The 57,218-nt window shown below is 66.0% G+C and carries 51 protein-coding genes (1 of these 51 running past the window's edge); 18 read left to right on the top strand and 33 right to left on the bottom strand.

Annotated features, from left to right (window positions below):
- The 6 genes from NYR55_RS00255 to NYR55_RS00230 form a co-directional block, all read right to left on the bottom strand.
- Nucleotides 1-727: the 5' portion of a transglutaminase family protein gene (locus tag NYR55_RS00255; protein ID WP_260019252.1), read on the bottom strand. Its footprint begins 89 nt before the window's first position; 727 of the gene's 816 nt are visible here — the first part of the coding sequence; it begins with the start codon at nt 725-727; the stop codon falls past the left edge of the window.
- Nucleotides 727-1,662, bottom strand: a complete 936-nt coding sequence (locus tag NYR55_RS00250; RefSeq protein ID WP_260021504.1) for an alpha-E domain-containing protein — start codon at nt 1,660-1,662, stop codon at nt 727-729. The genes NYR55_RS00255 and NYR55_RS00250 overlap by 1 nt, the downstream gene beginning before the upstream one ends.
- 5 nt (nt 1,663-1,667) lie before the next feature.
- Complete coding sequence (locus NYR55_RS00245) at nt 1,668-3,122, bottom strand: circularly permuted type 2 ATP-grasp protein (RefSeq protein WP_260021503.1); 1,455 nt, start codon at nt 3,120-3,122, stop codon at nt 1,668-1,670.
- A 163-nt stretch (nt 3,123-3,285) separates the two neighbouring features.
- Entirely contained in the window at nt 3,286-5,349 is a 2,064-nt protein-coding gene (locus NYR55_RS00240) for a thioredoxin family protein (protein WP_260019251.1), read from the bottom strand.
- Nucleotides 5,350-5,472: 123 nt separating this feature from the next.
- Nucleotides 5,473-6,408, bottom strand: a complete 936-nt coding sequence (locus NYR55_RS00235) for a right-handed parallel beta-helix repeat-containing protein (RefSeq protein ID WP_260019250.1) — start codon at nt 6,406-6,408, stop codon at nt 5,473-5,475.
- Nucleotides 6,409-6,477: 69 nt separating this feature from the next.
- A complete protein-coding gene (locus tag NYR55_RS00230) occupies nt 6,478-7,089 on the bottom strand; it encodes an arylesterase (protein ID WP_260021502.1) in 612 nt (203 codons plus the stop codon).
- Nucleotides 7,090-7,244: 155 nt separating this feature from the next.
- On the opposite strand from NYR55_RS00230, the gene NYR55_RS00225 reads away from it, so the two are divergent.
- Together NYR55_RS00225 and NYR55_RS00220 are read left to right on the top strand one after the other, a co-directional pair.
- On the top strand, nt 7,245-7,949 hold the full coding sequence (locus NYR55_RS00225; protein WP_260019249.1) for an ABC transporter ATP-binding protein: 705 nt from the start codon (nt 7,245-7,247) through the stop codon (nt 7,947-7,949).
- Entirely contained in the window at nt 7,946-10,468 is a 2,523-nt protein-coding gene (locus NYR55_RS00220; protein WP_260019248.1) for an FtsX-like permease family protein, read from the top strand. Before NYR55_RS00225 ends, NYR55_RS00220 begins: the two co-directional genes overlap by 4 nt.
- A gap of 87 nt (nt 10,469-10,555) precedes the next feature.
- Here NYR55_RS00220 and mmsB read toward each other — a convergent pair whose 3' ends face one another.
- From mmsB to NYR55_RS00185, 7 genes are all read right to left on the bottom strand, one after another.
- Nucleotides 10,556-11,437: a 3-hydroxyisobutyrate dehydrogenase gene (mmsB, locus tag NYR55_RS00215; RefSeq protein ID WP_260019247.1), complete on the bottom strand. Its 882-nt coding sequence runs from the start codon at nt 11,435-11,437 to the stop codon at nt 10,556-10,558.
- An 11-nt stretch (nt 11,438-11,448) separates the two neighbouring features.
- The gene (locus tag NYR55_RS00210) at nt 11,449-12,225 is read right to left on the bottom strand and encodes an enoyl-CoA hydratase (protein WP_260019246.1); all 777 of its coding nucleotides are present in this window, start codon (nt 12,223-12,225) and stop codon (nt 11,449-11,451) included.
- A 101-nt stretch (nt 12,226-12,326) separates the two neighbouring features.
- A complete protein-coding gene (locus tag NYR55_RS00205; RefSeq protein ID WP_260019245.1) occupies nt 12,327-13,367 on the bottom strand; it encodes an enoyl-CoA hydratase/isomerase family protein in 1,041 nt (346 codons plus the stop codon).
- Nucleotides 13,364-14,506, bottom strand: a complete 1,143-nt coding sequence (locus NYR55_RS00200; RefSeq protein ID WP_260019244.1) for an acyl-CoA dehydrogenase family protein — start codon at nt 14,504-14,506, stop codon at nt 13,364-13,366. The genes NYR55_RS00205 and NYR55_RS00200 overlap by 4 nt, the downstream gene beginning before the upstream one ends.
- Nucleotides 14,503-15,444, bottom strand: coding sequence for a polysaccharide deacetylase family protein (locus NYR55_RS00195; RefSeq protein WP_260019243.1), 942 nt, complete (start codon nt 15,442-15,444; stop codon nt 14,503-14,505). The genes NYR55_RS00200 and NYR55_RS00195 overlap by 4 nt, the downstream gene beginning before the upstream one ends.
- Nucleotides 15,445-15,451: 7 nt before the next feature.
- Complete coding sequence (locus tag NYR55_RS00190; RefSeq protein WP_260021501.1) at nt 15,452-16,945, bottom strand: CoA-acylating methylmalonate-semialdehyde dehydrogenase; 1,494 nt, start codon at nt 16,943-16,945, stop codon at nt 15,452-15,454.
- A 147-nt stretch (nt 16,946-17,092) separates the two neighbouring features.
- Nucleotides 17,093-18,583: an MFS transporter gene (locus tag NYR55_RS00185; RefSeq protein ID WP_260019242.1), complete on the bottom strand. Its 1,491-nt coding sequence runs from the start codon at nt 18,581-18,583 to the stop codon at nt 17,093-17,095.
- Between the two features lie 192 nt (nt 18,584-18,775).
- Here NYR55_RS00185 and NYR55_RS00180 point away from each other — a divergent pair, with 192 nt between their 5' ends.
- Complete coding sequence (locus NYR55_RS00180; protein WP_260019241.1) at nt 18,776-19,723, top strand: DUF808 domain-containing protein; 948 nt, start codon at nt 18,776-18,778, stop codon at nt 19,721-19,723.
- Between the two features lie 28 nt (nt 19,724-19,751).
- On the opposite strand, the gene NYR55_RS00175 is transcribed toward NYR55_RS00180, so the two are convergent.
- Entirely contained in the window at nt 19,752-20,780 is a 1,029-nt protein-coding gene (locus NYR55_RS00175) for a LacI family DNA-binding transcriptional regulator (RefSeq protein ID WP_260019240.1), read from the bottom strand.
- 284 nt (nt 20,781-21,064) lie between these two features.
- Between NYR55_RS00175 and NYR55_RS00170 the strand changes: the two genes are divergently transcribed.
- The 6 genes from NYR55_RS00170 to NYR55_RS00145 all read left to right on the top strand — a co-directional run bounded on the left by NYR55_RS00170 (nt 21,065) and on the right by NYR55_RS00145 (nt 31,349).
- Nucleotides 21,065-23,836, top strand: a complete 2,772-nt coding sequence (locus NYR55_RS00170) for a TonB-dependent receptor (protein WP_260019239.1) — start codon at nt 21,065-21,067, stop codon at nt 23,834-23,836.
- A gap of 94 nt (nt 23,837-23,930) precedes the next feature.
- On the top strand, nt 23,931-25,457 hold the full coding sequence (locus NYR55_RS00165) for a tryptophan halogenase family protein (protein WP_260019238.1): 1,527 nt from the start codon (nt 23,931-23,933) through the stop codon (nt 25,455-25,457).
- A gap of 44 nt (nt 25,458-25,501) precedes the next feature.
- Nucleotides 25,502-27,271: an alpha-amylase family glycosyl hydrolase gene (locus tag NYR55_RS00160; RefSeq protein ID WP_260021500.1), complete on the top strand. Its 1,770-nt coding sequence runs from the start codon at nt 25,502-25,504 to the stop codon at nt 27,269-27,271.
- Between the two features lie 11 nt (nt 27,272-27,282).
- Complete coding sequence (locus NYR55_RS00155; protein WP_260021499.1) at nt 27,283-28,890, top strand: alpha-amylase family glycosyl hydrolase; 1,608 nt, start codon at nt 27,283-27,285, stop codon at nt 28,888-28,890.
- A gap of 24 nt (nt 28,891-28,914) precedes the next feature.
- Entirely contained in the window at nt 28,915-29,862 is a 948-nt protein-coding gene (locus tag NYR55_RS00150) for an alpha/beta hydrolase-fold protein (protein WP_260019237.1), read from the top strand.
- On the top strand, nt 29,859-31,349 hold the full coding sequence (locus NYR55_RS00145; RefSeq protein ID WP_260019236.1) for a tryptophan halogenase family protein: 1,491 nt from the start codon (nt 29,859-29,861) through the stop codon (nt 31,347-31,349). Before NYR55_RS00150 ends, NYR55_RS00145 begins: the two co-directional genes overlap by 4 nt.
- 31 nt (nt 31,350-31,380) lie before the next feature.
- On the opposite strand, the gene nadA is transcribed toward NYR55_RS00145, so the two are convergent.
- The 6 genes from nadA to NYR55_RS00115 all read right to left on the bottom strand — a co-directional run bounded on the left by nadA (nt 31,381) and on the right by NYR55_RS00115 (nt 37,073).
- Entirely contained in the window at nt 31,381-32,379 is a 999-nt protein-coding gene (nadA, locus tag NYR55_RS00140) for a quinolinate synthase NadA (protein ID WP_260019235.1), read from the bottom strand.
- A 55-nt stretch (nt 32,380-32,434) separates the two neighbouring features.
- On the bottom strand, nt 32,435-33,211 hold the full coding sequence (locus tag NYR55_RS00135) for a hypothetical protein (protein ID WP_260019234.1): 777 nt from the start codon (nt 33,209-33,211) through the stop codon (nt 32,435-32,437).
- Between the two features lie 75 nt (nt 33,212-33,286).
- Entirely contained in the window at nt 33,287-34,000 is a 714-nt protein-coding gene (locus tag NYR55_RS00130) for a DUF4230 domain-containing protein (RefSeq protein WP_260019233.1), read from the bottom strand.
- Nucleotides 33,997-34,854: an MBL fold metallo-hydrolase gene (locus NYR55_RS00125; RefSeq protein WP_260019232.1), complete on the bottom strand. Its 858-nt coding sequence runs from the start codon at nt 34,852-34,854 to the stop codon at nt 33,997-33,999. Before NYR55_RS00125 ends, NYR55_RS00130 begins: the two co-directional genes overlap by 4 nt.
- Before the next feature lie 183 nt (nt 34,855-35,037).
- Entirely contained in the window at nt 35,038-36,708 is a 1,671-nt protein-coding gene (locus NYR55_RS00120; protein ID WP_260019231.1) for a M56 family metallopeptidase, read from the bottom strand.
- A complete protein-coding gene (locus tag NYR55_RS00115) occupies nt 36,705-37,073 on the bottom strand; it encodes a BlaI/MecI/CopY family transcriptional regulator (protein ID WP_260019230.1) in 369 nt (122 codons plus the stop codon). Before NYR55_RS00115 ends, NYR55_RS00120 begins: the two co-directional genes overlap by 4 nt.
- Nucleotides 37,074-37,279: 206 nt before the next feature.
- On the opposite strand from NYR55_RS00115, the gene NYR55_RS00110 reads away from it, so the two are divergent.
- Nucleotides 37,280-38,341 (top strand): mannose-1-phosphate guanylyltransferase/mannose-6-phosphate isomerase, encoded by a 1,062-nt coding sequence (locus tag NYR55_RS00110; protein WP_260019229.1) that lies wholly within the window; start codon nt 37,280-37,282, stop codon nt 38,339-38,341.
- Between the two features lie 286 nt (nt 38,342-38,627).
- Here NYR55_RS00110 and grxD read toward each other — a convergent pair whose 3' ends face one another.
- The 9 genes from grxD to NYR55_RS00065 all read right to left on the bottom strand — a co-directional run bounded on the left by grxD (nt 38,628) and on the right by NYR55_RS00065 (nt 45,139).
- Nucleotides 38,628-38,951 (bottom strand): Grx4 family monothiol glutaredoxin, encoded by a 324-nt coding sequence (grxD, locus tag NYR55_RS00105; RefSeq protein WP_260019228.1) that lies wholly within the window; start codon nt 38,949-38,951, stop codon nt 38,628-38,630.
- A gap of 4 nt (nt 38,952-38,955) precedes the next feature.
- The gene (locus tag NYR55_RS00100; RefSeq protein WP_260019227.1) at nt 38,956-39,195 is read right to left on the bottom strand and encodes a BolA family transcriptional regulator; all 240 of its coding nucleotides are present in this window, start codon (nt 39,193-39,195) and stop codon (nt 38,956-38,958) included.
- Nucleotides 39,196-39,200: 5 nt separating this feature from the next.
- Entirely contained in the window at nt 39,201-39,527 is a 327-nt protein-coding gene (locus NYR55_RS00095) for a DUF1476 domain-containing protein (protein WP_260019226.1), read from the bottom strand.
- Between the two features lie 76 nt (nt 39,528-39,603).
- Nucleotides 39,604-40,602, bottom strand: coding sequence for an NADPH:quinone oxidoreductase family protein (locus tag NYR55_RS00090; RefSeq protein ID WP_260019225.1), 999 nt, complete (start codon nt 40,600-40,602; stop codon nt 39,604-39,606).
- Nucleotides 40,565-41,194: a 3-isopropylmalate dehydratase small subunit gene (gene leuD, locus NYR55_RS00085; protein WP_260019224.1), complete on the bottom strand. Its 630-nt coding sequence runs from the start codon at nt 41,192-41,194 to the stop codon at nt 40,565-40,567. Before leuD ends, NYR55_RS00090 begins: the two co-directional genes overlap by 38 nt.
- Nucleotides 41,195-41,233: 39 nt before the next feature.
- The gene (locus NYR55_RS00080; protein WP_260019223.1) at nt 41,234-41,359 is read right to left on the bottom strand and encodes a hypothetical protein; all 126 of its coding nucleotides are present in this window, start codon (nt 41,357-41,359) and stop codon (nt 41,234-41,236) included.
- Nucleotides 41,356-42,801, bottom strand: a complete 1,446-nt coding sequence (gene leuC, locus NYR55_RS00075) for a 3-isopropylmalate dehydratase large subunit (RefSeq protein WP_260019222.1) — start codon at nt 42,799-42,801, stop codon at nt 41,356-41,358. The genes NYR55_RS00080 and leuC overlap by 4 nt, the downstream gene beginning before the upstream one ends.
- Before the next feature lie 69 nt (nt 42,802-42,870).
- Nucleotides 42,871-44,118, bottom strand: coding sequence for a glycoside hydrolase family 5 protein (locus tag NYR55_RS00070; protein ID WP_260019221.1), 1,248 nt, complete (start codon nt 44,116-44,118; stop codon nt 42,871-42,873).
- Between the two features lie 58 nt (nt 44,119-44,176).
- Nucleotides 44,177-45,139, bottom strand: a complete 963-nt coding sequence (locus NYR55_RS00065; protein WP_260019220.1) for an NAD(P)-dependent oxidoreductase — start codon at nt 45,137-45,139, stop codon at nt 44,177-44,179.
- A gap of 136 nt (nt 45,140-45,275) precedes the next feature.
- Between NYR55_RS00065 and NYR55_RS00060 the strand changes: the two genes are divergently transcribed.
- Nucleotides 45,276-46,805 (top strand): peptidase S10, encoded by a 1,530-nt coding sequence (locus NYR55_RS00060; RefSeq protein WP_260019219.1) that lies wholly within the window; start codon nt 45,276-45,278, stop codon nt 46,803-46,805.
- A gap of 24 nt (nt 46,806-46,829) precedes the next feature.
- Here NYR55_RS00060 and NYR55_RS00055 read toward each other — a convergent pair whose 3' ends face one another.
- The 3 genes from NYR55_RS00055 to NYR55_RS00045 are packed head-to-tail and all read right to left on the bottom strand — an operon-like array spanning nt 46,830 to nt 49,059.
- Entirely contained in the window at nt 46,830-47,480 is a 651-nt protein-coding gene (locus NYR55_RS00055; RefSeq protein WP_260019218.1) for a CoA transferase subunit B, read from the bottom strand.
- A complete protein-coding gene (locus tag NYR55_RS00050; protein WP_260019217.1) occupies nt 47,480-48,355 on the bottom strand; it encodes an HAD family acid phosphatase in 876 nt (291 codons plus the stop codon). The genes NYR55_RS00055 and NYR55_RS00050 overlap by 1 nt, the downstream gene beginning before the upstream one ends.
- The gene (locus NYR55_RS00045) at nt 48,352-49,059 is read right to left on the bottom strand and encodes a CoA transferase subunit A (RefSeq protein ID WP_260019216.1); all 708 of its coding nucleotides are present in this window, start codon (nt 49,057-49,059) and stop codon (nt 48,352-48,354) included. The genes NYR55_RS00050 and NYR55_RS00045 overlap by 4 nt, the downstream gene beginning before the upstream one ends.
- A 150-nt stretch (nt 49,060-49,209) precedes the next feature.
- On the opposite strand from NYR55_RS00045, the gene NYR55_RS00040 reads away from it, so the two are divergent.
- Both NYR55_RS00040 and NYR55_RS00035 read left to right on the top strand, forming a co-directional pair.
- Nucleotides 49,210-49,620, top strand: a complete 411-nt coding sequence (locus tag NYR55_RS00040) for a hypothetical protein (protein ID WP_260019215.1) — start codon at nt 49,210-49,212, stop codon at nt 49,618-49,620.
- A gap of 40 nt (nt 49,621-49,660) precedes the next feature.
- On the top strand, nt 49,661-51,319 hold the full coding sequence (locus NYR55_RS00035; RefSeq protein ID WP_260019214.1) for a thiamine pyrophosphate-binding protein: 1,659 nt from the start codon (nt 49,661-49,663) through the stop codon (nt 51,317-51,319).
- On the opposite strand, the gene NYR55_RS00030 is transcribed toward NYR55_RS00035, so the two are convergent.
- A complete protein-coding gene (locus NYR55_RS00030) occupies nt 51,313-52,461 on the bottom strand; it encodes a M48 family metallopeptidase (protein ID WP_260019213.1) in 1,149 nt (382 codons plus the stop codon). The two genes, NYR55_RS00035 and NYR55_RS00030, sit on opposite strands and share 7 nt — an antisense overlap.
- A 412-nt stretch (nt 52,462-52,873) precedes the next feature.
- On the opposite strand from NYR55_RS00030, the gene NYR55_RS00025 reads away from it, so the two are divergent.
- The 5 genes from NYR55_RS00025 to NYR55_RS00005 form a co-directional block, all read left to right on the top strand.
- Entirely contained in the window at nt 52,874-53,113 is a 240-nt protein-coding gene (locus tag NYR55_RS00025) for a hypothetical protein (RefSeq protein WP_260019212.1), read from the top strand.
- A gap of 213 nt (nt 53,114-53,326) precedes the next feature.
- A complete protein-coding gene (gene cysD / locus NYR55_RS00020; protein WP_260019211.1) occupies nt 53,327-54,256 on the top strand; it encodes a sulfate adenylyltransferase subunit CysD in 930 nt (309 codons plus the stop codon).
- Nucleotides 54,256-56,178 carry a sulfate adenylyltransferase subunit CysN gene (gene cysN, locus NYR55_RS00015; protein WP_260019210.1) on the top strand — a complete coding sequence of 641 codons (1,923 nt, stop codon included), beginning with the start codon at nt 54,256-54,258 and terminating at the stop codon, nt 56,176-56,178. The genes cysD and cysN overlap by 1 nt, the downstream gene beginning before the upstream one ends.
- Nucleotides 56,175-56,957 (top strand): 3'(2'),5'-bisphosphate nucleotidase CysQ, encoded by a 783-nt coding sequence (locus tag NYR55_RS00010; protein WP_260019209.1) that lies wholly within the window; start codon nt 56,175-56,177, stop codon nt 56,955-56,957. Before cysN ends, NYR55_RS00010 begins: the two co-directional genes overlap by 4 nt.
- Before the next feature lie 139 nt (nt 56,958-57,096).
- Nucleotides 57,097-57,218: hypothetical protein (locus NYR55_RS00005; RefSeq protein ID WP_260021497.1), on the top strand; the 122-nt coding region annotated here is incomplete at its 3' end.

Raw genomic sequence — 57,218 nt, 5'->3', positions numbered from 1 at the left:
AGCCGGCGGCGTCGAGGCCGACCGCGATGCGGACATAACCTTCGTCCGGCGAATGGCCCTGGGACGGGTCGAACCCGACCCATCCAAGGCCGTCCACCCATGCCTCTGCCCAGCCATGCGGGCCGGGCGCGCCATGCGCGTCGGCGGCGGCCAGACTGTAGCCGACGACATAGCGCGCCGGGATCGACAGCGACCGGGCGGCCGACACGAATACCAGCGCCATGTCGCGCGGCGATGCCATATCGGCGGCGAACATGGCGGCGGCCTCTGTCCGGTCGGTCTTGCGCGCCCGGCCCGCCCAATGGCCGGGCAGTGCGTGGTTGAGCGCCCGGAGCAGCGGCAGCCGTTCGGAATGGGCCGATGCAATGCCGTCGGCAAAGGCGCGGATCGCATCGTCATGCAGGGTGGTCGGGGTCACGCGGCGATAGACGATCGGGGACAGCGTTTCCGCAATCCCGCCCAGCACACCGGTGCCGTCGGTGGTCAGCACCTCACCCGCCACGGTGATCGCGATTTCGTCCAGCGGCCCTTCGGCATAGAGCATGGTAACGGCGTTGCCATGCCCATCCATGCCGTGCCGCAGCCGCGCGTCGCAGCTGACGTCGATGCGCCAGTTGACGATCGTCTGATTGGCATCGTCGCGCGGGGTCAGGCGCAGCAGCTGGACCAGCCGGGCCTGAGGCTCCGTAAAGCGGTAATGGGTGGTGTGTTCGATGGCGAGCCGCATCAGCCGAACCGGAACTGGCGGGCGATCACGCCGTCCAGCCTTTCATTTTCGGCGATGAACCCGGTCAGCCATTCGTGCAGACCGCCCAGGATGACATCGCCCGAACGCGTGCGCTGCATCCGCGACAGGCGGGCACGGGCCATGCGGTCCGCCTCCCCCTGCAATCCGGTGCGGCGGGCCAGCAGGCTGAGCATTTCGACCGTTTCCTCGACACAGGCGGCAAGGCTGCGCGGCAGTTCGCCGCGTGTGGTGAGCAGGTCGATGACCAGCGACGGTTTCAGCCCCTCTGAATAGAGCCAGCGATAGGCGGTGACGGCAGAGACGGTCTGAAGGATCGTTGTCCACTGATCCCGGTCGATCACGCCGCCGACCTTCTCGCCCTCTGGCAGCAAGAGGTGATATTTGACGTCGATGAGGCGCGCAGTGTTGTCCGCCCGCTCGATCGCAGCGCCCAGGCGGATGAACCACACCGCCTCGTTCTTCATCATGCGGTGCACCGCGCCCTCGAACCCGCGCGTTTCGGCCTTCACCGCCTCGACAAGGTTGAGCGTTGCATTCGCGCCGCCGGGGCTGGACCGGCTGCTGAACAACAGCCATGCGCGGTTGATGCCGGCCCAAGCCTCTCGCGTCAGGGCGGTACGCACGGCGCGGGCATTGTCGCGCGCCATGTGCAGGCAGTGGACGATCGAGCCGAAATGCGACCCGTCCGTAGTCAGATACCGCGCAACATGGGTGGGGGTCAGCGTCTCGCCCGTCGCGGCAAACCCCTCACTGTTATAGGTGACGGCCAGCGCGCTTTCCCACGCGGCCTCCCCCGCCGGGCGGGCGGACAGCGCGTCGAGGCGGATCGTCGCTTCGACCAGCCGGGCCATGAAATCGGCGCGTTCGACATAGCGGCCAAGCCAGTAGAGCGACGCGGCGGAGCGGGACAGCATCAGCATCAGTCCAGCCCCCCAGAACGGCCCTGACTTTGTCCGTCGATGGGCGTTTCATCGACCAGCGCCTGTTCCTGAACCTGACCCTCGCCCTGTTCGCGATGCTGGCTGCCACATTCGGGCAGCAGGACGAAACTGTCCTTGGTCCCGCCGCCCTGACTGGAATTGACCACCAGCGACCCTTCCTTAAGCGCGACACGGGTAAGGCCGCCGGGAACGACCTTTACGCCCTGGCTGCCGGTCAGCACGAAGGGGCGGAAATCGACATGGCGTGGAGCCAGCCCCTTGTCGGTAAAGGTCGGGACGGTGGACAGGGCCAGCGTCGGCTGCGCGATGTACCGCTGCGGCTCTGCGATCAGGGCGGCGCGGAATTGCTCGATCTCGTCATGGCTGGCGGTCGGGCCGACCAGCATCCCGTAGCCGCCGGATCCGTCGACCAGTTTGACCACCAGTTCGGGCAGGCGATCGAGGACATAGGCCAGCGCCTCCGGCTCGCGGCAGCGCCATGTCTGGACGTTCGGCAGCTTTGCCTCGCTGCCGGTATAGAAGCGGACGATTTCCGGCATATAGCTGTAAATCGCCTTGTCATCGGCAATGCCGTTGCCCGGCGCGTTGATCAGCGCGACATTGCCCGCACGATAGGCCGCCATGATGCCCGGCACGCCCAGCATCGAATCCGGCCGGAAGACCAGCGGGTCCAGATAATCGTCGTCGATGCGGCGATAGATCACGTCCACCCGCACCCGGCCGCCGATCGTCTGCATATAGACCATGTCGTCATCAACGATCAGGTCCGCCGCCTCGACCAGCGGGACGCCCATCGAATCAGCCAGGAAGCTGTGTTCGTAATAGGCGGAATTGTAATGGCCCGGCGTCAGCACGACGCACAGCGGATCACGCTCCCGCCCCAGCGGCGCGACCGACTGCATCGTCGCGTGCAAGAGGTCAGGATAGCTGTCGACCGCCGCGACCCGAAAGCTGCGGAACAATTCCGGGCACAGGCGGATCATCGCCTCCCGATTTTCCAGCATGTAGGAGACGCCCGACGGCGTGCGGGCGTTATCTTCCAGCACGTAAAATTCGTCCGGCCCGGTGCGAACCAGGTCAATGCCGCAGATATGCGCCCACACATCGTGTGGGGGCCGCGTGCCGACCACTTCGGGCCGGAACTGGTCGTTGCAATGGATCAGTTCGGGCGGAAGGATGCCCGCGCGCAAAATCTCTTGCGGGCCATAGATGTCGCGCAGAAAGGCGTTGATCGCATCCACCCGCTGAACCAGGCCCGCGCTGAGGCTGGACCATTCGGCGGCGGTGAACACGCGGGGGACGATATCGAACGGGATGATCCGTTCCGCAGCCTCCCGGTCGCCATAGACGGCAAAGGTGATGCCCAGCTGGCGGAACATGGTTTCGGCGGCCTGCAACCGGCGTTCAAGTTCGGCAGGCGGCGTATCGGCCATCCATGCGGCAATCGCGTCGAAACCCGGCCTGGCCCCGGCGCCGCGGCCAAGGCCCCAGATTTCATCGAACGCTCCATCCACTCGCGATCGCCCCCCTTAGTGTCAGCTGAAAGCCATAACGCCATGCTGCACATTCAGGTTGCACCGCACAAGTAGGAAAGGTTCAGGAACCCCCCGCCCCCGCCCGCCCGGTCAGCATGGACTGGGTCAGGATCTGGGGCAGCACATCGGGTTCAGGCTTGCCGGGCGCGTACCACAGGTACAGCGGCACGCCCGCGCGGCCATTCGCCTCAATAAACCGGCCGAGTGCCGGGTCGCCATCGGTCCAGTCGCCGACCAGCACCGCCACCTTGCCCCCGGAAAGGGCGTTGCGGACCGCATCGGTATCGATCACCGTCCGCTCGTTCACCTTGCACGTCACGCACCAGTCGGCGGTGAAATAGGCGAAGACCGGCCGTCCTTCGGCGCGAAGGGCGGCCAGTCGCGCCTCGCTGAACGGTTCTGCGCCGGCCAGCATTTCTGCGGCGGCATTGGCGGGCGCCGGGCGGATCAGGGGGATTGCCGCAAGGCCGAGCACCAGCGCCAGCGTGCCGGGCAGCCAGGCACGCGCGCTCATCCCCCGCTGAAGCCCGCCGGACCACCACAGGCCAAGGCCGAACAACAGCGCCGCGCCCAGCCCCAGCGTCATGCCGCCAACCCCCGCCTGCTGACCCAGCACCCAGGCGAGCGCCAGCGCGGTCAGGAACATCGGCACGGACAACAGGTGGCGCAGGCGCACCATCCAGGTGCCGGGTTTCGGCAGGCGGCGGCGAAGGGCCGGCACGAAGCCGAGCAGCAGGAACGGCAACGCAAGGCCAAGGCCAAGCCCGGCAAAGATCGCGAGGGCAACCGGGACGGGCAGGACCAGCGCCGCGCCGAGCGCCGCCGCCATGAACGGGCCGCTGCACGGCGTGGCGACGAACGCGGCCAGCGCGCCGGTCATGAACGCACCGCCCGACCCGCCATCGGTCAGGCGGGCAAGCGGCCCCGGCAACGTCATTTCGAACAGCCCGGCAAGGTTGAGGGCAATGGCGGTGACGAGCAGCAGCAGGATCAGGATCACCTGAGGGTTCTGAAGCTGAAACGCCCAGCCGACACTGGCCCCGCCCGCCCGCAGCGCAAGCAGCAGGCCGCCCAGCGCCAGACAGACCAGCACGACCCCGGCGGTATAGGCCAGCGCCTCCCGCCGCGCCTGTCGTTCCTCGCCGCCCGCCTTGGCAAGGCTGAGCGCCTTTAGGCTGAGGATCGGAAAGACGCAGGGCATGACATTGAGCAGCACCCCGCCCGCCAGCGCGCCGAGCAGCGCAATCAGCGCCGCGCCCCAATCCACCCCGCCGGACGGCAGGGCCGGCACATCGCCCGGCGTTGCGGCGATGGCAAAGCCGCGCCCGGCATCGGTGGCGATTACGCCCTCGATTCGGGCCGCCGTACCGGTGGCGCGGGTTTCGACGAGCAGCCGGTCGCCGTCGCGCACCACCCGCTGCGGCGCGTCGTAATCGATCACATCGCCGGTCAGCGGGAAGAAATAGGCATCGCCGATCGGGCGGTCGGCGGGAAAGGGAATGGCGAGGCGGATGGTGCGGGCATCGCCGTTGCCGGACAGGGCAAAGCTGGCCGCGCTGCCGATCGGGGGCGGGATCGCCTGTCGCCACGCATCGAACCGGGCGCGGCGCCCCGGATCGACCGCGCCATCCCCGACGGTCAGCGTGATCGACCGTTCCGCCCGTTCGGGCACGCAAATCTCGTTCGTGCAGACAAGATAATCGAGCCGCACGCTGACCGGCAGACGGGTGCCGGGGGCCAGCCCGGCATCCAGCGTCAGCGTGACCAGCGGGGCGAAAGGCCCTTCATAGACATAGTTCATGATGTCCGCGACGATCAGCCGGTGCGGCACCGGATAGCGCGGCGCCCCGGCCGTGACGCCGGCGGGCAGCGTCCAGTCATAGCGGGTGGCAACCCCGGCCGCCCCGGGATTGAGCCAGTATCCATGCCACCCGGCATCGGGCCGGGAATCGAAGGCCAGCGTCACCGTGCCACCCGGCGCGGGTCGATCCGTCTCTGCCACCAGATCGATGGCGATATGCGGGCCGGGCGAGGTCCCCTGTGCCCATGCCGGCCGGGTAAGCAGCATGGCGGCCGCCAGCATCAGCGCATGAAGGACCAGCGTTACGGACGGAACAAGACGCATTCACCATTCCCGGTCGGGCGGACGGTGATCCGCCGCCCATCGCCCCGCCCTAGCGGGTTCGGCGGCGCACAGGCAATGCGTGCCATGGGCCATACCGCCAGCGATGGCGGCGCGGCGGCCGGATCAGCGCGTTTCGTACGGCCGGATGCCGGGGCCAAGGGTATTGGCGCCGATGGCCAGCCGCTCGCCGCTGGCATTGGCGACGAAAACGGGGTTCTTGTCGACGCCGGGGGCAAGGCGCGCGTCATTCCCCTCTACCCGGAGGCCGGCCGCGCGATGTTCCCGCGCCTCTGGCGATACGGCGATGAAGGCGGTCCAGTTTTCCTTGTTCCGCCCCTGAACGAAGCTGTTGCCCGCGATGATGCCGGTGCCGCCGACGGACAGGTCGATCATGTAGTTCGTTTTCCGCCCGCGCGTGTCGTCAAAGCTGTTGTCGCGGATATCGACGCGCGGTCCGCGCAGCTTGACGTAATGGCCGCCCTCGCCCCGTTCGAAGCGCGATCGGGTGACGGTGATCAGGCCGGTCGTTTCCAGATAGATCGAGTGCGCGCAGCTTTCGCTTTCGTCGCACTGGCCAAGGCCGGCAAAGGTCGAGCGGTCGATGGTGATGTTCCACGGTTCGTCGGTCGCGCCCAGGATCCCTTCCTGACTGTCGAGGAACATGGAATTGCGGACGATCAGGTTCCCGCGTTCGATGCGGATGCCAGCGCCATTGCCGTCGGCGACGCTGAACCCGCGAAAGATGATGCCGTCGACGACCGAGGATTTGCCGCGCAGGACGAACGCCGCCTTGTCCTCGCACGTCTCTCCCTCGAACACCACGGTGCCCGGTTCCCGCGCCCGGTAGGTGATGTTGCCGGTAATCTGAACCGTGCACTGGCGATAGACGCCGGGCGCGATCAGGATGGTCGAATTGCTGTCATGCGCCTCTGTCACGGCGGCGTCGATGGTGTCGAACGCCTGCCCCGTCTGTTCGATGACGAATGGCCCGCGCGACTGGGGCATGGCGATGCCCGGCACGGCCAGTGCAAGGACGGCAATGGGAAGGGCAAGGCGCATTGCGGCAATTCTCCACGAGGGTTGCCCCGAATGCCGCCTGACCGCCCGGTTGAGAAGGCAAATTGAGGGTTAACCGCCGGTAGCCGCCGGGTTCAGCGCGGTGGCGACCAGCGGCGCGACCCGATCCGTCACCCGATCGATCCCCCTGGCATTGGGATGGATGGAATCGGCCTGCATCAACGTGCGGTCGCCGATCACCCCGTCGAGGAAAAAGGGATAGAGCGGCACGCCGTAGTCTTTTGCCAGCGCAGGATAGATGGCGTCGAAGCGGCGGCGATAATCGGCCCCCATATTGGGCGCGGCGACCATGCCGGTCAGCATCACCGGGATGCCGCGTTCCTTGAGCAGGTCCAGCATCCCGCGCAGGTTGCGGTCGGTTTCGGCCGGATCGATGCCGCGCAGCATGTCGTTGCCGCCAAGGCCCAGGATCAGCAGGTCCGGCTTTCGAGGAAATCCGTCCAGCGTGAAGGCCAGCCGCTGGAGCCCGCCCTGCGTCGTTTCGCCCGACACCCCGGCATTGCGGACATCGGCGGCGATGCCCCGCGCCGTCAGGCTGCGTTGCAGCGCGGCGGGGAAGCTTTCGTTCTGGGCAACGCCATAGCCGGCATAAAGGCTGTCCCCGAATGCGACGACGAGGCGCGCGTTCGCGGCCTCCGCCCCGGCGGCGGCGGGCCGAGCCATGGGCCTGGCGGCATTGTCGGCGGCGAGGTCCGCCACATTGTCCGCCGCCGGTTCACCCGAACAGGCGGCAAGCAATTGCGCCGCAGCGCACAGCGCCACATATGTCGTTCCACGCCGAACCCAGTTCACACCCATGCCGGGGATTTCCCTTACCAATGCACGCCACTGTCGAGCCTTCCCATATTGCGATCCAGGCGCGCAATGTCACCCTTACCCTTGGCACCAGCGCCGCCCCGACGGAAATCCTGAAAGGGATCGACCTGAGCATCCCGCAGGGGCAGAGCGTCGCCATCCTTGGCCCTTCGGGCTCGGGCAAATCGTCGCTGATGGCGATCCTGTCCGGCCTTGAGCGCGCGTCCGGCGGCGAGGTGCGGGTGGCGGACATGGAGTTCGGCCCGATGGACGAGGATGCACTGGCCCGGGCGCGGCGGGGGCGGATCGGCATCGTCCTGCAATCCTTCCACCTGTTGCCCACCATGACCGCGCTGGAAAATGTCGCCGTGCCGATGGAGCTGGCGGGCGTGGCCGATGCGTTCGAGCGCGGGCGGGCCGAGCTGGAGGCGGTAGGCCTTGGCCATCGGCTGACGCATTATCCGGCGCAGCTGTCGGGCGGCGAGCAGCAGCGCGTGGCGATTGCCCGCGCGGTCGCGCCCCGCCCCGCCATCCTGTTCGCGGACGAGCCGACCGGCAATCTGGACGGCGCGACCAGCGGCGCGATCGAGGATATCCTGTTCGACCGGCAACGGGCGGCGGGGGCAACGCTGGTCATCATCACCCATGACCCCGCCCTTGCCGAGCGGTGCGACCGCGTGGTCGAGATGCGCGACGGCGTGATCGTCGCCGACCGGGCCAGCGCATGAGCGAGCGGCTGAGCTGGGCGGCGCTGTGGCGGATCGCGCGGCGCGATCTGCACGCCGGGTTTCGCGGGCTGCGCCTGTTGTTCGTCTGTCTGTTCCTGGGCGTGGCGACGCTGGCGACCATCGGCGGGCTGACCAGCGCGATCACGGGCGAGATCGCGTCCAAGGGCCAGTTGATCCTGGGCGGCGATGTCGAGGTGGAGATGACGCAGCGCGAGGCGAGCGAGGCCGAAAAGGCCGCGTTCCGCGCCGCCGGTCGCCTGTCCGAAACCATCCGCCTGCGCGCCATGGCCCAGCGGGTCGATGCAGGAACCAACGGGCCATCAGCGGTGCTGACCGAGTTGAAGGGCGTGGACAATGCCTATCCGCTTTATGGCGCGCTGACCCTGCGCGGCGGGGCGGCGGCGCGGCTGACCGCGGACGAGGTGGTGATCGGGGAGGCGCTGGCCGAGCGGCTGGCGTTGAAGCCGGGGCAGATGATCCGGTATGGCAATGCCGAGTATCGCATCCACGACATCATTGCCGACGAACCCGACCGGGTGGGCGAAGGGTTCACGCTTGGCCCGGTGGCGCTCACCTCGCTCGACGGGTTGCGGCGCAGCGGCCTCATTCTGCCGGGCAGCCTGTATGAAAGCAAATACCGCATCCGCACGCCCGATGGCACCGATGCCAAGGCGGTGGCCGACCGGTTGAAGGCGGCGTTCCCGGAGGCGGGGCTGGACATCAAAACGCGCGATGGCGCGGCGCCGGGCACCAGCCGGTTTTTCGAGCGCATGGGCCAGTTCCTGGCGCTGATCGGGCTGGCCGCGCTGGCGATTGCGGGGATCGGGGTCAGCAACGGGGTTGGTTCCTATCTGGCGATCAAGCGGAACGGGATCGCCACGCTGAAGATCCTGGGCGCGTCGTCGGGCGATATTGCCCGCATCTACCTGATGCAGGTGGGTGCGGTGGCATTGCTGGCGATTGCGGCGGGGCTGGTGACGGGCATCGTCCTGCCCTTTGCCCTGGTGACGGCGGTGCAGGACCTGTTGCCGGTGAAGCCGGGCTTTGCCATCGCGCCGGGGGCGCTGGCGATCAGTGCAGGCTATGGCGTGCTGATCGCGCTGATCTTTACCCTGCCCCCGCTGGCGCGCGCGCGGACCCTGCCCGCCGCTGCGATCTTTCGCGAGACGGTGGACCGGCGGGCGCGGATCGACCGGCGGACAATGGCGCTGGTCGCGCTGGCCGGGGCGGCGGTGCTGGCGCTGGCGCTGGGCACGGCGCGCGATCCGCTGTTCGCCGCAGCGGTGCTGGGCGGTGTTGCGGGCACGATCCTGCTGCTGCTGGGCATTGGCGTTGCGGTGCGCTGGCTGGCGCGGCGGCTTCCCTCTCCGCGCCGTCCGCTGGCGCGGCTGGCGGTGACCAACCTGTACCGGCCGGGGGCGCAGACATCGGCGCTGGTGGTTGCGCTGGGCCTGGGCCTGACCCTGTTCGTCACGCTGGCGGCGATCCAGTCGAGCCTGGCGAGCGAGATCCGCAACACCGTGCCGAAAAAGGCACCGGACCAGTTCGTGCTGGACATCCCCATTGAGCGGCAGGCGGCGTTCGGCGCGCTGGTGCGGCAGCAGGCGCCGGGCGCCGACCTCAATATCGTGCCCACCCTGCGCGGCACCATCGTCGCGTTTCGCGGGCAGCGGGTGGCGGACATGAAGACCCTGCCCGAAGGCGCATGGTTCCTGCGCGGTGAACGGGGCGTCACCTATTCCGACACGCTGCCTGAAGGATCGGAGCTGACGGCGGGCAAGTGGTGGCCAGGGGACTATGCAGGGCCGCCGCTGATTTCGCTGGATCAGGAAGCGGCGAAGGTGATGCAGGTCGGCGTGGGCGACACGATCACCGTGTCGGTGCTGGGCCGCGAGATCGACGCGCGGATCGCATCGCTGCGTCAGGTGAATTGGGAAACGATGGGCTTCAACTATATCATGGTGTTCACGCCATCGACGCTGAAGGCCGCGCCGCACAGCCTGGCCGCGACGATCACCCTGCCCGGTACGGTGCAGCCGGGGATGACCCGCGCGCTGCTGGCCGCATTCCCGTCGGTTTCGGTGATCGATGTGGGCGAGGTGGTGGCGCAGGTGAGCGTGTTGCTGGGCCAGATGTCGACGGCGATCCTGCTGGCCGGATCGGTCGCGATCCTGGCGGGCATCGCGGTGCTGGTCGGCGCGATTGCGGCATCGCGGCAGGCGCGCGCCTATGATAGTGTGATCCTGAAAACGCTGGGCGCGACGCGGTGGCAGGTGCTGGGCGCGCAGGCGATCGAATATGCGCTGCTGGCTAGCGTGCTTGCGGGCGTGGCGCTGGCACTGGGCCTTGGCGCGGCATGGTTCGTGATCGTGCGGATATTCGAATTCGGCTGGTCGCCCGACTGGGCGCTGGTCCTGGGCACGCTGGGCGTCGGCGCGCTGGGCACGCTGGCCATCGGGCTGGCGGGGTCGATCCCGATCATGTCGGTTCGCCCCGCACAGGCGCTGAGGGGGTTGTGAGAGCGGTGCTCCTGCGAAAGCAGGAGCCCAAGGGTGCAAAGCGATGCCGGTTTGGCTCTGGGTTCCTGCATTCGCAGGAACACGGGTTCAGTCCTTGGCCAGCATCCGGATCAGGCCGCTGAAATCCAGCGTGCCGTTTCCGTCATCGACGAAGCGTTGATAGAGTTCGGCCGCGCGCTTGCCCATCGGCGTGGCCGCGCCCGCGCCGTCGGCGGCATCCATGGCGAGCTTCAGATCCTTGAGCATCAGTTGGGCAGCGAACCCGCCCTGATAGTCGCGGTCGGCGGGCGTTTCCGGGCCGACGCCGGGGACCGGGCAATAGCTGGTCATCGACCAGCTCTGCCCCGACGAAACCGACGCGATGTCGAAGAACCGCCCTGCATCCAGCTCCAGCTTTTCGGCGAGCACGAATGCCTCGCACGTCGCGGCCATCGTCGCGCCAAGGATCATGTTGTTGCAGATCTTTGCCGCCTGACCCGCGCCGACGGCACCGGCATGGATCACGGATTTGCCCATGGCGGACAGGATCGGTTCGGCCCGGGCAAAGGCCGCGTCCGTCCCACCGACCATGAACGTGAGCGTGCCGGCATTGGCCGCCGCAATGCCGCCCGATACCGGCGCATCCACCGCCAGCAGGCCGCGCGTCGCCGCCGCTTCGGCCACGGCGCGGGCCGTGGCGACATCGATGGTCGAACAATCCATCAGCAGCGTGCCGGGCGTGGCCAGCGGGATCAGCTGATCACGCCACACCTGATCGACATGGGTGCCGGCGGGCAGCATGGTGACAATGGCCTCTGCGCCGGCAACCGCCTCTTCCACCGACAGCGCGGCAAGGCACCCGGCGGTGCGGGCGCGATCCAGCGCGGCCTCCGACAGGTCATAGGCGCGCACGTCATGCCCGGCCTTTGCCAGATTGGCGGCCATGCCGCCGCCCATATTGCCAAGGCCGATAAACGCGATGCTGGTCATCGGCTTGCTCCTTATCGCCCGGTCCAGGTGCCGGGGCGCTTTTCCATGAACGCGGCCATGCCCTCTTTCTGGTCCGCGGTGCCGAACAGGCCGTTGAACAGGCGGCGTTCGAACTGAACCCCCTGTGCCAGCGTGGTTTCGAACGCGGCGTTGACAAGTTCCTTGTTCGCCAGGACCGCCAGCGGCGGCATGGCGGCAATGGCGGCGGCGGTCTTGAGTGCTTCGTCGACCAGATCGGCGGCGGGGACGATGCGGCTGACCAGGCCGGCGCGTTCGGCCTCGGCTGCGTCCATCATCCGGCCGGTAAGGACCATTTCCATCGCCTTTGCCTTACCCACCGCGCGGGCCAGCCGCTGCGACCCGCCCATGCCGGGGGCGACGGCCAGCTTGATTTCCGGCTGACCGAACTTTGCGGTGTCGGCGGCCAGGATGAAATCGCACATCATCGCCAGTTCGCACCCGCCGCCCAGCGCATAGCCGGCAACCGCCGCGATCACCGGCTTGCGGGTGCGGGTAAACGCCTCCCACCCGCTGAAATGATTGCTGCCATACATGTCGGCAAAGCCCATTTCCGCCATTTCCTTGATATCCGCGCCGGCCGCAAACGCCTTTTCACTGCCGGTGATGACGGCGCAGCCCTGAGCCGGGTCGGCATCGAAGGCAGCGAGCGCGGCCAGCAGATCGGCCAGCACCTGCGCGTTCAGGGCGTTCAACGCCTTTGGCCGGTTGAGCGTGATCAGCGTCACGCCGTCGGCGCGCGGTTCGACCAGGATGGTTTCGTAGGTCATTGCTGTTTCCTTCCGTCACCCCGGCCTTGAGCCGGGGTCCCGCCCCACTGGCGGGTTGGCAATAGCTGGACCCCGGCTCAAGGCCGGGGTGACGATGAGGTCTAGACAGGCGTCCACGCCTCGTCATCCGGCAGGGGCGCGAAGATGCGGTCGATCATGTGATCGGTCATGTCCTCGATCGCCGCCGGGTTCCAGACAGGGGCATTATCCTTGTCGACGATCAGCGCGCGGACGCCTTCGATAAAGTCGGGCCGCTGAACGACGCGGGTGGCAACGGCATATTCCTGTCGCATCTCATCCTCGAACGTCGGCATGGTCGCTGCATCGAGCAGCAGCTTCAGGCTGACCTTCATTGCCTGGGGCGACTTGGTGCGGATCGTGACTAGCGTGTCGCGGGCAAAGTCGCTGTCGTCGGCTTCCAGCGCGGCCACGATCTCCTCCAGCCGGTCGCTGGCGAACAGGCGGTCGATGGCGTCGCGATGGGACAGGATGCGCGGCTGTGGCGCCGTGGCGGAAAGGTCCGCCAGCACCGCCTCGATCCCGATCGGGTCGGCGATGATCCGCGCCTTGGCATCCTCCAGCCGTTCAGCGGGCAGGAAATGCGTGGCAAGGCCAAGGGCGAGGCAGTCGGCCCCGTCGATCCGTGCGCCCGTTACCGCAAGATACTGGCCGATGCGGCCCGGCAGGCGGGACAGATACCAGCCACCGCCGACATCAGGGAACAGGCCGATGCCGGTTTCGGGCATGGCCAGCCGGGTGTTTTCGGTCGCCACGCGATAGCGCGCAGGCTGGCTGATGCCGACGCCGCCGCCCATGGTGATGCCGTCCATAAAGGCCACGATCGGCTTGGCATAGGTAAACAGCGTATGGTTCATGCGATATTCGATGCGAAAGAAATGGCGCGCCGCCGCGCCATCGCCGCCGCCGCTTTCCGCCAGCATCCGGATATCGCCGCCCGCGCAGAAGCCGCGGCCATCCGCATGGTCGACCAGGACCGCCAGGATGCCGGCATCGTCGCGCCATTCGGCCAGCGCGGCCAGCACGGCGGCGCACATATCGGTGGTCAGCGCATGGATCGCCTTTGGCCGGTTGAGCCGGATGCGGCCGACCGCGCCGTCGCGGGTGATGAGGACGTCGCTCACTGGCGCAGCAGATCCCGGCCGACGATCATGCGCATCACCTGGTTCGTCCCTTCAAGGATCGAATGGACGCGCAGGTCGCGCCAGAATCGTTCGATGGGATAATCCATCAGGTAGCCGTACCCGCCGTGCAATTGCAGCGCGCGGTCGACCACGGCGCTGCCGGTGTCGGTCGCCAGCCGCTTGGCCATGGCGGCAAAGCGCGTCTTGTCGGGCGCGTCCGCCGTCACCTTGGCCGCCGCCATGTAAAGCAGGGCGCGGGCGGCCTCCAGATCGGTGGCCATGTCGGCCAGCATGAACTGGGTATTCTGAAACTCGCCGATCGGCTGACCGAACTGCTTGCGGTCCTTTACGTAGGCGACGCTTTCGTCGAGGCAGCGTTGCGCCCCGCCAAGGGAACAGGCCCCGATGTTCAGCCGGCCGCCATCCAGGCCCATCATGGCGATGCGGAACCCCTGCCCCTCTGCACCCACCAGATTTTCGACCGGCACGCGCACGTCCTCAAGGATCACCTGCCGCGTCGGTTGCGAATGCCAGCCAAGCTTGCGCTCATTCGCGCCGAAGCTGACGCCGGGCATATCCTTTTCGATGGCAAGGCACGAAATGCCCTTTGGCCCCTCCTCGCCGGTGCGGACCATGACGAGGTACAGCTCGTTCTCGCCGCCACCGGAAATGAACTGCTTGGTGCCGGTGACGACATAATGGTCGCCGTCGCGGACCGCGCGGGTCTGTAGCGCCGCCGCGTCGGAGCCGGATGACGGTTCGGTCAGGCAATAGCTGGCGATCCAGTCCATCGTGACCAGCTTGTCGAGATATTTGCCCTTCACCGCGTCCGATCCGAAGCGGTCGAGCATCCAGGCGGCCATGTTGTGGATGGAGATGAACGCGCTGGTCGACGGGCAGCCATAGGCCATCGCCTCCATGATCAGCGCGGCCTCCAGCCGGCCAAGACCGATGCCGCCCGATGCCTCGCTGACATAGATGGCGGCAAAGCCCAGTTCCGCCGCGGCCTTGATCGTGTCGCGCGGAAAGATGTGCTTTTCGTCCCATTCTGCCGCAAAGGGCGTGATGGCATCGGCAGTGAAACGGCGCGCAAGCTCCTGAATCTCGCGCTGATCGTCGGTCAGGTCGAACTGGGTCATTTTGCTTCCTTTAGCACCGTTTCAGCGAACCAGCGGGTCGCCACTTCGGGGCTGTTGCCTTCATACCAGCGCGGGGGGGACATGCCCTTTTCCCACGCAATCGCTTCGGTGAGCGTGCCCTGAGCCGAGGGGACGTCGACGGTCATGGCGAGCGGCGCGATGGGATCGGCATAGGCCGTGTCCGCCGTGACGATGGTCCACCCCTTTTCCCGCAGCGCGGCGACAAGATCGGGCAGGAACAGGGCGGCAAGATCGGTTTCGTGCATCAGCATGACATGGGCGGGCGAGCGGCCCAGCGCGGTGCGGGCGATGCCGTCAAACGCCTCTGCCGCATCGACGTGCATCCGGACATAGAGGTCGCGCAGGGCGTCCATGTCCATCGGCTTTCCCGCGCGTTTTGCGGCGATGGTCATCCCCTCAAGATTCCAGTCGCTGGCGTCCGCCGTGACATAGCCGTTGGTCAGCTCGCGTTGGCGAAGGCCGGCGCGGACGGCATCGCGCTTTGCCTTGTCGGCGCGCCCTTCATTCAGGAACGGGAAGCGGAACCAGGGGCGATGGCCGGGCTGTTTCGACAGCCAGGCCTGTGCCCGGTCGATATCGGCCAGATATTGCTCGGCCGTCAGGTCGGTCAGCGCGGGGTGGGAAAAGCTGTGGTTGGCGAGCACATGACCCGCGGCGACATAGGCGGCCAGCCGCGCCTCTCCCCCCTGTCCGTCCGGGCGGGACAGGAAACCGGGATTGACGAAGAACGCCGCCTGTTCGACGCCCGCTTGGCGCAGCCCGTCGATCAGCCGCTTCGTCCGCTCGTCCGGGGTCAGGAAGGCACCGCGATCGCGCGGGGCATCGTCAAAGGTCAGCGCGATCCGCTTGTCCTGCGCAGCCACCGGCGCGGCAAGGCCAAGGACCAGCAACAGCGCGGCAAGGAAACGGACCAGCATCGGCGGCTTACCCCATCGTCGGAATGACGAACGCATTGCTACCGTCCGGCGCGCCATCGGGCCAGCGCTGGGTGACCGTCTTGACCCGGGTCCAGAACCGGACGCCCTCCATCCCGTGCTGGTTCACGTCGCCGAACGCGCTGCGTTTCCACCCGCCAAAGCTGTGATAGGCGACGGGCACCGGGATCGGCACGTTGATGCCGACCATGCCGACATTCACCCGCGCGGCAAATTCGCGGGCGGCGTGGCCGTTGCGGGTAAAGATGGCGACGCCGTTGCCATATTGATGCTCGCTGGGCAGGCGCAGCGCCTCCTCGAAATCGTTCGCGCGGACGATCTGCAGCACCGGGCCAAAGATTTCCTCGCGGTAGCTCTCCATCGTCGGGGTTACGCGGTCGAACAGGCTGGGGCCGATGAAAAAGCCCTGTTCATGCCCCTGAAGCGCAAAGCCGCGTCCGTCGATCACCAGTTCCGCGCCCTCGTCCACCCCGGTCTGAATCCATTGTTCCACCCGTGCGCGGTGCGCGGCGTTGACGACCGGGCCGTAATGGGCGTCGGCATCGGTGGAGACGCCCACGCGAAGGGCATGGATTGCGGGGATCAGCTTTTCACGCAGGCGATCGGCGGTCTGTTCGCCCACCGGCACCACGACGGGCAGCGCCATGCAGCGTTCGCCGGCCGATCCGAACGCGGCGCCGGACAGGTCGGCCACCACCTGATCCAGATCGGCGTCGGGCATGACGATGCCGTGGTTCTTGGCCCCGCCCATCGCCTGGACCCGCTTGCCCGCATCGACGCCGCGCCGATAGACATAATGCGCGATGTCGGACGACCCGACAAAGCTGACCGCGCCGATGGCGGGATGATCGAGGATCGCGTCGACCATCGTCTTGTCGCCATGCACGACCTGAAGGATGCCGTCGGGCAGCCCCGCTTCGCTGAACAGTTCGGCCAGGCGAACGGGGACCGACGGATCGCGTTCCGACGGTTTCAGGATGAAGGCGTTGCCGCAGGCGATGGCGACGCCGGACATCCACAGCGGGATCATCGCGGGAAAGTTGAACGGCGTGATGCCGGCCCCGATGCCGATGGGCGTGCGCATCGAATAGACGTCGATGCCGGGGCCAGCGCCGGGGGTATATTCCCCCTTCAGCGCGTGGGGGATGCCGCAGGCGAACTCGATCACCTCCAGCCCCCGCTGAATGTCGCCGCGCGCGTCCGCAATCACCTTGCCATGTTCGGAGGAGAGCAGATGGGCGAGGCTGTCCATGTTCGCCTCGACCAGTTCCTTGAACCGGAACAGGACGCGGGCACGCCGCTGCGGATTGGTGGCGGCCCAGCCGGGCTGAGCGGCCTGAGCCGCGGCGACGGCGGCATCGAGCACCGCAGCATCGCCCAGCGCCACGCGGGCCTGAACCGTCCCGGCATTGGGATCGAACACATCGCCGTGCCGCGTCGCGGCGGGCACTGGCCCGGCCAGAAAATGGTCGATCATCCGCATCGCATCGTCTCCTGTGGCATCATCGCCGGTCTGACGCCGACTCATGAACGCGTAATTTAATTGCGTTGTGCCACAGGCGATCGCGGCTGTCAGCCCCGCCCAAAAGCTGATCTTTTTTCGTTTCCGCTGCGTAATTTTATTTCAGGATCAGTGCCCTTCAGGCTCCGGCACGCGCAGCATGGCGAGCGCGGCCAGCACGAACACCCCGGCGGCAAAGGCCATGGTCCATACCGGCTGATCGGGAAAGAACACTTTCATGATCGTACCCATGACCGTTGCCACGAGCAGTTGCGGGATGACCACGAACACGTTGAACAGGCCCATATAGATGCCCAGTTTCTGCTGCGGCAGGGCCGAGGCGAGGATGGCATAGGGCATGGCCAGGATCGAGGCCCAGGCGATGCCGATGCCGATTTCGCTGACGATCAGCCAGCGATGGTCGGTGATGAAGAGGAAGCCGGCAAAGCCCGCCGCCCCGGCCAGCAGCGCGATGATGTGGGTGCGCACCCGGCCGACCCGCCGCGCCAGCAGCGGCAGGAAGGTCAGCGCCGCGACCGCCGCAATGCCGTTATAGATGGCGAACAGCACGCCCGCCCAGTTGCCCCCGGCATTGAATGCCGCGCCGCTGGTATCCGTCGCGCCGAAATAGTTCGCGGCGACAACGGGCGCGGTATAAATCCACATGATGAACAGCGCAGACCAGCTGAAAAACTGGACCAGCGCCAGCCGTTTCATGATGTCGGGCATTCCGGCAAAATCGCCGACGATGCTGGCCAGCATATGCTGGTCCCGGCCGTTGCGGGCGAGCAGGATGGCGGCGATGCTGGCGATGCCATAGCCGATCAGCAGACCGCCGAGCAGGAACATCTCCTTTTCCAGCGCAAATGCCTGAACCGCGGCGATCACCGCCGCGCCTGCGCCGATCCAGGCAAGGGGGGCGGCAATGCTGCGGTCGGACAGCGCGCGCACGGGCTGGGCCGCCGCCTCTGCCTCGCCATCGAAGGCGGCAAGCTCGGCCGGCGAATATTCGCGGGTGGTCACGATGGTCCACAGAACGGCAAGGAACAGCGCGGCCCCGCCCGCCCAGAAGCTCCATCGCACGGTGTCGGGCACCACGCCGGGCGCAGCCTCGTTTGCAACGCCAAGGCTGGTCAGCGCCCAAGGGAACATCGAGCCGGCCACCGCGCCGACGCCGATGAACGCCGTCTGCACCGCATAGCCGGCGGTATGCTGATCCTTGCGCAGCATATCGCCGACGAACGCGCGAAACGGCTCCATCGAGATGTTGAGCGAGGCGTCGAGCAGCCACAGCATGATCGCGGCAAAGATCAGATGTTCGGCCAGCGGCATCAGGAACAGCGACAGGGCAGCCAGCACGGCGCCGGCCAGGAAATAGGGACGGCGGCGACCAAGGCGGCCCAGCCAGGTCCGGTCGCTGAAATGCCCGATCACCGGTTGCACCAGCAATCCGGTCAGCGGCGCGGCGATCCACAGCGCGGGCAGATTGTCGAGCGATTCACCCAGGGTCTGGAAAATGCGGCTCATATTCGCGTTCTGAAGCGCGAACCCGATCTGGATGCCGAAAAAGCCGAAGCTGATGTTGAACAGACCCGCCCAGCCCTGACGCGGCTTTTCCATGGTCCTCCCCTTACATGATGCTGTGTTGTTGCCGCGACCTTGCGGGCAAGCGCGGGCCATTGAAACCGGTATTCGTATGCGCGGGATATGCGCTGCACCCGCGTCATTTTTGCCGAAGTGGCTCTAGCCGCCGCCGCCGACCGCCGATAAGGCTGTGCCAGTCGCCCGCCAACGCCCAAAGGATCCCGCACCATGCCCAGCGGCCTGATTGCCCTGCTTGACGATGTGGCCACGCTGACCAAGCTGGCGGCGACGTCGATCGACGATGCGGGGGCCGCAGCGGCGCGGGCGGGCAGCAAGACGGTGGGCGTGGTAATCGACGATGCGGCGGTGACGCCCGGTTATGTCGTCGGCCTGCCGCCGCAGCGGGAATTGCCGATCATCGGCAAGATCGCGCTGGGATCGCTGAAGAACAAGCTGTTGTTCCTGTTGCCCGCCGCGCTGGTGATCAGTGCGTTTCTGCCGTGGCTGCTGACGCCGCTGTTGATGATCGGCGGCGCCTATCTGTGTTTCGAGGGCGCGGAAAAGGTGGCGCACAAGCTGTCCGGCCATCATGGCGGCGAGGGGGTCGAGACGATCAGCGACCCGGCCGAGCTGGAGGAACGTCAGGTCACCGGCGCGATCCGCACCGATTTCATCCTGTCGGCAGAGATCATGGCCATCGCGCTGGCCGATGTCGAAGCCAGCCCGATCTGGCAGCAGGCCATCGTGCTGGCGCTGGTCGGGACGGCGGTGACGGTCGGGGTTTACGGCCTGGTCGGCGTGATCGTGAAGATGGACGATATCGGCCTGCACCTGGCCAAGGGCAAAGGGGCGCAGGCGGCGTTCGGACGGGGCCTGGTCGCGGCGATGCCGCGCCTGCTTTCCACCCTGTCGGTGATCGGGACGGCCGCGATGATCTGGGTCGGTGGCGGGATCATCGTCCATGGGCTGGCCGAGTTCGGGCTGGACTGGCCGGAGCACGTCATCCACGACGCGGCGGTCGCCGCCGGGGGTGCGGTGCCCGCAGTGCATGGCCTGGTCGAATGGGCGGTGACTGCCATCGGCAGCGGCATCATCGGCGCGATCCTGGGTGCCGCCATCGTCGGCGTGCTGCACCTGTTCCCCAAGAAGAAGGACAGCCCGGCCGCAGCGCACTGAGGGTGGCGCGGTGCGGCCAGCGGGCGGATCAGCCGCCGCTGGATTGCCGGATTTCTAGATGCACGGGCAGGACCTGATCCTGCACCGCCTCGCCATGGATCAGGCCGATCAGCGTATCGACCAGCATCTGCCCGGCGGCCCGGCTGTCCTGCACCACGCTGGTCAGCGGCGGGCGGGTGAGCCGCGCGGCGGGGATGTTGTCGAACCCGACGATGGCGACATCGCCCGGCACGTCCCGGCCGGCGGCCTGAAGCGTGCGCATCGCGCCGATGGCGATCAGATCGCTGGCACAGACCAGCGCATCGAACGGCACACCGCGCGACAGCAGGGCGGAGGCCGCCGCCTCGCCATCCGCCTCGTTCGACAGGGCATCGGCCTGTAGCGCGGGATCGCTGGCCAGCCCGGCGGCCTGCAACGCGGCCTCATGCCCCCGATAGCGGGCAAAGAATTCCGGATAATGGGTGGAGGCATCCCCCAGAAAGCCGATCCGCCCCCGCCCCCGATCGATCAGATGGCGGGTCGCATCATGTCCGCCCTGAAAATTGTTGGAACCGATGGTCACGCCCGGCTGTCCATCCCGGCTGGAGCCCCAGAGCACGAAATGCGTCCCCTGTGCCACCAGCTGTTCCAGCCGCCCGCGATAGGTTTCGTAATCGCCATAGCCGAGCAGGATGATGCCGTCCGCCTTGCGGCTGTCCTCATAATCCTTGTGCCAGTCGGTGCTGAACTGCTGAAACGAGATCAACAGGTCATAGCCGCGCTGGGCGCAGGCGCGGGTGATCGATCCCAGCATGGACAGGAAGAACGGATTGATCTGGCTGTCATCGGGCGAGGGATCCTCGAAGAACAGCAGGGCCAGCGTGTTCGAATGTTGGGAGCGCAGGTTCGAGGCGTTCTTGTCCACCTTGTAATTCAGCTGGGCGGCAATCGCCTCGATCCGCTTGCGCGTCTCCTCGCTGATCGCCGGACTGCCGCGCAGGGCGCGCGAAACCGTCGGCTGGGACACCCCGGCCAGTTCGGCGATATCGAAACTCGTGATCTTGCGCGGTGCCGTCATCGCCGGGCCATGCCCCCTCCCCCAGATTTGCGCCACCCGGTTTCAAAGATCGGGTATGCTGCAGTGATGCCGAAATGCCGCACTGGCCTGTCCTTTGGCCCCCGTGCATACGAGTGCATAGGCGTATTCGTATGCACATTTGTTGCCCGCGCCAAGGGGGCGAACGCATTCAGGCGCCATCGGATGCACGGTGCCCGATCTTGAATTCAGCACCCTTGCGCGGACGAAACAGACACCACCACCGCCACACGAAGCGGGCCGCCGGGATCCTGGGGAGGACAGACATGAAGGTTTCCATCAACGCGCGCGGCCCGCTTGGCCTCAGCCGGCTGTGCCTGACGTCGAGCGCGCTGGCGCTGGCGCTGACCGCTGCGCCTGCCATGGCGCAGGACGCAGCCCCCGCCGCCGATGAGGCGACGGAGCAGGCCGAAACGGCCGAGCAGGACCAGTCCATCGTCGTCGTCGGTTTCCGCGCCTCGCTGCAGAGCGCGGTCAGCGAAAAGAAGGACAGCGATCAGATCGTCGAATCGGTTACCGCCGAAGACATCGGCAAGCTGCCCGACAACTCGATCGGCGAATCCATCGCGCGCCTGCCCGGCGTCACGTCACAGCGCGCCAATGGCCGCGCCAACGTCATCGCGATTCGCGGCTTCGGCCCGGATTTTTCCACCACGCTGCTGAACGGTCGCGAGCAGACATCGAACGGCGACAATCGCGGCATCGAATTCGACCAGTTCCCCGCCGAAGTCGTCAATCAGGTCGTGATCTACAAGTCGCCGACCGCCAACTTGATCGGTCAGGGCCTGGTCGGCACGGTCGATGTCCGCACCATCCGTCCGCTGGAATATGGGAAAAAGGTGCTCGCGATTGGCGCGCGCGGTTCCTATGCGGATCTGGGCAAGTTGAATACCGGGTCGAGCGACCTAGGCTACCGCGTGAACGGCACCTTCGTTCACCAGTTCGCCGACGACACGCTCGGCATTTCGCTCGCCGCCTCCTATGTCGATGAGCCCTACCAGGTTCAGGAATTCAACGCCTGGGGCTATTTCGACCCGACCGGTAACGGCAATCAGGCACCGGCTGGCTCCAAGTCGTTCGTGACCTCGACCCAGCTCAAGCGCCTCGGCATCAACGGCACGATCCAGTATGAGCCGGCGCCGAACTGGATGGTCACCGTCGATGGCTTTTACTCCAAGTTCAAGGACGAGCAGATCAAGCGCGGCATCGAATTGCCGTTCAGCTTTTTCGGCACCACGTTCGACCCCGCCGGCGCGACGGCCGAGAACGGCGTGTGGCGCACCGGTACGTTCCGCAATGTGCAGGGCGTGATCCGGAACGATCGGTTCGACAAGGAATCCGACCTCTATTCGTTCGGTTTCAACACGAAGTATGAGGGCGACGACGGCTGGAATGCCTTTATTGATTTCGGCTATTCGCGCACGGACCGTACCGAACTGTCGTTCCAGAGCTATGCCGGCACCGGCTATGACTGGGACGACCCGAACGATCCCAGCGACAATTTCGCCGCGGCCGACCGAACCGACACGATCCGGTTTGTGAACAACGGCAAGGGCATCTTTTTCACGCCGACGCTGAACTATGCCGACACCAACCTGATCAAGCTGACCGATCCGCTCGGCTGGGGCGGCAGTCGGATACAGGCCGGATACTATAACGACCGCCGGGTCGAGGACGAACTGAAGCAATATCGTGCCGAAGTCGGCAAGACGTTCGAGGACGCAGGGTTCATCGCAGGCGTTCGCGCTGGCCTTGCCTATACCGACCGCACCAAGTCACTGACCCCGGACGAAGCCTTCCTGGTGCTGGCCAACGGCGCCCGCGAAGCGCCGGTGCCGCAGAGCGTCGTGCTGGAACCGACTAACCTCGGCTATCTGGGCCTTGGTCCGGTGCTCAGCTACGACCCCCGTTCACTGACCGAAAGCGGCGTGCTGCGCTTTGACCCCAACACGTCTCAGGACGTGCTGTCGAAGCTCTACTCCGTGTCGGAAGACCTGATGAGCGGCTATCTCCAGGCCGATCTGGGTCACGATTTCTCGGGTGCGACACTGACCGGTAACCTGGGCGTTCAGGCGATCTGGTCCGAACAGAAGTCGACCGGCTTTATCTATCCCCCGACGGGTCCGGTCGTGACGACGCTCGGCACGGATTACTGGGACGTGCTGCCCAGCCTGAACCTGTCGCTACGCTTTGAAAGCGATTTCGTGGTCCGTTTTGCCGCGTCGCGTCAGATCATGCGGCCGCAGCTTGACGACATGCGCGTCGCCATCGGTTATGGTGTCAACAACGACATCACGCCAGGCCGTCCGATCATCTCCGGCGGTGGTGGCAACCCGTATCTGCGTCCGTATCGGGCCAATGCCCTGGACCTGAACTTCGAGAAATATTTCGGACGCTCAGGCTTCGTCGCACTGCAGCTCTATTACAAGGACATCGTCAGCTATATCGACGGCGGCCGCTTCGCCTTCGATTACTCGGCCTTCCCGCTGCCCGCCAATGCGCCGCCGAACCTGCCGACGCTGGGTTTGCTGGATACCGAGATCAACACCGGCGGCGGCGACTTCTACGGTGCGGAATTCGCCTTCACCCTGCCGTTCGAAGTCATCACCAGTGCGCTGGACGGCTTTGGCGTGACCGGCGGCGTTGGCTACACCGAAACCAAGGTCGAAAATGCCCAAGGCGCCATCGACCAGATCCCCGGTTATTCGCAATGGGTCGCCAACGGCACGGTGTTCTTCGAAAAATGGGGCATCAACACCCGCGGCAGCGTGCGCTATCGTTCAGGCTTCCTTGGCGACTTTGGTGCGTTCGATGGTTCGATCGCCCGCAAAACCGCGCTTGAGGAACTGATCGTTGATGCACAGGTCGGCTACGACTTCCAGTCGGGTCCGCTCAACGGCCTGTCGGTCTATGTCCAGGGTCAGAACCTGACCGATGAACCCTTTGCCTCGGTCGCCGATCCCACCCGTCCTGCAACGGTGACGGATTACCAGACCTATGGCCGCCGTTTCCTGGCGGGATTCACCTATCGGTTCTGACGCGATGCGGATGGTGGGGGGCCGGCATCAGGCCCCCCGCCACCCCGCCCGACTGGCCTGCCATCGACGGTGGTCTTTCCTGAAGGGGATTGCAGTGACCGACACTCCAGCCCGACATATCGTCATTGCCGGTGGCGGCACGGCCGGGTGGATGGCGGCGGCTGCGCTTTCCCGCTTTCTGGGGCGCGCGTGGCGCATCACGCTGATCGAATCCGAAACGATCGGCACGGTCGGCGTGGGCGAGGCGACCATTCCGCCGATCCGCACGTTCAATGCGGGCCTTGCCATCGACGAGGCAGAGTTCGTCCGCGAAACCCAGGGCAGTTTCAAGCTGGGCATCCGGTTCGACGGATGGTTGGCACCGGGCGAGGCGTATATCCACGCCTTTGGCGCGATCGGGCGGCCGCTGGGCCTTCTTCCGTTCCTCCCCTACTGGCTTCGTCATCGCATGGGTGGTGGCGGGGCCGATTTTTGGGATTTCTCCCCCTCTGCGCTCGCCGCCCGCGCCAATCGGTTCGGCGTGCTGGAACAGCGGGCGGACGGGCCGCCGGTCGGCCTTGCCCATGCCTATCATTTCGATGCCGGCCTCTATGCCCGGTTCCTGCGCCGCTATGCCGAGGCGCGGGGCGTCGAGCGGATCGAGGGGCGCATCGTCAGCATCGAGCGACAGGCAGAGAGCGGCGATGTCGCCGCGCTGATGCTGGACGGGGAACGGCGGGTTGCGGGCGACCTGTTCATCGATTGCACCGGCTTTCGCGCGCTGCTGATCGGCGGGGCGCTGGGCGTCGGCTATCAGGACTGGCGGCACTGGCTGCCCTGTGACCGGGCGGTCGCGGTGCCGTGCGAGCGGGTGGAGCCGCTGACCCCGTTTACCCGCGCCACCGCGCGCGAGGCGGGATGGCAATGGCGCATCCCGTTGCAGCACCGGACGGGCAATGGCCTCGTCTATTCCAGCGCCCATATGAGCGACGCCATGGCGACCGAAACGCTGATGGCAAACCTGGACGCGCCCGCCACCGCCGAACCGCGCCTGTTGCAGTTCGTGACCGGGATGCGCGACCGGGCATGGTCGCACAATGTCGTGGCGCTTGGCCTGTCCGGCGGGTTTCTGGAGCCGCTGGAATCGACCAGCATCCACCTGATCCAGACGGGCATTGCGCATCTGCTTCAGTTCCTGCCCGGCGAACAGGATGCGGCGGAGCGCCGGGACGCGTTCAATCGGCAGATGGCGCATGAGTTCGTCAGCGTGCGCGACATGCTGATCCTGCATTACCATGCCAATCGCCGGCCGGGCGAGTTCTGGGCCGCGTGCCGGGCGATGGCGGTTCCCGACAGCCTGACCCGGCGGATCGCCCTGTTCCGCGAGGCGGGCCGCGTCGTCCGGTTCAACGAGGAGCTGTTTACCGAGGATGGCTGGGCCCAGGTGATGCTGGGCCAGGGGATCATGCCCGGCGGCTATCACCCGCTGGCCGATCAATTGAGCGAGGCGCAGCTGGCCGAGTTCCTGTCGCTGGCCGCCACCCATGCCCGGCGACAGGCCGATGCGCTGCCCCCCCATGCCGATTTCATTGCGGCCCATTGTGCCGCCACCCCAATTCAGACCGAAAGGGCGTTTGCGTGACACGTGTTTCCCGATGGATGGCGGGCATTGCCGCCGCCGCAGCGATGCTGCCCCAGATCGCCGTTGCGCAACAGGCGACGCCGGCCGCGACCCGTGCGCTGCGCCAGCGGTTGCCGCAGGATGAGGTCATCTATTTCCTGTTGCCCGACCGGTTCGAAAATGGCGATCCGGCGAACGACCGGGGCGGTATCGGCGGCGACCGGATGGCGCATGGGTTCGACCCGGCGCACAAGGGGTTTTACCATGGCGGCGACCTGAAAGGGCTGATCCAGCGGCTGGACTATATTCAGGCGCTGGGCGCAACCGCGATCTGGGTTGCGCCGATTTTCAGGAACAAGCCCGTGCAGGGCGGGCCGGGCCAGGAATCGGCGGGATATCACGGGTACTGGGTGACCGATTTCACGCAGGTCGACCCGCATTTCGGCAGCAATGCGGATTTCAAGGCGCTGGTCGATGCCGCCCATGGCCGGGGCATGAAGGTGTATATGGACATCATCGCCAATCACACGGCCGATGTGATCCGGTACCGGGAATGTGGCGATTGCGCCTATCGCAGCCGTGCGGACTATCCCTATTCCCGGCAGGGCGGCGTGAAGGGCAAGGCGATCAATCCGGGATTTGCCGGGGATCAGGTGATGACGACGGGCAATTTCGCCCGGCTGACCGATCCGAACTGGGCATACACCCCCTATGTCCCCGAGGCCGAGCGGAACGTGAAGGTGCCGGCGTGGCTGAACGACCCCATCCATTATCACAATCGCGGCAACACGACGTTCGAGAACGAAAGTTCGACCATGGGCGATTTCGTCGGTCTGGACGACCTGATGACCGAAAGCCCCGTGGTCGTTCAGGGGATGATCGACATTTTCGGCGGCTGGATCGACCGGTTCGGCATTGACGGGTTCCGCATCGACACCGCCCGCCATGTGAACCCGGAATTCTGGCAGAAGTTCGTGCCGGCCATGCGCCAGCGGGCAAAGGCAAAGGGCATTCCGAATTTCCACATCTTTGGCGAAGTGGCGCTGGACGGGGTCAATCCCGGTGGGCTGGCGCGCTTTACCCATGTCGACCGCTATCCCGCGGTGCTGGATTTTGCGTTTCGCAGCGCGGTGATCGAAAGCATTGCCGGCAAGGGCGGTACCGACCTGTTCGTCCGGCTGCTCGACGGCGATGCGCTGTATGCAGAGGGGGCGGATATCCTGCCGACCTTTACCGGCAATCACGATGGCGGCCGGTTCGGCCATTATGTCCGCAAGGCGTTTCCGAAGGCGGGCGATGCCGAGGTGCTGGCGCGGGTGGAGCTGGCCCATGCGTTCATGTTCGGCCTGCGCGGGGTGCCGACGATCTATTCGGGCGATGAACAGGGCTTTGCCGGGGACGGCATCGATCAGGACGCGCGCGAGGACATGTTCCCCAGCAAGGTCGCCGTGTACAACGACAATCGCCTGATCGGCACCGACAGGACGACGGCGGCGAGCAATTTCGACACGGGCCACCCGCTGTTCCGCGCCTTTGCCCGGCTGGCGGCGATCCGCCGGGACAGCGCGGCGCTGCGCCGGGGCAGGACCCTGGTGCGCGCCTATGGCAAGGAACCGGGTCTGTTCGCCGTATCGCGGTTCGACCCGGATAATGGCGCGGAAACGCTGTTGCTGTTCAACACCGGCACCAAACCGGTCAGCGGCAATGTGGAGGTGGACCCGGCAACGCGCGGCTTCACCGCAAAGCATGGACCGTGCGCCAGCGTCACTGCGCCGGGCAGCGCGGCCTATGCCCTGCCCCCCCTTGGCTATGCGATCTGTGAGGCGAGCAAGTGAACGCGCCCGACATGAACGGCATGGCACCGGCCAAGAGCGCCCATGAATGGTGGCGCGGTGCCGCGATCTATCAGATCTATCCCCGCAGTTTTCAGGATTCGAACGGCGATGGCGTCGGCGACCTGCCGGGCATCACGCAGCGGCTGGGCCATGTCGCTTCGCTGGGCGTGGATGCGATCTGGTTGTCGCCATTCTTTACGTCGCCGATGAAGGATTTCGGATATGACGTCAGCGATTATTGCGATGTCGATCCGATTTTCGGAACGCTGGACGATTTCGACGCACTGGTCGCCCGCGCCCATGCGCTGGGCCTCAAGGTGATCATCGATCAGGTCTATTCCCACACCAGCGACCAGCATGACTGGTTCGCCGAGAGCCGGTCGAGCCGGACCAATGCAAAGGCGGACTGGTATGTGTGGGCCGATGCCCGCCCGGATGGCAGCCCGCCCAACAACTGGCAATCGGTGTTCGGCGGCCCCGCCTGGACATGGGACGCGCGGCGCGGGCAATATTATCTGCACAATTTCCTGGCCAGCCAGCCGCAGATGCACGTCCACAACCGCGAGGTGCAGGACGCGTTGCTGGCCACGGCCCGGTTCTGGCTGGAACGCGGCGTCGACGGGTTCCGCGTGGATGCAATCAACTTTGCGATGCACGATCCCGAACTGCGCGACAATCCGCCCGCGCCGGACACGGGCAAGCCGCGCACGCGCCCGTTCGATTTCCAGCAGCACGTCCATAACCAGTCCCATGCCGACATTCCGCTGTTCCTGGAGCGGCTGCGCGGCGTGCTGGACGAATATGGCGCGACCTTTACGGTGGCAGAGGTGGGCGGGCCTGACCCCGATCCGGAGATGAAGGCATTCACAGCCGGTGGCCGGCGGCTGAACAGCGCCTATAGCTTTGATTTCCTCTATGCCGACCGGCTGGACGGCAGCCATGTTGCCGAGGCGCTGGGCCGGTGGCCGGAACAGCCGGGAACGGGCTGGCCCAGCTGGGCATTCGAAAATCACGATGCGCCGCGCGCCATTTCGCGCTGGGCATCGCCCGATCAGGCCGCGGCCTTTGGCCGGATGAAAACGACGCTGCTGGCGTGCCTGCGCGGCAATATCTTCCTCTATAATGGCGAGGAGCTGGGCCTGACCCAGGTGGATATCGCGCAGGAGGATCTGCGCGATCCCGAAGCCATCGCCAACTGGCCCATGACGCTGAGCCGCGACGGCGCGCGCACCCCGATGGTGTGGGAAGCGGACACGCCCGGCCATGGCTTTTCCGACGCGCGGCCATGGCTGCCCTTTGGCCCGGATCACCCGGCGCTGGCGGTGGACCGGCAGGAGCGCGATCCCCAGTCGATGCTGGCCCAGACGCGGGCCGCCCTGTCGCTGCGCAACGGGCACCCGGCGCTGCGCTGGGGCGAGATGACGGTGATCGAGGCGTCGGCCGGGCATATCGTGTTCGAACGGACGCTAGGTGCGCAGCGGATGCAATGTGCGTTCAACCTGACCGACCGGGCGATGGCGTGGACCGGCGGCAATGGCCGGATCGCCATGGCCGTGAACGGGGCGACCGCAACCGAATTGCCAGCCCATGGTGCGATCGTCATAGAATCCGACCGGTAGGCAATCGGAGGGAAGGACGGGGCGATGGTGCGCGGGATGCTATGCCTGGGTGCGGCGGCGATGCTGACCGCCGCCGGGCCGGTCGGTGCGCAGGATGGTGCCGCCATCCGCCCGGCGGATCGCAACGGCACGCTGGTGCAGGTGCAGCCCATTGCATCGCGGCACACCGCGTCCCCCCGCCTGACCCTCTGGTTGCCGCGCGGCTATCCCGCGCCCCGCACCCGCTATCGCGTGCTGTACATGCCCGACGGGCAGAACCTGTTCGATCCCAAACTGTCGGGATATGGCAAGGTGTGGGGCGCCGATGTCACGGCCCAGCGGTTGATCGACGAGGGCGCGGCAAAGCCGTTCATTATCGTCGGTACGTGGAATGCGGAGGGCGACCGGTATCGCACCTATCTGCCCGACAGCCTGTATCGTGCGGCAAAAGGGCAGGAGCGCGCGGAGATGGTCCGCAGTGCCGACAGCAAACCCGTTATTTCGGCGGGCTACCTCCGCTACCTGACCAGCGAGCTGAAGCCGTGGGTGGACCGGAATTACCGCACCCTGCCCGGCCCGTCGGATACCGCGATCATGGGGTCGAGCATGGGCGGCCTGATTTCGGTCGAGGCGCTGGCCAAATATCCGCGCGTGTTCGGCCGGGCGGGGGCGCTGTCGATCCACTGGCCGATGGGCGATCCGCGCACCATGAACTCCGAAGGCGCGGGGATGAAGGCGCTGTGGAAAACCTATCTGACCCGAACGCTTGGCGCGCCCAGGGGTCGGCGGCTGTGGATCGACCGGGGCACGGCGACGCTGGACCAGTATTACGGCCCCTATTTCGAACGCGGGGTCGAAAGCCTGAAGGCCGCAGGCTGGCGTCAGGGCAAGGATTTCAGGGCCGAAGTGTATCACGGCACGGAACATGACGAGCGGGCCTGGGCCGAGCGGCTGGACGAGGTGCTGGCATGGCTGTGGAGCGATGACGGGTGAGCGGGACGGCGCACCATATCGTCATCCTGGGCGGCGGAACGGCAGGGTGGATGGCCGCGTGCCTGATCGCGCATCACGGGCGCGGGCGCGGGGTCGCCGTGACCGTGGTGGAAAGCCCGGACATCGGCATCATCGGCGTGGGCGAGGGATCGACGCCGCACCTCAAGCATTTTTTCGACACGCTGGGCATCGCCGAGCGCGAATGGATGCCGGCGTGCGATGCGACGTACAAGACCGGGATCCGGTTCAGCGGATGGGGCGGCAATGACGGCCCGGCCAGCTATTTCCACCCCTTTCCCACCGAAATCGACCGGCATAGCGAACCCGATTTCCTGACCGCCTGTGCCGCGCGCCGGCGCGGGGAGGATGTGCCCGCCCATCCCGACGACTGGTATCTGACCGCGTGGCTGGCCGAGCATGGCCGGGCACCGATTGCGCCCGATCATTTCCCGTTCCGCATCGGATACGGATATCATTTCGACGCGCACAAGGTGGGGGCGTTCCTGCGCGGACGGGCGACGGCGATGGGCGCGGCACACCTGTCGCGCACGGTCGACCGGGTCGAGGTGACGGGCGAAGGGACGGTCGCCGCGCTGATCCTGGATGGCGGGGAGCGGCTGGCCGGGGATTTTTTCATCGACTGTTCCGGCTTTCGCAGCCTGATCCATCAGCAGGCGCTGGGCGTGCCGTTCCTGCCGTTCGCCGACAATCTGTTCAACGACCGGGCCGTGGTCGCCCCCACCCCCCTGCCCGATGGCGAGATCGCGCCGCAGACCGGGGCGACGGCCCTGTCCGCAGGCTGGGTGTGGCGCATTCCCCTGACCAGCCGGGTCGGCAACGGTTATGTCCATTCCAGCCGGTATATCGACAAGGACGCGGCCGAGGCGGAGTTTCGCCGTCATATCGACCTGCCCGACGATCAGCCGGTCCGGTTCCTGGACATGAAGGTCGGGCGGGTTGCCGACAGCTGGGTTTCCAACAGCCTGGCCGTCGGCCTGTCCCAGGGGTTTCTGGAGCCGCTGGAGGCGACGGCGCTGCATATCGTGCAGGCGACGCTGGAGGCGTTCATCCAGACCTATTGGGATGGCGGCTTTACCCCCCGCCACCGCGACACGTTCAACCGCACGATCAATGCGCGGTACGAGGGGATCCGGGATTACATCGTGGCGCATTACCGGATGAACCGGCGGCAGGCGTCGGATTACTGGACCGATGCAGCGGGGATCGAGGCGCTATCCGATCCGCTGAAGCAGGTGATGACCGCCTGGTTCACGCGGGGCGACGTTGCCGCCACCATCGAGGGGCTGGGCATTGCGCGATACTATACGCCGATGAGCTGGCATGCGCTGATGGCCGGATACGGCACCTTTCCCGCCCGGCTGAGGCCCGCCGAAACGCGGGTGCGGGACGTAGCGGACGTGCGCCGGTTCATCGCCGCGTGCGGCAGCAACTTTCCCGCGCATCGGGCGGCACTGGCAGAAGCCTAGCCCACCGTCATTGCGAGCGCAGCGACGGGTTTCAATCCCCGTCGATTGCCAGCGGACCCAGGTCGCCCAGACCGACGGTGCCCCCGGCCATGGCGAGCATCCGGTCGAGGCTGCGCTTGGCCTTGACCCGCAGGCCTTCCTCGATCTCGATCCGCGGCTGAAGATCGCGCAGCGCCAGATACAGCTTTTCCATCGTGTTCAGCGCCATGTAGGGGCAGATGTTGCAGTTGCAGTTGCCGTCCGCGCCCGGCGCGCCGATGAAATTCTTTTCGGGCAGCGCCTTTTCCATCTGATGGATGATGTGCGGTTCGGTCGCGACGATCAGCGTGTCGCCGGGGAAATCCTGCGCAAAGGAAAGGATGCCGCTGGTCGAACCGACATAATCGGCATGGTCCAGGATATGCGGCGGACATTCCGGATGCGCGGCGACGGGCGCGCCGGGATGCTGCGCCTTCAGCTTCAGCAGCTCTGTTTCGCTGAACGCTTCGTGCACGATGCAGACGCCCGGCCACAGCAGCATTTCGCGGCCCATCTTACGATTGATGTACCCGCCCAGATGCCGGTCGGGGCCAAAGATGATCTTCTGATCCTTTGGAATCTGGCTCAGGATCTTTTCGGCCGAGGAGCTGGTGACGATGATGTCCGACAACGCCTTCACCGCCGCCGAACAGTTGATGTAGGTGAGCGCGATGTGATCGGGATGCTGCGCCCGGAACGCCGCGAACTGCGACGGGGGGCAGCTGTCCTCCAGTGAACAGCCGGCGTCCATGTCGGGCAGCACCACGATCTTTTCGGGCGACAGGATCTTGGCGGTTTCGGCCATGAAGCGCACGCCGCAGAACGCGATGACATCGGCATCGGTATCCGCCGCCTTTCGGCTGAGATCGAGCGAATCGCCGACGAAATCGGCCAGATCCTGAATCTCCGGCTTTTGATAATAATGGGCGAGGATGACGGCATTGCGCTCTCGCTTGAGGCGCATGATCTCGTCCAGCAGATCGGTGCCCGTCGGCAGGGTCGGCGCGTTCATTGGGAAGTCCCTCCTCGCATGGTCGCCGCCCACATGGCCCGGATGGGCGCGGGGTTCAAGCCATGGGCGGGAACGGCGGGTAATCGAGCGGCGCAATGGCCGCGCCCGGCGTTCCGGCCGTCACGGCAGCATGGATGGCATCGCCGATCGTGGAATAGGCGATGACTTCCCACGCCAGCATCGTGCCAACCAGCGCAGCCATACCCCACCACCATGCCGGATGCACCCGTCCGCTGCGCCGCAGATCGGCGATCATACCGGCGATCGGAAAGACAAGGCCGACGACATAGGCCGATTCAAACGCCCATGGGATCATGAACGGAAGCGGCAGCAACCGCCCGAACCCGGGACCAAGCAGCATCGCCATGCCGCACAGGTGCAGCCTTTTGTGCCATTCCGGCCGCCGCCGGTTGACGATGGCGGCGATGGTCAGCCCGGCAAAGCCAAGGACGGTCATCGGATTGGCGATGAGGAAATATTGCGGCGTAAAGAAGAACGGCACGGTTCCCGCGCGGGTGCGGGCAACGGTGATGGCAATCCCCAGGATCACCATCGCCACCATCCAGCCGGCCGCGATCCAGCCAAGCGTGCGATGCAGGCGAAGCGCGCCGGTGGTGCCCAGCATCGTCTGGACAACGAACAGCACGACCCATCCGAAAAAGACGATGCCATGGGCGTGGGTCAGCGGCGCGGCGTTGAAGCTGGACCGGCCCATGGCCAGTTGAAACGAAAATCCGGCAACCATCACCAATGCCATCAGTATGGCCGACAGAATGAAGAAACGATCGCCGCGCGCCTGCACCCCGCCGGGTGCCGCTGCCAATGTTGCCATGATGCCCATCCCCCCGAATAGCCGCGGGCACCATACCAGCTTTTCGCCGTCCACACTATGCGGACGCGCGACGGGTCAGCCGCGGTTAGCCAGCACCTCGTCCACCGGGCGGGTCACGTCCCAGCGTTCGCCATCGTCGATGCGGCGTTCGTTGGGAAAGGTGACGACGACCCGCGCATCGCCATAGCCGGTGGCGGCCAGCGGCATCCCCAGCACGCGGGTGACCGAGCGCCGGGCAAATTCGCGCGCCTGCGCCATGCGTTCGGGCGAGCGGGCAGCGGCGCCTGCCCCGCTGGTGGCGGAGGCAGAGGCGCGGCGGGCCAGTTCCTGTCCGGCCGCACGGGTGACGAACAGGCCGTCGACCTCCGACACCGACACCGATCCTTCGTCGATATTGGGGGTGCCGACCGTCACCTCCGGCGCATTGACGATCAGGGTGCGGCTGTCGTCATTCCATTCCAGGTCGCCGGGCCGGATGGCGGACAGGTCGACGTAATAATCTACGCTGTACGGCGCTTTCGTCACCAATCGGGAACGGAGCACCCCGCCCCAGCGGACATCCTCTGCCGTTGCCTGGATCGTCCCGTTCAGGCGCGAGACGCGCAGCTCGCCCGCGCCGGACAGCCGGGCGGTGATGACGCGGGTGACGGCGACGCCGCTTTCGTCCCGCGTGACCACCTCGGTTTCCTGGTGCCGCTGCCACGCCAGCCAGGCCAGCACCGCAAGGATCGCGGCAAGCAGCACGGCAATGGCGATCAGTAATGGCTGACGGGCGAAACCACGGGTCATGACGCGCGCCATTCGTCCCCGGCCCCGGCCACAAGGCCGCGCCGTTCCAGGTCGATCAGATGCGCCAGCACCGATCGCTGCGCCGCACCTACAAGGCGGGGGTCAAGGCCGACATACATCCGGTCCACCATGGCGGGGATTGCCCCCACCCCTTCGCCCAGCAGGCGCAGAATCTGCCCCTCCCGCTGCTTGCGATGGCCGAGCAGGCCGCGCACGAACCGCTGCGGCCGTTCGATGGGATCGCCATGGGCGGGATAATAGATGCGGTCGTCCCGCGCCATCAGTCGTTCCAGGCTGACCAGATAATCGCCCATGTCCCCGTCGGGCGGCGCAACGACGCTGGTCGACCATCCCATGACGTGATCGCCGGTGAACAATGCGCCCGATTGTTCCAGCGCAAAGCACAGATGGTTCGACGTATGGCCCGGCGTTGCCAGTGCCGTCAGCGTCCAGCCGGTTCCGGCGACCTGATCGCCCTCTGCCAGCACGCGGTCGGGGGCATAGTCGCGGTCGAACGCTGCATCGGCGCGCGGCCCCGCATCGTCGATCGAAAGGGGTGCGCAGCCGATGATCGGCGCGCCCGTCGCGGCCTTGAGCGGCCGGCTGGCCGGGCTGTGGTCGCGGTGTGTGTGGGTACACAGGATCGCCTCCAGCCGCCGGGTGCCAAGGGCCGCCAGGATGGCGTCCAGATGAGCCGGATCGTCCGGGCCGGGATCGATCACCGCAGCATCGGCATCGCCGACGACCAGATAGGTCTGCGTCCCCGTATAGGTATAGGGCGACGGATTGGGCGCCAGCACGCGCAGGACCAGCGGATCGATCCGCATCGCGATGCCGGTGGGGGGAGCAGTCATGGAAAGGACATGGCCATGGCCATCCGGCGAGGCAAGAGCGGATGACGCATACGGGCCGATGACGAACGGGGCTGTCCCGCGAAGGATCGGGACAGCCCCGCCGGAACCGGCCGGAAGCAATCTGGGGTTAACTTCCGCTCCGGCCCCGCCCCTCCCCAGGGGTCGACGGCAATGGCCGGGCGCTTACTCCTCCGGCGACTGCTGTTCCTGTGCGATCTCGCGGATCGCCTGATCAATCCCGGCCAGCGCCTCGCGCTTCTGATCGGCGGACAGGCTGTCCTGCATCTCGATCGACTTGCGGGCATGGCGCAGGCCCATCATCGCGCTGCTGAGGCCCATGGTCCGCGAGCGCAGCGCCAGCACCCGGGCACCCTTGGCATCGGCCATGGCGACATCGGCAAGCCTGGTAGCGTTCAGGGTCATCGCCTCGATCCGGTCGGTGCAGATGACGGTGACCGACTTGCCACCCACCTTGTCATCCGTCCGCTGCACCATCATGCCATCGCCCTTGCCGCACTTGCCCTCGCGGATTTCGGGGATCTGGATTTCGGGCATCCGGGCCAGCTTTTCCGCATTCTCGCGCCACAGCTTTTTGTCAGCGACCAGCCCATCGAGCACCTGCTGGTCCAGGCCACGATCGACGGTGATGACCCGGGCATCGCCCTTGTCGACGCGGATGACCTTGACCGTCCGCTTCGCTTCATCCTCCGGCAATGCCGGCTTGGCCGGTGTTTCCGGCGTGGCGGGTTCAGCCGTCTGAGCCGGGGCCGCCGGAGCCAGCGGCGCGATGGCGGAAGGCAGGTCGATCGCGGCCAGTTCGACGCCGGTGGCGCGTTCCACGCCTTCCCGCATCTTTTTGGCAGCAGCAGTGCCCGAAGCGGTCAGCGCAAGTCCGGCCAGCGCAATTCCCGTCAGGGTGATGCCCCCGGCGACGACGCGGCTGCGGGGGGTCGGTTCGTGTTTCGTCAGCATCTTCAGCCTCCCTTTGAGGTCGTTGATCGTATGCAGGTGACAAGCCGCCGAGACCGCGCCCCCATGCGCGCTCTTGACGATCGCACGGCCATAAGCGTGCCGCAGCGATTGGGGTCGACCGGCGAGCACCAGGGCATCGCAGGCCAGTTCCTGATCGGCGCGAAAGGCGCGATATGCCCGCCACGCGACCGGATTGAACCAGTGAAGGGCCAGCATCGCGAGCGCAGCCCAGTTGGCGATCAGATCGCCGCGCGCGTGATGGCCAAGCTCGTGCGCCAGCGCGAGGGCGCGCTCCTGTTCGTCATAACGTTCCCCGAAATCGCTGGGAAAGGCGATGGTCTTTCGCCAGATGCCAAAGGCAAGCGGGCCGGTGGTCTCGTCCGTTTCGATGACCCGCACCGTCCCGTCGGCAACGACCGATCGTAGCCGCGCACTGCGCTGAAGCCGCGCGACGAACAGGGCATGCGCCACCAGATGATAGCCAAGGAACGCGATACCGCCGACGATCCACAGCGCGATCATCAGCGCAGCGACCGGGGCGCCGTCCGTGACCAGCGTTGGCGGCACCAGCGCGACCGGCACGCTGTCCCCCGCCAACGCAAGCGGGATCGCCCGGTCGGCCAGGTCAGCCGGCAGCGCGGACGGATCCAGCGCGCCTGCCACCACTTCTGCTGTGCGCATACGCTCCACCGCAGGGGCGAACAGCGCGCTCCACTGCCAGTCGCCGGGCAGCGGCGGCAACACCATGCGCGCCAGCGGGATCGACCATAGCGCATAGGCGATATGCGGTCCGAACCGCGCCCGCACCGGCCCCCGGATCGCCAGGACCAGCAGCATCAGCAGCGTCGTCGCCACCAGCGTTTCCACCGCCCAGCCGATCATTGCTTCAGCTCTCGCAGCAGGGCCTCGATCTCGGCAATGTCATCCGCGGTCAGAGCATCGCGCTCTGCCATATGAGCGACCAGCGGGGTCAGACGCCCGCCGAACAGACGATCCATCAGGCGGCGGGATTCGCCCTCCACATAATCCTCGCGCGCCACCAGCGGGCGATAGCGATAGCGGCGGCCATCCTCTTCATGCGCGATGATATTCTTCGCAAGCAGGCGGCCGAGCAGCGTCTTGACGGTGTTCGCGCTCCAGTCGCGTTCCGCCGGGATGCGCTCGACCACTTCCTGTGCCGTCAGCGGGCTGTCCTCCCAAAGGACCTCCATCACCGCATGTTCGGCATCGCTGATCCGTTCCGACATGACGACTCCCCAATGAACAAACCCACGACTACGGTTGTAATCGACTTGATTACATCTGTAGTCAATAGGCTGAACGCAAAATGAATGTCTCGCTATCGGAACAAGCCGGCCCGATGCCCGTTGCCCATCCGCGCCGCCCAAGTTACGGGCAGGAGACTGAAAACAGCGATTGGCCGGCACATGCCCGCGCCGTGGGGGACGACGTGATGACCAAGGCCGCATTGATCACACCCGTCATCCTGTCGGGCGGTTCGGGCACACGCCTGTGGCCGATGTCACGGCCGGAGATGCCGAAACAGATGCTGGCGCTGACCGGCGATCAGACGATGCTGCAGATGACGGCACTGCGGACCGCCGATACAGAGGCGTTTGCCGCGCCGCTGGTCATCGCCAATGCGCAGCACGCCGACCTGATCCAGCAGCAGCTGGACGACGTGGGCATCCGTCCGGCGGCAATCGTGCTGGAACCGATGGGCCGCAACACTGCCCCTGCCATCGCGCTGGCCGCGATTGCCGCAGGCGGGGGCGATGCGATGCTGCTGGTGATGCCGTCCGACCATGTCATTGCGGACGTTTCCGCCTTTCATGCAGCCATCGCGGCGGCCCGGCCGATGGTGGAACAGGGCTGGCTGGTCACGTTCGGCATTCAGCCCGATGCCCCGGAAACCGGCTATGGCTGGATCAAGGTGGGCGATCGGATGGCCGACGGCGTGCACCGCGTCGACCGGTTCGTGGAAAAGCCGCCGCTGGACAAGGCCGAGGCGATGCTGGCCAGCGGCGATCATGCCTGGAATGGCGGCATCTTCCTGTTCAGGGCCGATGCCTATCTGGCGGCGCTCGACCAGTTTGCCCCGGCGATGCGCAGCGCGGCGGCGGAGGCGATCGAGCTGGCCCGGCATGACGGCATTGCCATTCACGCCGACGCCGACGCCTTTGCGCGGTCGCCGTCCGATTCCATCGACTATGCCGTCATGGAACGGGCCGACCGGGTCGCGGTCGTCCCGGTTTCGATGGGGTGGAGCGATGTCGGCAGCTGGGACGCGCTGCACGCGATCAGCGCATCCGACGCGGCGGGCAATGCGCACAAGGGCGATGTGATCGCCATCGATACCGAGCGATGCCTGGTCCAGACCGACGGGGCGCGCATCGCCATGGTCGGGGTTGAGGACCTGATCGTGGTAGCCAGTGGCAAGGATGTGCTGATCCTGCCCCGCGGCCGCAGCCAGGAAGTCAAGCGGCTGATCGAGGCGATGAAAAAGGGCGACTGATCGAACGGCGGGCTGAGCCGCCTGTCGAAAATCCTTACAGCCAGCGGGCGGTGCCCTGCCCCGTTAACCAGTGAATCCGTTGCTATTGAGACAAGCGCCAGGATTGGCACGTCCGGTGCAACGCTAGGGGCAGCGAGCGCAAGTACGCTTCAATGGCGGGTCGATGACCATCCGATCTCTCATCGGCCCGCCAACCCGCTATCGCCCCAGGACAAACAAAAACGGCCGGCCGCGCCCGGATATGCCGAACGCTGACCAGCCGCTTTTACGCGTCAATCTGGAAGGATCAGTTCGCGTCCTGACCCGCCACCAGCGCGGCAAGTTCGCCGCTTTCGAACATTTCCATCATGATGTCCGACCCGCCGACGAATTCGCCGCGGACATAAAGCTGCGGGATGGTCGGCCAGTCGGAATATTCCTTGATCCCCTGACGGATGCCCTGATCCTGAAGCACGTCGACGCTTTCGAACTCGGCACCCAGATGGTTCAGGATCGCCACCGCGCGGCTGGAAAATCCGCACTGGGGGAACAGCGGGCTGCCCTTCATGAACAGCACCACGTCGTTGGATTTTACGAGCCCGTCGATGCGGGCATGGGTATCGTCGCTCATTGCCTTACTCCTTGACCGGCACGGCCGTTGTCAGTTGCAGCGCGTGCAGCACGCCGCCCATCCGCCCGCCCAGCGCGGCATAGACCGCCTGATGCTGACGCACGCGGGGCATTCCGCGGAAACTCTCGCTCGTCACCCGCGCGGCATAATGGTCGCCATCGCCGGCCAGATCGGTAATTTCCACCTCCGCATCGGGGATCCCCTGCCGGATCAGCGTTTCGATCTCGCTGGCTGCCATCGGCATCGGCGTCAGTCCTGCGCTTCGATCAGCTGTCGGCGCGCCTCGATCGTCATCAGATCGAGCGCAGCCCGGATTTCGGCGTCCGAAATCTCGACGCCCGCGCCGGTCAAATCGCCCAGCAGCTTGCGCACGACATCCTCGTCGCCCGCTTCCTCGAAATCCGCCTGGACCACCGACTTGGCATAGGAATCGGATTCCTCCGGCGTCAGGCGCATCTTTTCGGCCGCCCATTGGCCGAGCAGCTTGTTGCGGCGGGCGTTCACCCGGAACTGAAGCTCGTTGTCATGCGCAAACTTCGCCTCGAAAGCCCGTTCGCGGTCGTCAAAAGTCGTCATTCGGTCGCATCCCCTGTGCGCTGATCCTGTCCATTGTGGCAGATAGGCAGCATGAACGCGGCTGGCAACGGGGCGATCAGTCCATCGTGACGACCAGTTTGCCGATCACCTGACGTGCGGCCATGCGGGCGATGGCATCGCCGCCGCGTTCAAGGGGAAAGGTTTCGCTGATGCGCGGGGCAATCCGCCCTTCCCGCCAGAGCGCGAACAGCGTGTCGACATGGGCGCGGTGCGCCGCCGGATCGCGCATCGCAAAGGCACCCCAGAACACGCCGCAGACATCGCAGCTTTTAAGGAGCGTCAGATTGAGCGGCAGTTTCGGGATGCCCGCCGGGAACCCGACGACCAGATAGCGCCCAGCCCAGCCGATCGAACGGAGCGCCGGTTCGGTATAATCGCCGCCCACCGGATCATAGATCACCTCCGCCCCGGCCGCACCGACCGCCGCCTTGAACTGTTCCGCCAGCGCGCGCTGACCATCCCGGTCAAGCGGACCGCGCGCATAGACGACGACTTCGTCGGCCCCGGCCTGCCGCGCCGCCTCCGCCTTTTCCGGGCTGGAAACCGCAGCGACGACCCGCGCGCCGAACGCCTTGCCCAGTTCCACGGCGGCAAGGCCGACGCCGCCCGCCGCGCCCAGCACCAGCAGCGTCTGGCCGGCAGCGATGCGGCCGCGATCGACCAGCGCATGGATGCTGGTGCCATAGGTGAGGACGAGCGCCGCCCCTTCGGCAAAGGACCGCCCCTCGGGCAGGGGCAAAAGCTGGGCTGCGCTGACGGCGATCCGGTCCACCATCCCGCCATGGCCCGGCACGGCCATCACGCGGTCGCCCACCGACCATCCGGTAACGCCCGGCCCGATGCTGTCGATCACGCCCGCGATTTCACCGCCCGGGGCAAAGGGGCGCTGGGGCCGGAACTGATACTGATCCTGAATGATCAGGACGTCGGGATAATTGATCGCACAGGCGTGAACCCGCACCACAACCTGCCCCGGACCCGCCACCGGATCGGGGAGGTCGGCCAGTTCCAGAGTTTCAGGTCCGCCCGATTCCCGTGACAGCAAGGCCCGCATCACCGCTCTCCCGCTTGATCCAGGGCCGCTTGGCAGCGACCATGGATTCATAATTCGAAATTGCGGTATCTTTTGCCAGTGTCATCCCGATTTCGTCCAGCCCCTGCATCAGGCACTGGCGACGAAAGGGATCCATGGTGAATTCGTACCGGTCCTGAAAGGCGGTCGTCACCGTCATCGTTTCCAGATCGATGGTGATCGCGTCCGTCCGCGCCACTTCGACCAGCCGGTCGATCGCCGCCTGGGGCAGTTCGACGGTAACGATGCCGTTCTTGAACGCATTGCCGGAATAGATGTCGGAAAAGCTGGGCGCGATCACCGCCCGGATGCCCATGTCGGCCATCGCCCAGGCGGCGTGCTCGCGGCTGGACCCGCAGCCGAAATTCTCGCCCGCGATCAGGATGGGCGATCCGGCATAGCGGGGATCATCGAACAGGTTGCCCGGCTCTGCGCGCACGGATTCGAACGCGCCCCGCCCCAGCCCCTCACGGCTGACGGTTTTCAGCCAATGGGCAGGGATGATGATGTCGGTGTCGATATTCTTGGCGCCCCAGGGATAGGCGCGCCCCTCGACCCTGGTCACGGCTTGCATCGCTGGGCAGCTCCGGTCTGGCGTTGGCGGCAGGCGCCGTTATTCGGTGGTTTCGGCAACCGCTTCGGTGACCGGGGTACGGCCCTTGGCAGCGGAGGCGGCATAGGCGGCGGCGATGCCGCTGATGATGGTGCCGGCGACAAGCAGCACGATGACACGCTTCATGAACGATCCCCTCCCATCAACTCCCTGACATCGGTCAGCCGCCCGGTCACTGCTGCTGCGGCGGCCATGGCGGGCGACACGAGATGGGTTCGTGCGCCCGGCCCCTGCCGTCCTACGAAATTGCGGTTCGAAGTGGAAGCGCAGCGTTCGCCGGCCGGCACCTTGTCCGGGTTCATCGCCAGGCACATGGAACAGCCCGGTTCGCGCCATTCGAAGCCGGCGTCGGTAAAGATGCGGTCCAGCCCCTCTGCCTCCGCCTGCCGCTTGACCAGCCCCGATCCAGGCACGATCAGCGCCTGCCGGATGCCGCTGGCAACGCGGCGACCCTTTACCACGGCGGCGGCGGCGCGCAGATCCTCGATCCGGCTGTTGGTGCAGCTGCCGATAAAGATATGCTCGACCGGCACGTCCTGCATCCGCGTGCCGGGTTCCAGGCCCATATAGGCGAGCGATTTGCGGGCCGCCTCGCGCTTGGACGGGTCGGCAAAGCTGTCGGGATCGGGGACGCTGCCGGTGATCGGCACCACATCCTCCGGGCTGGTGCCCCAGGTGAGCGTGGGGGCGATATCCTGTGCATCGATCCGCACGACCCGGTCATATTCGGCGCCGGGGTCGCTGGCCAGCGTGCGCCAATAGGCGACGGCCCGGTCCCACTGTTCGCCCCGCGGCGCCATCGGCCGCCCCTTCAGATACGCGAACGTCGTGTCGTCCGGCGCGATCAGGCCGGAACGCGCGCCCCCCTCGATCGACATGTTGCTGATGGTCAGCCGCCCCTCGACCGACAAAGCGCGGATCACGTCTCCGGTATATTCGACGACATAGCCGGTCCCGCCGGCAGCGCCCGTGCGACCGATGATGTGCAGCACGACATCCTTGGCCGTGACGCCCGGCCCCAGCGTACCGTCGACCCGGATTTCCATGGTTTTCGATTGCTTGAGCAGCAACGTCTGCGTGGCGAGCACATGCTCCACCTCGCTGGTGCCGATGCCGAATGCGAGCGCCCCCAGCGCCCCGTGCGCGCTGGTATGGCTGTCGCCGCAGACCAGCGTGGTGCCCGGCAGGGTAAAGCCCTGTTCCGGCCCCACGACATGAACGATTCCCTGCCGTTCGCTGAGCGCGTCGATATAATCGATGCCGAATTCCGGCGCGTTGCGGCGCAGCGCCGCCAGCTGCTGTGCCGAGGCGGGATCAGCGATCGGCAGTTCTTGGCCCGCCGCATCGACCCGCGCCGTTGTCGGCAGATTATGGTCGGGCACCGCCAGGGTCAGGTCCGGCCGGCGGACGCGGCGGCCATTGGCGCGCAGGCCGTCAAACGCCTGCGGGCTGGTCACCTCATGCACCAGATGCCGGTCGATGAAGATCAGGCAGGTGCCATCGTCCCGGCGCTCGATCACGTGATCGGCCCAGATTTTCTCGTACAGGGTCAGCGGTTTGGAGGCCATGATGCCGCTCCCTTAACCTTTTCGGTCGCAGGAGCAAGCATCGGCGACATTTTCGGGCGTGAAGCTGGCCTATTTCCCCGCATCGACAATCGCGTCGATCAACGCCGGATAGGCTTCCGCCCCCGTCGACCGGTTGAACAGCCCGAACGCATGGTTGGTGGTATAGCCATTGTCCCAGTACATCGGGACCAGCCCCCGCTGACGCGCCGACCGGGTGACATAGCGGTTCCACGCGGTGCGATAGGTGCCGGACGGATCATATTCCGTACGCAGGATCGCGCCATATTCGCCAAGGATGACCGGCACGCCCTTGTCCACGAACGTCGTTTTCATCTTGTCGAACTGCGCGTCGGTATAGGCCTCTCCGCCCCAGTTGGGAGTGTTGGCCGGATTGGTCGCACCCGATCCCCATTGCCATAGCGTGCTCTTTTCATTGAGCGCAAAGTCGAAGGGGTCGTAATAATGGACCTCCATCATCAGGCGGCCCGATGCGCTGTCCACCGGCAAGGTGGCGTTGCACGCGACGGTGAAATCGATGTTGGTGTTATAGCCCTGAATCACCAGGAAGCGGTTGGCATTGTTGCCGCCGGTCGCCCGCACGGCCTCAACAAACGCCTGATTGAACCCGCGCTGGACCGTGCAGTTTTCGGTCGTCGGCGCGGAATAAACGTCGGTGACCATGATCTCGTTCGTGCCGGCAAAGACCAGTCGATCGTCATAATCGCGAAACCGGGTCGCAATTTGCGTCCAGTAACTGCGCAGCCGGGCCGTCGCCTCGTCCCGCGCGGCATTGGTGGGCTGTAGCCAGCCGCCGTCCCAGTGGACGTTGATCATCACGGTCAGGCCAGCGGCGCGCGCATCGTCCACCACCTGTTGCACCCGATTGAGCCACGCGGCGCCGATCCGGTCGCTGCCATCGGCATATTGCCGCCAGGCGACGGGGATGCGGACGCTCTTGAACCCCGCTGCCGCAACGGCATTTAGCAACTGGCGGTTGACCGCGGGATTGCCCCAATGGGTTTCCTGGGAAACGGTGAACGGCGCGCCGGTGGCATTGATCGCCTCCAGCGAGTTACCGAGGTTCCAGCCCGGCGACATGGCGGCGGCGAAGCTGGTTGCTGTCGTCGACGGTGACGGAGAAGGCGACGGCGCAGGCGCAGGTGCGGGCGGCGCAGGCGGGCTGACCGTCGGGGCGGGCGTTGGCGCTGATGCGACCGGCCCGGCCGATGCGCTACCTCCCGACCCGCCGCAACCGGCGACCAGCAATGCCGCGGCGCCCAGCAACGGCAGGCGCGCCCGTACCGAAAAACCCTTCATAACCCCTCCACTGCGGCGTTTGGTCTATCCCCGCTACCGCTAACATTTATCATATCTTTCAGGGTTGGGAAGAGCATGTGACCGGCCCGACATAATCCGGGTCGTGGGCAAAGGGCATTCGCGCGCCGGTGCTGAGCGCGGACAGGATCGATGCGAAATCGGTGTCGAAGCGAAAGCCGAGGTCGCGCTGGATCGCGGCGGAATCATAGACGCGGCCGATGCTGGACGGCAGTTGCCAACCGCGTGCCGCATAGCGGGCAGCGGCGTCGGGAAAGTGCCGGGCGATGACGGCGGGCGCATCCTGTTTCAGCGCCGCCGCCTCATCACGGCTGAACGGCGTCGGCGCGCTGACCAGATAGGTCGCACAGCCGATCCGGGGCGCGGCGTCCAGCGCAGCAATATGGGCGCGTGCCGTATCCTCCACTGTCAGGCGGCGGTTGAGAAATTCGTTGGCCTTCAGATTTTCGCCCGGCGGGTCGCCATGGGTGTCGTCATCTTCGGGAAAGAAACGCCCTGTTCTCAGGATGATGGCGTTCAACCCTTGCGTGGCATGGTAAAGCCGGACGAGCTGTTCCGCGGCATATTTGGTGACGCCATAGATGTTGCGCGGCTCAATCGGCCCGCTGGTTTCATCCAGCCAGACGGCGGCATCCCCCGCCTCGTCCCGGATCGCCTGGCTGATCATCAGGGATGTGGTGGAGGTAAAGACGAACCGGTCATGCCCGGCCGCGACCGCCGCCTGGAGCAGGTTGAGCGTGCCGGTGATGTTGACGTCGACAAATGCCTGCGCCGGATAGCGCGCGATATCGGGCTTGTGCAGCGCGCCGGAATGAATGACCGCCCGGACGGCGTGTTCGGCGAACACCCGGTCGATCAGCGCGCGGTCGGCGACCGATCCGATCACCTGTGTATCCGCGCCCGGCGCGACGTCGAGGCCGACGACCCGGTGCCCCGCATCGCGCAGCATCGGGGCAAGGAACCGACCAAGCCAGCCGGATGAACCAGTGAGCAGGATCGTCATGGACCAGGACGAGTGGCAAAAATCGCCGCGACTGTCGAGCGATGCGACGCCCGCGTGCCGGGCGGCATCCGCATGGCTTGCATGGCGTCGGCACGCGGCTAAGCTGATCGAAATCAATGGGGGAAATCACCGACCGATGCGTTCAGCCATTTTAGCCGCCAGCCTTGCCGCCTGCACGCTGATCCTGCCTGCCACCGCCCAGACGCCGCCCGCCGCCGATAAGGCCGCCGACAAGGCAGAGGCAAAGGGCGATGCCGCCATCCCGCCGCCAGTTCGGTCCGAAACGCGGCACACCGGCACCTTTGGCGGCCAGCGGATCAGTTATCGCGCGATTGCGGGCGACACCTATCTGAAGGACAAGGACGGCAAGCCGCTCGCATCGATCACGTCCTATACCTATCTGAAGGACGGGCCGGTCGATCCCAACCGGCCGGTGACGTTTCTGTGGAATGGCGGGCCGGGTTCGGGATCGCTGTGGCTGCATATGGGCGCATTCGGGCCGCGCCGCGTGGTCGTGCCCGGCGATGCAAAGGATGACGGCGCCCCGCCCTTTCCGGTCATCGACAATGCCGAATCGCTGCTAGACGTCACCGACCTGGTATTCATCGACCCCGTCGGCACCGGGTTCAGCCGCGCGCTCGGCAAAACCGACCCCAAGGATTATTGGGGCGTGACCCAGGACGCCAAGTCGATGGCGGAATTCATCCGGCTGTGGCTGAATGAACATGGCCGCTGGAATGCGCCCAAATATATCGGCGGCGAGAGCTATGGCACGACGCGATCGGCGGCGGTGATCCGCGAGCTGGAGGGCAGCTATACCGACGTCACGGTCAACGGTATCATCCTGATTTCCGCGATCTTGGATTTCAGCCAGGCAGCGGATTCGCCGGGGAACGAGCTGGGCTATGTCACCAACCTGCCCAGCATGGCGGCGACCGCATGGTATCATGGCAAGGTGGCGGACAAGCCCGCGACGGTCGAGGCGTTTGTCGAGGAGGCACGCGCCTTTGCCATCGGCCCCTATGCCACCGCGCTGCTCAAGGGTAACAGCCTGAGCCAGGCGGAGCGACAGGCGATCCTGCCGCAGCTGTCCCGCTTTACAGGGGTCAGCCAGGCGTATCTGGCCAATGCGGATCTGCGGCTGACGCCCGGCCGGTTCTATAAGGAGCTGCTGCGCGATCGCGGTCAGACGATCGGGCGGCTGGATACGCGCTATACCGGCCGCGACTATGACAATGCGGGCGAGGAGCCGGACAATGACCCGAGCTTTTACGGCATCGACGGCGCCTATACCGCGGCGATGAACCAATATGCGCGCGAAGTGCTGAAATACTCGCCCGACGTCACCTATTCGGCGATTGGCGGCGTGCGCGACTGGGACTGGAAGATCGGCGGCCCGCGCGGCGGCGAGGGCTATCTGAACGTCGCGCCGTGGATCGGCCAGGCCTTGCGCGAAAACAGCCGCCTGCGCGTCTGGGTGGGTCAGGGCTATTATGATTTCGCCACGCCGTTCTTTGGCGCGGAATATTCATTGAACCGCACCGGGATGCCGACGGACGGCCGCATCCAGTGGCATTACTATCATGCCGGGCACATGATGTATGTGCGCGACGAGGATCTGAAGAAACTGTCCGCCGATCTGCGCGCCTTTATCCGGGCGCGCTGACCGGCGGCGCTGGCGGCGGCCGGTTCAGGCGGCCGCCAGCGCGACCTGATACTCGGCGGTGGTCTTTGCCGCGACCTCGTCCACCGTCACGCCGGGGGCAAGCTCGATCAGCCGGAACGGCGACTGATGATCCGCGCGCTGGAACACGGCCAGATCGGTGATGATCATGTCGACCACGTTCCGCCCGGTCAGCGGCAGCGTGCATTCGGGGATGAACTTGGGCGATCCGTCCTTGGCGTTATGTTCCATGACGACGATGATCTTCTTGACGCCGGCGACCAAGTCCATCGCCCCGCCCATCCCCTTGATCATCTTGCCGGGGATCATCCAGTTGGCGATGTCGCCGCCCTGGCTGACCTCCATCGCGCCCAGCACGGTCAGGTCGATATGGCCGCCACGGATCATGGCAAAGCTGTCGGCCGAGCTGAAATAGGCGGAATGGGGCAGCTCGCTGATCGTCTGCTTGCCCGCGTTGATCAGGTCCGGGTCCTCTTCGCCCGCAAACGGGAACGGACCGATACCCAGCATCCCGTTTTCCGATTGCAGCGTCACCGTGACGCCTTCGGGAATATGGTTCGCCACCAGCGTCGGGATGCCGATGCCCAGATTGACGTAGAAACCGTCGCGAAGCTCGCGCGCGGCGCGGGCAGCCATGTCATCGCGGGTCCAGGCCATTACTCGCCCTCCTTTGGCGTCCAGCGTTTGTCGGCGGGGAACAGGTCGTCGAACCCGGCCCCTTCCCATGCGCCATAAAGCGCGTTGGGGATCAGAAACCAGCCATTGCCCCAGAGCGACGCGGTCGCCGCATCCTGCGCCAGCGCCCGGCGCGCAGGCGTGGTCAGCGCCTTGTCGTTAAAGGCATCGGCAAAATCGCCCAGATTGTCGCCCGCCATCGCGATGACACAGTATCGGGTATTGATAGCCGCCCGGCGCGGGTCCTTGGCCGAGCCGGGTGCCACATCGCCCTTCAGGAACAGGGTTTCGCCCGGAACCGCCCCGGCGATGCCGACCGATGCGAGCGCGGCGGCAGTGGCGGAAGCGGCCGCGCGATCGCGGTTGGAATTGAACACGACGGTGACGCCGGCGGCGCGGATCGCGGCAATACCATCGATCACCCCGGGAACAGCCTCCACCTTTTCGGCGCCGCCCTGTTCCCACTGGCTCCATCGAGCCGGGTCGAACGGCGGATCGCCGCGCACGGCACTGTCGTAATTGGCCCCGGTGTTCAGCAGTACCGTTTCGTCAATGTCGTAAACGACGGCGCGCGGACGGTTGCCGCAATCGGCAAAGCGCGGTGCGGCGGGCGTCGATCCGGCGGCCAGCACCACGCTGGATGCCGGCCCCTTTGCGTGCGCGGCGACAAAGGACGCCATCGCCAGATGCGCCTGCCGCGACAGGACCGCTGCCTCGCCCGATCCGAGTTGCCAGCGATACTGGCGGCCGGGCTGTTCGGGGCCGCTGGTGGTCGTGCCGGCAGCGCGCGGCGGCGGCGTGACCGCACAGGCGGACAGCGCGGCGGCAGCAGCGGCAAGCGAAAGCGTTCGGATCACGCGGCCGTCCGCTCACGCACGGTGCGGAACTCGATCTTCTTGTCGTACGGCGCGCCGACGATCATCCGCTTTACGTAAATGCCGGGCAGATGGATGTGATCGGGATCGAGCGAGCCGACGGGCACCACTTCCTCCACCTCTGCCACGCAGATATTGGCGGCGGTCGCCATCGGCTGATTGAAGTTGCGCGCGGTCTTGCGGAAGATGAGGTTGCCCATCTCGTCCGCTTTCCACCCCTTGATGATCGCAAGGTCGGCGCGGATGCCGCGTTCGAGGATGTACTCCTCGCCGTCGAACACCTTGACCTCCTTGCCCTCGGCCACTTTCGTGCCGACGCCGGTCCTGGTGTAAAATCCGGGGATGCCCGCCCCGCCCGCCCGGCACCGTTCGGCCAGCGTGCCCTGGGGACAGAATTCCACCTCAAGCTCGCCGGCCAGATACTGCCGCTCGAACTCCTTGTTCTCGCCGACATAGGACGAAATCATCTTTTTGACTTGGCGCGTGCGCAGCAGCTTGCCCAGCCCCTCGCCGTCGATTCCGGCATTGTTGCTGGCGATGGTCAGATCCCTGACGCCGGCATCGCGGATCGCGTCGATCAGCCGTTCCGGAATACCGCACAGACCGAACCCGCCGGCACAGATCGTCATGCCATCGCGCAACAGACCGTCCAGCGCCGCCGCGGCAGTGGGATAGAGCTTGTTCATCTGCGAATCTCTCCCGTCATCGCCACAGCCGATAGGCACTGGCCCGTTGGCGGGTCAAGCAACCTGACCGCGCAGGGTGTGTGCGCAATACCTAACCGTTCCGGTGGTTTCGCTTACCGATGATTAACGACAAGCCGCTATGCCGCCCCAATGCAGGGCAGTTATTCGATCGAAATCGACGGTCAGCGCAATCTGGCGCGAATGACGCTGAAGGGTTTTTTCAACCCGGCGCTGCTTCAGGCGTTCATTACCGAGCGGAACGCGCTGTATGCTCGATTGTCGCCCGGCCACGTGACGCTGGCCGATGTGCGCGAAATGCAGATCCAGTCGCAGGAAATGGTCGAGGCATTCCGCCGGATGCTGAACGACCCCCATGTGCAATCGCGCAAGCTCGCCTTTGTCACCGCATCCTCGCTGGCCAGGATGCAGCTGATCCGCGCGGCCGAGGCACGGGTCGCCCGGTTGTTCGAATCGGTCGAGGCGGCCGAGCGGTGGCTGATGTCCGACGATGCGGGCGAACCGCTGGCCCCCAATCTGCGCAGCCTGGTGATCGATCGCTGACCCTCTTGGCCAAACCGGCGCTGTCCGGTTAGGATCGGGGATGACGATGAACCGAACGGGCGGCCGGATCCTGGTCGATGCCCTGATCACCCATGGTTGCGACCGCCTGTTCCAGGTGCCGGGCGAAAGTTTCCTGGCGGTGCTGGATGCGTTGCACGACACCGCGGCCATCGACGTCGTCACCTGTCGTCAGGAAGGGGGCGCGGCGTTCATGGCGTGCGCCGATGGCACGCTGACCGGACGGCCGGGCATCTGTTTCGTCACGCGCGGGCCGGGCGCGACCAATGCCAGCATCGGCGTTCATGTCGCGATGCAGGATTCCATCCCGATGATCCTGTTCATCGGCGATGTCGATCGCGGGATGCGGGACCGGGAGGGGTTTCAGGAAATCGACCTGCCCGCGATGTTCGCGCCGATCGCCAAATGGGCGACGCGGATCGAGGATGCGGCGCGCATCCCCGAATATGTCGCGCGGGCATGGTCAGTGGCAACGAGCGGACGGCCCGGCCCGGTCGTCATCGCCCTGCCCGAAGACATGCTGTGCGACCGGGTTGCCGCAACGGACCGGCCCGCGGCAGCGCGCGTGGACCGGCCGCTGGACCCCGCCGCCTTTACCGATGTGCTGGACCGGTTGAGAACGGCCGAGCGTCCCGTGGCGATCGTCGGCGGCGCGGGATGGGACGAGGCGACAGGTGGCGCCTTTGACTGTTTCGCGCGCAGCTGGGGCATTCCGGTTGCCGCAGCCTTTCGCCGGCAGAACGCGATTGCCAATGACAGCCCCGTCTGGGCCGGCAATCTTGGCTATGGCCCCAATCCGAAACTGGTCGAGCGGATCCGGTCGGCTGACCTGATCCTGGCAGTCGGGCCGCGGCTGGGCGAGGCGACGACGGACGGCTACACGCTGATCACGCCCGACCATCCCGGACAGACGCTGATCCATGTCCATCCCGATCCGGGCGAGCTGAACCGCGTCTATCGTGCGGACATCGCGGTCGAAAGCGCGCCCTTCCCCTTTGCCGCGATGCTGGCCGCAGCCGAGCCGCCCGCCACCGCCCGGCGCGCAGGCGCGGATGCCCATGCCGAATGGCTGGACTGGTCCACCCCGCGCGTTCGGGACGGCGTGGCCATGGACCTGGGCCAATGCGTCCTGGCGATGCGCGAGCGGATGGGCGCGGAAGAGACGATCATCTGCAACGGCGCCGGCAATTTTTCCGGATGGTGGCATCGATACTGGCGATACGGGATGCAACCCAGCCAACTGGCCCCGACCTGTGGTGCAATGGGCTATGGCGTGCCGGCCGCCGTTGCGGCGGCCCTGCGCCATCCCGACAAGCAGGTCGTCGCCGTTGCCGGCGACGGCGATTTCCTGATGAATGGACAGGAACTGGCCACCGCGGTCCAGCATGGTGCGAACCTGATCGTCATCCTGGTGGACAATAGCGGATACGGGACGATCCGGATGCATCAGGAGCGTGAATATCCCGCCCGGATCAGCGGCACGCGGCTGAACAATCCCGATTTTGCGGCGCTTGCCCGCGCCTATGGCGGCTGGGCGGAACGGGTGGAGCGGACCGCCGATTTCTCGCCCGCACTGGACGCGGCACTGACGCGGCCCGGCCTCAGGCTGATCCACTGCGTGACGGATATCGACGTGATCTCACCCGGCACGACCATCGCGGCGCTGCGCGCGGCTCACTGATCCGTTTCGGCGGACAGCAACGTGCGCCATTTGCCGGTGAGCGGGCGATGGCGATGGGCGAGCAGTGCGGGCGGCCGGTCATCGCCCTTTGGCGCAAGCAATCGCGCTTCATCCTGCATGATCGCAATCCGCTGGCTGGCGGGGGGATGGGTGCGGCTGCGGGCAAGGCCGAACGAGCCCGTCTCCCGCTCCACCATCGGCCAGACGACGGCGCCGCGCGCAGGGTCATAGCCCGCCCGCGCCAGCAGATGCACCGCAAGCCGGTCGGCCTCCATCTCGGTTTCGCGGAACAGACCGGCATTGCGGCCGAAACCGGATACCAGGCCCCAGCGGGCACCCGCCGCCTCCAGCCGTCGCCGATGGTGCAGCATGTTGTGCGACAGTTCATGCGCGACGATCACGGCAAGGTCGGCATCGTCCATCCGTTCCAGCCAGCGGAAGCCGATCTGGACTAGGCGGCCATCGGCCTGCGCTTGCAGAGCGTTGGACAGGTCAAGTTCGAACCGCGTGCGGCAGGCGGGAACCGGCGTAACCGTGACATCCAGCGGAGCGGCCCCCTTGCGGGCGAGGCGCATCGGAATGCCCTTTTCCGGAGGCAATTCGGCCACCCCGCGATCGATGCGGTTGACCCGATCGGTGGGTTCATCGCCAGGATGCGTGGCAAGATCGACGGCGCCAACGGACAGGACGAGATCTCCCGCCCGAACGCCCGCCCGGTCGGCCGGGCCGCCGCCGACCACCGCCACAACCGCCGGGTGGCCATCAAATCCCACCGCTGCCTCGACTGCTGCGCGGCCGGAGGCGTCATATTGTTCGGCCGTGTGAAGCGACCAGCCGATGCCCGGCTGAACTTGGTCGCACCACGGCCGGGCAGCGATGGCCAGTCGCAAGCCGATCGCCTGCAACCGGCTTTCGGCGTGTTCGAGCGAGGATCGCTCTCCCTGGGCGGTAAAGCTTGCCGGATCGACCGCAGGCCGATCGGCCGAAACAGGAACCGCCGCATGCTCCGGGTCCCTGGCGATGCCGCTTGCCCCGGTCAGGGCAAGAGCCGCGAACGACAGGCTGGCAGCGATGATTGCGGGCCGACGAAGCTGAACGAGCATCGCCGCGATATGCGGCGGCGAGGATCGCGGTTCAACCATTGCGGCGCAGCGTGTTAGCGGAAACAGCGCCCTGCCGGCCATCGCGTTTTACTCGACAGAATTGAGATATGTTGCGCAATGGCAACAGAACATGCCGGAATTACACGCAAACCGACGGTCGTTTCGCGCATGACCGGTGTTTTGCCAATAGAGTCGACAAAAATTGGCGGTTTTCTTGTTCGATTTACGACGGAACGATCGAAAATGCGGCAGTACGTTTCGATTTAACGATTGATTGACAATAAATCCGTAGGTGATTTGCTCGGGCTTGTGGAGACTAGGCCCGGGACAGGCATTTTTTGAGCTTGCTGCGGGGCAGCAAATCCGTTAACCGGATCTCGGCTCATGGAATCTGCAGGTTCCACGGCATCGTGGATGCCGGAGTCTACAAAGGGAGTATCTTATGCGCATTATGAAACTCATGACGGCTGTTGCCGCTCTGTCGGTTGCCGCGACCCCGGTCGTTGCCGCCGAAGCAAACTCGGCAGCCAAGCTGTCGGTCGCCAAGGTTGCCCGTCAGGCGACCCCGGCGAAGAAGGCCAGCCGCGCTGAAGGCAGCACGGGCATCATCATCGGTGTCGTGGCTGCTGCTGCCGTTGTCGGTGGCATCATCATCATCGCTGATGAAGATGACAGCTCGGACAGCAACTGAGTTTTGCTGAGTTGAGACGGAACAGCGGCTGCCTCTGGCGGCCGCTGTTTTTTTGTGCGTAACGCAGAGCTGATGCACCCACACGATAACCGCAAGCTCGACATTGATCGGTCGATCTCGTCACCGGCATGAAGCGGAAGCTGCCGCCGGGCGTTGCAAACCCTAAACATAAAGTTGGTAGCGGCCCGGATTTGCCGCGCTTAGGTGGCTGGCATGGCATCAGCACCGGATTTCCCCTCACTCACCCATCTTCAACGCCTGGAGGCTGAGGCAATCCACATCCTGCGGGAGGTGGTGGCTGAGGCAGAGCGGCCAGTGATGCTCTATTCCATCGGCAAGGATTCGGCGGTGATGCTGCATCTTGCCAAAAAGGCATTTTACCCCGCCCCGCCGCCCTTTCCGCTGCTGCACGTCGATACGACGTGGAAGTTCCGGGCGATGTACGACCTTCGCGAACGATCGGCCGCTGCGGCGGGGATGGAATTGCTGGTCTGGCAGAATCCGGAGGCGCAGGCGCGCAGCATCAATCCGTTCGATCACGGCCCGCTCCACACCGACATGTGGAAGACGGAGGGGCTGAAACAGGCGCTCGACCATCATGGCTTCGATGCGGCATTCGGCGGTGCGCGGCGTGACGAGGAAAAGAGCCGGGCCAAGGAACGGGTGTTCAGTTTCCGCACGGCCGCCCATCGCTGGGACCCCAAGAACCAGCGACCGGAACTGTGGCACCTCTATAACGCTCGCAAGCACAAGGGCGAGAGCATCCGCGTCTTTCCGATCTCCAACTGGACCGAGCTGGACATCTGGCAATATATCATGGCGGAGGGGATCGAGATCGTCCCGCTTTACTTCGCGGCGCCCCGCCCGACCTTTGAGTGGGAAGGTCAGCTATTGATGGCCGACGATCCCGAACGGCTGGAGCGCGTGCTGGGCCGGATGCCGGACATCACTATGCGGTCGATCCGGTTCCGCACGCTGGGCTGCTTTCCGCTGACGGGCGCGGTGGAAAGCACGGCGGCGACGCTGAGCGACGTGGTGCAGGAAACGCTGCTGACGACGACCAGCGAACGTCAGGGCCGCGTCATCGACAAGGATGCCGGCGGGACGGGCATGGAAAAGAAAAAGCAGGAAGGGTATTTCTGATGCAGGATGCCCCCGCCTACACGCCCGACGCGCTGATCGCCGAGGATATCGACGCCTATCTCGACCTCAACCAGCGCAAATCGCTGCTCCGCTTCATCACTTGCGGCAGCGTGGATGACGGCAAATCGACCCTGATCGGGCGGCTGCTGTACGATTCCAAGATGATCTTCGAAGACCAGCTCGCCAGCCTGGAGGCGGATTCGCGGCGGGTGGGCACACAGGGCGGGGCAATCGATTTTGCCCTGCTGGTAGACGGGCTGGCGGCCGAGCGCGAACAGGGCATCACCATCGACGTCGCCTATCGCTTCTTTGCCACCGAAAAGCGCAAGTTCATCGTCGCGGATACGCCCGGGCACGAGCAATATACGCGCAACATGGTGACGGGTGCGTCCACGGCCGACCTTGCCGTCATCCTGATCGACGCGCGCAAGGGCGTGCTGACCCAGACGCGGCGGCACAGCTATCTGGCGTCGCTGATCGGCATTCGTCACATCGTGCTGGCGGTGAACAAGATGGACCTGATCGGATATGATCAGGCGCGGTTCGACGCGATCGTTGCGGATTACCGGGAATTTGCCGCGTCCATCGGCATCGAGGCGTTTCTGGCCATCCCGATTTCGGGTCTGGGCGGCGACAATATCGCGGCGCGGTCCGATCACACCCCATGGTATTCGGGCCCGACGCTGATCGAGCATCTGGAAACGGTGGAGGTCGACGGCGCGCGCGACCGGGCGCGGCCGTTCCGTATGCCGGTGCAATGGGTCAACCGGCCCAATCTGGACTTCCGCGGCTTTGCCGGGTTGATCGAGAGCGGGATGGTCAAGCCGGGCGATCCGGTGCGCATCCTGCCATCGGGCCGGACCAGCCATGTCGACCGCATCGTCGCCATGCCGTCCGATCTGACCGAGGCAGGCGCTGGCCAGTCGGTCATGCTGACACTGACGGACGAGGTGGATTGTTCGCGGGGCGACGTCATCGCCGCGGCTGGCGATCCGCCCCAGGCCGCCGATCAGTTCCTGACCACATTGGTCTGGATGGATCAGGCGGAATTGCTGCCCGGCCGCGCCTATTGGCTGAAAATCGGGGCACAGACCGTCAGCGCGACGGTACAGCCGCCCAAATGCGCCATCGACGTCAACACGATGCAGCGGCTGTCGGTCAAGACGCTGGGCCTGAACGATATCGGCGATGCAGAGGTCTATCTGGACCGGGCGGTCGCATTCGAACCCTATGCCGACAATCGCGCGCTGGGCGGGTTCATCCTGATCGACAAGCTGACCAATGCAACGGTCGCGGCGGGCATGATCCGCTTTGCCCTGCGCCGCAGCCAGAATGTGCATTGGCAGGCGGTGGACATCAGCCGCGATGCCCATGCCCGGCAAAAGGGGCAGGAACCGCGCCTCCTTTGGTTTACCGGCCTGTCCGGTTCCGGAAAATCGACCATCGCCAACCTGGTCGAAAAGCGGCTGTTCGCACTGGGCAAGCACAGTTTCCTGCTGGACGGCGACAATGTGCGCCATGGCCTGAACCGCGATCTGGGCTTTACCGATGCCGACCGGGTGGAGAATATCCGCCGGGTGGGTGAGGTGGCCAAGCTGATGACCGATGCCGGGCTGATCGTGCTGACGGCGTTCATTTCCCCCTTCCGTGCGGAGCGGGAAATGGTGCGCGCGATGATGGGCGATGGCGAGTTCGTGGAGATCTTTGTCAACACGCCGCTGGAGGTGGCGGAGGCGCGGGACGTGAAGGGCCTGTATGCCAAGGCGCGTGCCGGCGGGCTCAAGAACTTTACGGGGATCGACAGCCCCTATGAAGTGCCGGAACGGCCCGAGATCATCGTCGATACAGCGCGCGAGACGCCGGAGGCCGCGGCCGAGCGGATCGTCGATCATGTGCTGGGCGCCTGGGCGCCGGTGATATGAGCGCCGATGCGATGACCGATGTCGAGCTGGCACGGTCGATTGCAGAGGCGGCGGGGCGATTGCTGATGGATCTGCGCGCGGCGGGCGACCTCGCCGACGAGGCGCTGGGCGCAGAGGGCGACCGTGCGGCCAATGCGCTGATCCTGGAACGACTGGCAGAGGCGCGCCCGGACGACGCCGTGCTGTCAGAGGAATCCGCCGACAGCCCGGATCGGCTCAACCGCAGCCGCGTCTGGATCATCGATCCGCTGGACGGCACCCGCGAATATCGCGAGGGGCGGGACGATTGGGCGGTCCATATTGCCCTAGCCATCGACGGCAAACCGGCGATCGGCGCGGTCGCGCTGCCCGCGCTGGGCCGGGTGCTGGACAGCGCAGAGGTGCCCCCTGCCCCGCCCCCGGCCAATCCCCCCCGCATGCTGGTCAGCCGCAGCCGCCCCGGCGCGGATGCGATGGCGGTGGCCGAGGCGCTGGGGGCCGAACTGGTGCCGATGGGATCTGCCGGAGCAAAAGCGATGGCGGTCGTGCGGGGTGAGGCGGACATCTATCTGCACAGCGGCGGGCAGTATGAATGGGATAACTGCGCCCCCGCTGCGGTTGCGCTGGCGGCCGGGCTGCACGCAAGCCGCATTGATGGATCGCCGCTACGCTACAACCGGGCCGATCCGATGCTGCCCGACCTGTTGATCTGCGCACCCGACCTCGCCCGGATCATCCTGCCGATGATCGAAACCGGCATGGCAAGGGCACCGGCGGAACAGGGTGACCCGGCCGCCTGAACGAGGGCAGCTCCTGCACCGACCATTCCCCGCGATTACGGCCGACGGCGAATGCTGCACGGCATAGCTTGCATTTGCACGACCCGGTCGGGCATGGCGATCCCGCAGCCCCTGTCCGGGCACTGATGGGATGATGACCATGAAGCTGGTGATGATAGGTTCGGGTTATGTGGGGTTGGTGTCCGGGGCGTGTTTTGCGGATTTCGGGCATGACGTGGTGTGCGTGGACAAGGACGCGGGCAAGGTAGAGTTGCTGCGTTC

Source organism: Sphingomonas sp. BGYR3, assembly GCF_025153455.1.
GTDB lineage: Bacteria > Pseudomonadota > Alphaproteobacteria > Sphingomonadales > Sphingomonadaceae > Sphingomonas.
Note: the sequence above shows the minus strand (reverse complement) of the source record. Positions and strands in the feature narration are given on the sequence as shown.

Coding starts and splice junctions, on each gene's coding strand:
- NYR55_RS00250 (WP_260021504.1), bottom strand. CDS start 1,662: ATGCTGTCCCGCTCCGCCGCGTCGCTCTACTGGCTTGGCCGCTATGTC.
- NYR55_RS00245 (WP_260021503.1), bottom strand. CDS start 3,122: ATGGCCGATACGCCGCCTGCCGAACTTGAACGCCGGTTGCAGGCCGCC.
- NYR55_RS00240 (WP_260019251.1), bottom strand. CDS start 5,349: ATGCGTCTTGTTCCGTCCGTAACGCTGGTCCTTCATGCGCTGATGCTG.
- NYR55_RS00235 (WP_260019250.1), bottom strand. CDS start 6,408: ATGCGCCTTGCCCTTCCCATTGCCGTCCTTGCACTGGCCGTGCCGGGC.
- NYR55_RS00230 (WP_260021502.1), bottom strand. CDS start 7,089: ATGGCTCGGCCCGCCGCCGCCGGGGCGGAGGCCGCGAACGCGCGCCTC.
- NYR55_RS00225 (WP_260019249.1), top strand. CDS start 7,245: ATGCACGCCACTGTCGAGCCTTCCCATATTGCGATCCAGGCGCGCAAT.
- NYR55_RS00220 (WP_260019248.1), top strand. CDS start 7,946: ATGAGCGAGCGGCTGAGCTGGGCGGCGCTGTGGCGGATCGCGCGGCGC.
- mmsB (WP_260019247.1), bottom strand. CDS start 11,437: ATGACCAGCATCGCGTTTATCGGCCTTGGCAATATGGGCGGCGGCATG.
- NYR55_RS00210 (WP_260019246.1), bottom strand. CDS start 12,225: ATGACCTACGAAACCATCCTGGTCGAACCGCGCGCCGACGGCGTGACG.
- NYR55_RS00200 (WP_260019244.1), bottom strand. CDS start 14,506: ATGACCCAGTTCGACCTGACCGACGATCAGCGCGAGATTCAGGAGCTT.
- NYR55_RS00195 (WP_260019243.1), bottom strand. CDS start 15,444: ATGCTGGTCCGTTTCCTTGCCGCGCTGTTGCTGGTCCTTGGCCTTGCC.
- NYR55_RS00190 (WP_260021501.1), bottom strand. CDS start 16,945: ATGCGGATGATCGACCATTTTCTGGCCGGGCCAGTGCCCGCCGCGACG.
- NYR55_RS00185 (WP_260019242.1), bottom strand. CDS start 18,583: ATGGAAAAGCCGCGTCAGGGCTGGGCGGGTCTGTTCAACATCAGCTTC.
- NYR55_RS00180 (WP_260019241.1), top strand. CDS start 18,776: ATGCCCAGCGGCCTGATTGCCCTGCTTGACGATGTGGCCACGCTGACC.
- NYR55_RS00175 (WP_260019240.1), bottom strand. CDS start 20,780: ATGACGGCACCGCGCAAGATCACGAGTTTCGATATCGCCGAACTGGCC.
- NYR55_RS00170 (WP_260019239.1), top strand. CDS start 21,065: ATGAAGGTTTCCATCAACGCGCGCGGCCCGCTTGGCCTCAGCCGGCTG.
- NYR55_RS00160 (WP_260021500.1), top strand. CDS start 25,502: ATGCTGCCCCAGATCGCCGTTGCGCAACAGGCGACGCCGGCCGCGACC.
- NYR55_RS00155 (WP_260021499.1), top strand. CDS start 27,283: ATGAACGGCATGGCACCGGCCAAGAGCGCCCATGAATGGTGGCGCGGT.
- NYR55_RS00150 (WP_260019237.1), top strand. CDS start 28,915: ATGGTGCGCGGGATGCTATGCCTGGGTGCGGCGGCGATGCTGACCGCC.
- nadA (WP_260019235.1), bottom strand. CDS start 32,379: ATGAACGCGCCGACCCTGCCGACGGGCACCGATCTGCTGGACGAGATC.
- NYR55_RS00135 (WP_260019234.1), bottom strand. CDS start 33,211: ATGGCAACATTGGCAGCGGCACCCGGCGGGGTGCAGGCGCGCGGCGAT.
- NYR55_RS00130 (WP_260019233.1), bottom strand. CDS start 34,000: ATGACCCGTGGTTTCGCCCGTCAGCCATTACTGATCGCCATTGCCGTG.
- NYR55_RS00125 (WP_260019232.1), bottom strand. CDS start 34,854: ATGACTGCTCCCCCCACCGGCATCGCGATGCGGATCGATCCGCTGGTC.
- NYR55_RS00120 (WP_260019231.1), bottom strand. CDS start 36,708: ATGATCGGCTGGGCGGTGGAAACGCTGGTGGCGACGACGCTGCTGATG.
- NYR55_RS00115 (WP_260019230.1), bottom strand. CDS start 37,073: ATGTCGGAACGGATCAGCGATGCCGAACATGCGGTGATGGAGGTCCTT.
- NYR55_RS00110 (WP_260019229.1), top strand. CDS start 37,280: ATGACCAAGGCCGCATTGATCACACCCGTCATCCTGTCGGGCGGTTCG.
- grxD (WP_260019228.1), bottom strand. CDS start 38,951: ATGAGCGACGATACCCATGCCCGCATCGACGGGCTCGTAAAATCCAAC.
- NYR55_RS00100 (WP_260019227.1), bottom strand. CDS start 39,195: ATGCCGATGGCAGCCAGCGAGATCGAAACGCTGATCCGGCAGGGGATC.
- NYR55_RS00095 (WP_260019226.1), bottom strand. CDS start 39,527: ATGACGACTTTTGACGACCGCGAACGGGCTTTCGAGGCGAAGTTTGCG.
- NYR55_RS00090 (WP_260019225.1), bottom strand. CDS start 40,602: ATGCGGGCCTTGCTGTCACGGGAATCGGGCGGACCTGAAACTCTGGAA.
- leuD (WP_260019224.1), bottom strand. CDS start 41,194: ATGCAAGCCGTGACCAGGGTCGAGGGGCGCGCCTATCCCTGGGGCGCC.
- NYR55_RS00080 (WP_260019223.1), bottom strand. CDS start 41,359: ATGAAGCGTGTCATCGTGCTGCTTGTCGCCGGCACCATCATCAGCGGC.
- leuC (WP_260019222.1), bottom strand. CDS start 42,801: ATGGCCTCCAAACCGCTGACCCTGTACGAGAAAATCTGGGCCGATCAC.
- NYR55_RS00070 (WP_260019221.1), bottom strand. CDS start 44,118: ATGAAGGGTTTTTCGGTACGGGCGCGCCTGCCGTTGCTGGGCGCCGCG.
- NYR55_RS00065 (WP_260019220.1), bottom strand. CDS start 45,139: ATGACGATCCTGCTCACTGGTTCATCCGGCTGGCTTGGTCGGTTCCTT.
- NYR55_RS00060 (WP_260019219.1), top strand. CDS start 45,276: ATGCGTTCAGCCATTTTAGCCGCCAGCCTTGCCGCCTGCACGCTGATC.
- NYR55_RS00055 (WP_260019218.1), bottom strand. CDS start 47,480: ATGGCCTGGACCCGCGATGACATGGCTGCCCGCGCCGCGCGCGAGCTT.
- NYR55_RS00045 (WP_260019216.1), bottom strand. CDS start 49,059: ATGAACAAGCTCTATCCCACTGCCGCGGCGGCGCTGGACGGTCTGTTG.
- NYR55_RS00040 (WP_260019215.1), top strand. CDS start 49,210: ATGCAGGGCAGTTATTCGATCGAAATCGACGGTCAGCGCAATCTGGCG.
- NYR55_RS00035 (WP_260019214.1), top strand. CDS start 49,661: ATGACGATGAACCGAACGGGCGGCCGGATCCTGGTCGATGCCCTGATC.
- NYR55_RS00030 (WP_260019213.1), bottom strand. CDS start 52,461: ATGGTTGAACCGCGATCCTCGCCGCCGCATATCGCGGCGATGCTCGTT.
- NYR55_RS00025 (WP_260019212.1), top strand. CDS start 52,874: ATGAAACTCATGACGGCTGTTGCCGCTCTGTCGGTTGCCGCGACCCCG.
- cysD (WP_260019211.1), top strand. CDS start 53,327: ATGGCATCAGCACCGGATTTCCCCTCACTCACCCATCTTCAACGCCTG.
- cysN (WP_260019210.1), top strand. CDS start 54,256: ATGCAGGATGCCCCCGCCTACACGCCCGACGCGCTGATCGCCGAGGAT.
- NYR55_RS00010 (WP_260019209.1), top strand. CDS start 56,175: ATGAGCGCCGATGCGATGACCGATGTCGAGCTGGCACGGTCGATTGCA.